The 57671-nt window shown below is 34.3% G+C and carries 56 protein-coding genes, 1 tRNA gene and 1 pseudogene (2 of these 58 only partly in view); 47 read left to right on the top strand and 11 right to left on the bottom strand.

The window, feature by feature from the left end; translation table 11 throughout:
• From MKY80_RS16700 to MKY80_RS16680, 5 genes are all read left to right on the top strand, one after another.
• Positions 1–145 carry the end of an XTP/dITP diphosphatase gene (locus MKY80_RS16700; protein WP_089985737.1) on the top strand. The gene continues 449 nt to the left of window position 1, outside the view, so only the last 145 of its 594 coding nucleotides appear in the window; its start codon lies beyond the left edge, outside the window; it ends in the stop codon at positions 143–145.
• Between the two features lie 12 nt (positions 146–157).
• Complete coding sequence (locus MKY80_RS16695; RefSeq protein WP_090002289.1) at positions 158–661, top strand: metallophosphoesterase; 504 nt, start codon at positions 158–160, stop codon at positions 659–661.
• Between the two features lie 124 nt (positions 662–785).
• Positions 786–2246: a YdiU family protein gene (locus tag MKY80_RS16690; RefSeq protein ID WP_342530329.1), complete on the top strand. Its 1461-nt coding sequence runs from the start codon at positions 786–788 to the stop codon at positions 2244–2246.
• 100 nt (positions 2247–2346) lie between these two features.
• Positions 2347–2520: a DUF2639 domain-containing protein gene (locus MKY80_RS16685; RefSeq protein ID WP_008179143.1), complete on the top strand. Its 174-nt coding sequence runs from the start codon at positions 2347–2349 to the stop codon at positions 2518–2520.
• Positions 2521–2578: 58 nt separating this feature from the next.
• Positions 2579–3268, top strand: a complete 690-nt coding sequence (locus tag MKY80_RS16680; RefSeq protein WP_008179141.1) for a DUF2071 domain-containing protein — start codon at positions 2579–2581, stop codon at positions 3266–3268.
• 41 nt (positions 3269–3309) lie between these two features.
• Here the strand turns inward: MKY80_RS16680 and MKY80_RS16675 are convergent, their stop codons facing one another.
• Positions 3310–3978, bottom strand: coding sequence for a hypothetical protein (locus MKY80_RS16675; protein ID WP_258954693.1), 669 nt, complete (start codon positions 3976–3978; stop codon positions 3310–3312).
• Positions 3979–4054: 76 nt separating this feature from the next.
• On the bottom strand, positions 4055–4801 hold the full coding sequence (locus MKY80_RS16670; RefSeq protein ID WP_089985742.1) for an SDR family oxidoreductase: 747 nt from the start codon (positions 4799–4801) through the stop codon (positions 4055–4057).
• A 223-nt stretch (positions 4802–5024) separates the two neighbouring features.
• Between MKY80_RS16670 and MKY80_RS16665 the strand changes: the two genes are divergently transcribed.
• The 6 genes from MKY80_RS16665 to MKY80_RS16640 all read left to right on the top strand — a co-directional run bounded on the left by MKY80_RS16665 (position 5025) and on the right by MKY80_RS16640 (position 9403).
• Positions 5025–5098, top strand: a tRNA-Arg gene (locus MKY80_RS16665).
• Between the two features lie 167 nt (positions 5099–5265).
• Positions 5266–5805: a site-specific integrase gene (locus MKY80_RS16660; protein ID WP_342530322.1), complete on the top strand. Its 540-nt coding sequence runs from the start codon at positions 5266–5268 to the stop codon at positions 5803–5805.
• A 12-nt stretch (positions 5806–5817) separates the two neighbouring features.
• Entirely contained in the window at positions 5818–6246 is a 429-nt protein-coding gene (locus MKY80_RS16655) for a tyrosine-type recombinase/integrase (protein WP_342533072.1), read from the top strand.
• 76 nt (positions 6247–6322) lie between these two features.
• The gene (locus tag MKY80_RS16650) at positions 6323–6850 is read left to right on the top strand and encodes a hypothetical protein (RefSeq protein ID WP_342530321.1); all 528 of its coding nucleotides are present in this window, start codon (positions 6323–6325) and stop codon (positions 6848–6850) included.
• A gap of 212 nt (positions 6851–7062) precedes the next feature.
• Positions 7063–8010: a hypothetical protein gene (locus MKY80_RS16645; RefSeq protein WP_342530318.1), complete on the top strand. Its 948-nt coding sequence runs from the start codon at positions 7063–7065 to the stop codon at positions 8008–8010.
• 232 nt (positions 8011–8242) lie between these two features.
• Positions 8243–9403: a hypothetical protein gene (locus tag MKY80_RS16640; protein ID WP_342530317.1), complete on the top strand. Its 1161-nt coding sequence runs from the start codon at positions 8243–8245 to the stop codon at positions 9401–9403.
• A 902-nt stretch (positions 9404–10305) separates the two neighbouring features.
• Here MKY80_RS16640 and MKY80_RS16635 read toward each other — a convergent pair.
• Positions 10306–11328 (bottom strand): hypothetical protein, encoded by a 1023-nt coding sequence (locus MKY80_RS16635; RefSeq protein ID WP_342533071.1) that lies wholly within the window; start codon positions 11326–11328, stop codon positions 10306–10308.
• Positions 11329–11693: 365 nt separating this feature from the next.
• Here MKY80_RS16635 and MKY80_RS16630 point away from each other — a divergent pair, with 365 nt between their 5' ends.
• From MKY80_RS16630 to MKY80_RS16610, 5 genes are all read left to right on the top strand, one after another.
• Complete coding sequence (locus MKY80_RS16630; protein WP_342530315.1) at positions 11694–12293, top strand: recombinase family protein; 600 nt, start codon at positions 11694–11696, stop codon at positions 12291–12293.
• A gap of 798 nt (positions 12294–13091) precedes the next feature.
• Positions 13092–14492, top strand: coding sequence for a reverse transcriptase domain-containing protein (locus MKY80_RS16625; protein ID WP_342530312.1), 1401 nt, complete (start codon positions 13092–13094; stop codon positions 14490–14492).
• A 535-nt stretch (positions 14493–15027) separates the two neighbouring features.
• Entirely contained in the window at positions 15028–15831 is an 804-nt protein-coding gene (locus MKY80_RS16620; RefSeq protein ID WP_342530311.1) for a sce7726 family protein, read from the top strand.
• A complete protein-coding gene (locus MKY80_RS16615; protein WP_342530309.1) occupies positions 15832–16803 on the top strand; it encodes a sce7725 family protein in 972 nt (323 codons plus the stop codon).
• Complete coding sequence (locus MKY80_RS16610) at positions 16800–17915, top strand: RES domain-containing protein (protein ID WP_342530307.1); 1116 nt, start codon at positions 16800–16802, stop codon at positions 17913–17915. The genes MKY80_RS16615 and MKY80_RS16610 overlap by 4 nt, the downstream gene beginning before the upstream one ends.
• 246 nt (positions 17916–18161) lie before the next feature.
• Here the strand turns inward: MKY80_RS16610 and MKY80_RS16605 are convergent.
• Positions 18162–19519: pseudogene (locus tag MKY80_RS16605) on the bottom strand (IS3 family transposase).
• Positions 19520–19862: 343 nt separating this feature from the next.
• Here MKY80_RS16605 and MKY80_RS16600 point away from each other — a divergent pair.
• From MKY80_RS16600 to MKY80_RS16590, 3 genes are all read left to right on the top strand, one after another.
• The gene (locus tag MKY80_RS16600; protein WP_342530305.1) at positions 19863–20543 is read left to right on the top strand and encodes a hypothetical protein; all 681 of its coding nucleotides are present in this window, start codon (positions 19863–19865) and stop codon (positions 20541–20543) included.
• A 97-nt stretch (positions 20544–20640) separates the two neighbouring features.
• Complete coding sequence (locus MKY80_RS16595; protein WP_342530304.1) at positions 20641–21207, top strand: DUF4352 domain-containing protein; 567 nt, start codon at positions 20641–20643, stop codon at positions 21205–21207.
• A 957-nt stretch (positions 21208–22164) separates the two neighbouring features.
• Positions 22165–22386, top strand: coding sequence for a hypothetical protein (locus MKY80_RS16590; RefSeq protein WP_089987122.1), 222 nt, complete (start codon positions 22165–22167; stop codon positions 22384–22386).
• Positions 22387–22548: 162 nt separating this feature from the next.
• Here MKY80_RS16590 and MKY80_RS16585 read toward each other — a convergent pair whose 3' ends face one another.
• Positions 22549–23187, bottom strand: coding sequence for a hypothetical protein (locus tag MKY80_RS16585; RefSeq protein ID WP_342530300.1), 639 nt, complete (start codon positions 23185–23187; stop codon positions 22549–22551).
• 473 nt (positions 23188–23660) lie between these two features.
• On the opposite strand from MKY80_RS16585, the gene MKY80_RS16580 reads away from it, so the two are divergent.
• From MKY80_RS16580 to MKY80_RS16490, 19 genes are all read left to right on the top strand, one after another.
• Positions 23661–23834, top strand: coding sequence for a thiazolylpeptide-type bacteriocin (locus MKY80_RS16580; RefSeq protein ID WP_008179393.1), 174 nt, complete (start codon positions 23661–23663; stop codon positions 23832–23834).
• A 71-nt stretch (positions 23835–23905) separates the two neighbouring features.
• Positions 23906–24079, top strand: coding sequence for a thiazolylpeptide-type bacteriocin (locus tag MKY80_RS16575; protein WP_008179395.1), 174 nt, complete (start codon positions 23906–23908; stop codon positions 24077–24079).
• 78 nt (positions 24080–24157) lie between these two features.
• Complete coding sequence (locus MKY80_RS16570; protein WP_008179397.1) at positions 24158–24331, top strand: thiazolylpeptide-type bacteriocin; 174 nt, start codon at positions 24158–24160, stop codon at positions 24329–24331.
• Positions 24332–24483: 152 nt separating this feature from the next.
• Entirely contained in the window at positions 24484–25521 is a 1038-nt protein-coding gene (locus MKY80_RS16565) for a hypothetical protein (RefSeq protein WP_342530297.1), read from the top strand.
• On the top strand, positions 25490–27967 hold the full coding sequence (locus tag MKY80_RS16560) for a lanthionine biosynthesis protein (protein ID WP_342530295.1): 2478 nt from the start codon (positions 25490–25492) through the stop codon (positions 27965–27967). Before MKY80_RS16565 ends, MKY80_RS16560 begins: the two co-directional genes overlap by 32 nt.
• 11 nt (positions 27968–27978) lie before the next feature.
• Positions 27979–28704, top strand: a complete 726-nt coding sequence (locus MKY80_RS16555) for an ABC transporter ATP-binding protein (RefSeq protein ID WP_008179401.1) — start codon at positions 27979–27981, stop codon at positions 28702–28704.
• Between the two features lie 12 nt (positions 28705–28716).
• Positions 28717–29457: an ABC transporter permease gene (locus MKY80_RS16550; RefSeq protein ID WP_342530293.1), complete on the top strand. Its 741-nt coding sequence runs from the start codon at positions 28717–28719 to the stop codon at positions 29455–29457.
• A gap of 5 nt (positions 29458–29462) precedes the next feature.
• Positions 29463–30887: a hypothetical protein gene (locus MKY80_RS16545; RefSeq protein ID WP_089987127.1), complete on the top strand. Its 1425-nt coding sequence runs from the start codon at positions 29463–29465 to the stop codon at positions 30885–30887.
• Positions 30887–32560 carry a YcaO-like family protein gene (locus tag MKY80_RS16540; RefSeq protein ID WP_089987128.1) on the top strand — a complete coding sequence of 558 codons (1674 nt, stop codon included), beginning with the start codon at positions 30887–30889 and terminating at the stop codon, positions 32558–32560. The genes MKY80_RS16545 and MKY80_RS16540 overlap by 1 nt, the downstream gene beginning before the upstream one ends.
• A 20-nt stretch (positions 32561–32580) precedes the next feature.
• Positions 32581–33747, top strand: coding sequence for a hypothetical protein (locus MKY80_RS16535; protein ID WP_089987129.1), 1167 nt, complete (start codon positions 32581–32583; stop codon positions 33745–33747).
• A gap of 11 nt (positions 33748–33758) precedes the next feature.
• A complete protein-coding gene (locus tag MKY80_RS16530; RefSeq protein ID WP_008179409.1) occupies positions 33759–34592 on the top strand; it encodes a thiopeptide-type bacteriocin biosynthesis protein in 834 nt (277 codons plus the stop codon).
• Positions 34593–34610: 18 nt separating this feature from the next.
• Complete coding sequence (locus MKY80_RS16525; RefSeq protein WP_342530288.1) at positions 34611–35348, top strand: SagB/ThcOx family dehydrogenase; 738 nt, start codon at positions 34611–34613, stop codon at positions 35346–35348.
• A 34-nt stretch (positions 35349–35382) separates the two neighbouring features.
• Positions 35383–36210: an ABC transporter permease gene (locus MKY80_RS16520; RefSeq protein ID WP_342530287.1), complete on the top strand. Its 828-nt coding sequence runs from the start codon at positions 35383–35385 to the stop codon at positions 36208–36210.
• 158 nt (positions 36211–36368) lie between these two features.
• On the top strand, positions 36369–36959 hold the full coding sequence (locus tag MKY80_RS16515; protein WP_043990601.1) for an accessory gene regulator AgrB: 591 nt from the start codon (positions 36369–36371) through the stop codon (positions 36957–36959).
• A gap of 15 nt (positions 36960–36974) precedes the next feature.
• Complete coding sequence (locus tag MKY80_RS16510) at positions 36975–37106, top strand: cyclic lactone autoinducer peptide (protein WP_008179416.1); 132 nt, start codon at positions 36975–36977, stop codon at positions 37104–37106.
• A 109-nt stretch (positions 37107–37215) separates the two neighbouring features.
• Complete coding sequence (locus MKY80_RS16505) at positions 37216–38517, top strand: GHKL domain-containing protein (RefSeq protein WP_008179417.1); 1302 nt, start codon at positions 37216–37218, stop codon at positions 38515–38517.
• Positions 38518–38526: 9 nt separating this feature from the next.
• A complete protein-coding gene (locus tag MKY80_RS16500; RefSeq protein WP_089987132.1) occupies positions 38527–39270 on the top strand; it encodes a LytTR family DNA-binding domain-containing protein in 744 nt (247 codons plus the stop codon).
• Positions 39271–39591: 321 nt separating this feature from the next.
• A complete protein-coding gene (locus MKY80_RS16495) occupies positions 39592–41544 on the top strand; it encodes an LTA synthase family protein (protein WP_342530282.1) in 1953 nt (650 codons plus the stop codon).
• Between the two features lie 322 nt (positions 41545–41866).
• Positions 41867–42382, top strand: coding sequence for a DinB family protein (locus MKY80_RS16490; protein WP_342530280.1), 516 nt, complete (start codon positions 41867–41869; stop codon positions 42380–42382).
• A 143-nt stretch (positions 42383–42525) separates the two neighbouring features.
• On the opposite strand, the gene MKY80_RS16485 is transcribed toward MKY80_RS16490, so the two are convergent.
• Entirely contained in the window at positions 42526–42990 is a 465-nt protein-coding gene (locus MKY80_RS16485; RefSeq protein ID WP_107922028.1) for a DinB family protein, read from the bottom strand.
• A 157-nt stretch (positions 42991–43147) separates the two neighbouring features.
• Between MKY80_RS16485 and MKY80_RS16480 the strand changes: the two genes are divergently transcribed.
• Positions 43148–43609 (top strand): NUDIX domain-containing protein, encoded by a 462-nt coding sequence (locus tag MKY80_RS16480; RefSeq protein ID WP_342530277.1) that lies wholly within the window; start codon positions 43148–43150, stop codon positions 43607–43609.
• 56 nt (positions 43610–43665) lie between these two features.
• A complete protein-coding gene (locus tag MKY80_RS16475; RefSeq protein WP_008180809.1) occupies positions 43666–43983 on the top strand; it encodes a hypothetical protein in 318 nt (105 codons plus the stop codon).
• A gap of 410 nt (positions 43984–44393) precedes the next feature.
• On the opposite strand, the gene MKY80_RS16470 is transcribed toward MKY80_RS16475, so the two are convergent.
• The 4 genes from MKY80_RS16470 to MKY80_RS16455 form a co-directional block, all read right to left on the bottom strand.
• Positions 44394–44873, bottom strand: a complete 480-nt coding sequence (locus MKY80_RS16470) for a GyrI-like domain-containing protein (protein ID WP_107922029.1) — start codon at positions 44871–44873, stop codon at positions 44394–44396.
• A 75-nt stretch (positions 44874–44948) separates the two neighbouring features.
• Complete coding sequence (locus tag MKY80_RS16465; RefSeq protein ID WP_342530274.1) at positions 44949–46445, bottom strand: serine hydrolase domain-containing protein; 1497 nt, start codon at positions 46443–46445, stop codon at positions 44949–44951.
• A gap of 168 nt (positions 46446–46613) precedes the next feature.
• Positions 46614–47735 (bottom strand): hypothetical protein, encoded by a 1122-nt coding sequence (locus tag MKY80_RS16460; RefSeq protein WP_342530272.1) that lies wholly within the window; start codon positions 47733–47735, stop codon positions 46614–46616.
• 250 nt (positions 47736–47985) lie between these two features.
• On the bottom strand, positions 47986–48993 hold the full coding sequence (locus MKY80_RS16455; protein ID WP_089987141.1) for a hypothetical protein: 1008 nt from the start codon (positions 48991–48993) through the stop codon (positions 47986–47988).
• A gap of 305 nt (positions 48994–49298) precedes the next feature.
• Here MKY80_RS16455 and MKY80_RS16450 point away from each other — a divergent pair, with 305 nt between their 5' ends.
• The 4 genes from MKY80_RS16450 (at position 49299) to tsaA (ending at position 53756) form a co-directional block, all read left to right on the top strand.
• Entirely contained in the window at positions 49299–50969 is a 1671-nt protein-coding gene (locus tag MKY80_RS16450) for a spore germination protein (RefSeq protein ID WP_089987143.1), read from the top strand.
• Entirely contained in the window at positions 50947–52044 is a 1098-nt protein-coding gene (locus MKY80_RS16445) for a spore germination protein (protein WP_008180822.1), read from the top strand. The genes MKY80_RS16450 and MKY80_RS16445 overlap by 23 nt, the downstream gene beginning before the upstream one ends.
• Positions 52041–53231: a Ger(x)C family spore germination protein gene (locus MKY80_RS16440; RefSeq protein ID WP_171365522.1), complete on the top strand. Its 1191-nt coding sequence runs from the start codon at positions 52041–52043 to the stop codon at positions 53229–53231. The genes MKY80_RS16445 and MKY80_RS16440 overlap by 4 nt, the downstream gene beginning before the upstream one ends.
• Before the next feature lie 63 nt (positions 53232–53294).
• Complete coding sequence (gene tsaA / locus MKY80_RS16435; protein ID WP_171365521.1) at positions 53295–53756, top strand: tRNA (N6-threonylcarbamoyladenosine(37)-N6)-methyltransferase TrmO; 462 nt, start codon at positions 53295–53297, stop codon at positions 53754–53756.
• 82 nt (positions 53757–53838) lie between these two features.
• On the opposite strand, the gene MKY80_RS16430 is transcribed toward tsaA, so the two are convergent.
• A complete protein-coding gene (locus tag MKY80_RS16430; RefSeq protein WP_008180826.1) occupies positions 53839–54528 on the bottom strand; it encodes a helix-turn-helix transcriptional regulator in 690 nt (229 codons plus the stop codon).
• A gap of 141 nt (positions 54529–54669) precedes the next feature.
• Here MKY80_RS16430 and MKY80_RS16425 point away from each other — a divergent pair, with 141 nt between their 5' ends.
• The 3 genes in view from MKY80_RS16425 to MKY80_RS16415 are tightly spaced (at most 29 nt apart) and all read left to right on the top strand, a layout consistent with a single transcriptional unit that may run on beyond the window.
• Entirely contained in the window at positions 54670–56295 is a 1626-nt protein-coding gene (locus MKY80_RS16425) for an NAD(P)/FAD-dependent oxidoreductase (RefSeq protein WP_342530263.1), read from the top strand.
• Positions 56296–56320: 25 nt separating this feature from the next.
• Positions 56321–57046, top strand: coding sequence for an SDR family oxidoreductase (locus MKY80_RS16420; RefSeq protein ID WP_107922034.1), 726 nt, complete (start codon positions 56321–56323; stop codon positions 57044–57046).
• A 29-nt stretch (positions 57047–57075) separates the two neighbouring features.
• On the top strand, positions 57076–57671 hold the 5' portion of the coding sequence (locus MKY80_RS16415; RefSeq protein WP_090002887.1) for an alpha/beta hydrolase. It continues 358 nt past the right edge of the window; the window shows 596 of its 954 coding nt (coding positions 1–596); the start codon lies at positions 57076–57078; its stop codon lies off the right edge, out of view.

Raw genomic sequence — 57671 nt, 5'->3', positions numbered from 1 at the left:
TGGCTTTGGCTATGATCCAATCTTCTTTGTTCCAAGTCTAAATCGTATGATGGCTGAGCTTTCGCCAGAAGAAAAAGGTGCTATTTCTCACCGAGGTAATGCTATTCGTAAGTTGAAGGAGCAATTGCCGAATCTTATTAAATAAGAGGTGGTATTCATGAAAATACTTATCATGAGCGATACACATGGCGACAGTCAGGTGATCGACAAGGTTAGAAATTTTTATCCTGATATAGATGTTTGCATACATTGTGGTGATAGTGAGCTTCCTTATGTACATGATGCATTAAAAGGAATGAAAAAAGTACGAGGGAACTGTGATCGGGAGGAAGCTTTTCCTGAGGAAGAAATTTTTACAGTCGATGGCGTAAGAATCTTGGTGACTCATGGTCATTTATTTAATGTGAAAAGTTCCATGCTGTCCTTAACCTATCGGGCAAAAGAATTGAATGCCCAAATTGTTTGTTTTGGTCACTCTCATATTCTCGGGGCTGAAATGATGGATCATGTTTTATTTATCAATCCAGGAAGCTTATTAAAGCCACGGGGTCGCAAAGAAAAAAGCTTTGCCGTGCTAGAAATAGAAGATTCGACTTTTACAGTGGAATTTTGGACGGATGATCAACAATGTATGTCAAGTCATACTTTCCAACGAAATTAATACGACTTAAAAATCCGCATTACTCTTCAAGTAAGCGGATTTTTATATGGGGTGGTAAAATTGACTAGGAATGAATGATGTTGAAATAGAAAAAATAAATAGAAAAGGTAACAAAGGAGAAAATATGGAAAAGACAATTGGCTGGAAAATGGACAATAGCTATGTTCAACTACCAAGTATTTTTTATTCCGGTATGACGTTAAACCCTGTTCGTTCACCCGAATTAGTCCTGTTAAATGAAGCGGTAGTTGCGTCACTAGGATTAAATAGTCAAGCTTTAAAAAGTGAAGAGGGCATAGCCGAATTAGCTGGTAATAAAGCCCCTGATGGTAGTATTCCTATTGCGCAGGCTTATGCAGGACACCAGTTTGGACATTTTAATATGTTAGGTGATGGACGGGCTCTTTTATATGGCGAGCAAATAACACCCTTAAATGAACGCATGGATATCGCACTAAAAGGGTCTGGCAGAACACCTTATTCTCGTGGTGGAGACGGAAGAGCCGCATTGGGGCCTATGCTTAGGGAGTACATCATTAGTGAAGCGATGTTTGCGTTGGGGATTCCCACTTCCCGAAGTTTAGCGGTAGTGAGTACAGGTGAAACGATTATCCGTGAAACTGATCTACCTGGCGCTATCCTTACGAGAGTTGCCAGCAGTCATTTACGGGTAGGGACCTTTCAATATGCAGCACAATGGGGTACAGATGAAGAACTCCAAATCTTAGCAGATTATGCCATAGAACGGCATTACCCAAATCAACACGGTGACACGAATCGCTATCTTTATTTATTGCAGGAAGTCATTAAAAAACAAGCATCACTTATAGCAAAGTGGCAGTTAGTGGGCTTCATTCATGGGGTCATGAATACTGATAATATGACCATCAGTGGGGAAACCATTGATTATGGACCGTGTGCCTTTATGGATGCCTATGACCCAGCGACAGTGTTCAGTTCAATTGATCGACAAGGGCGTTATGCGTATGGTAACCAGCCAAACATTGGTGGTTGGAACTTAACACGCTTGGCAGAGGCGTTACTTCCCTTAATTCATGAAAATCAAGAGCAAGCCATTGAACTTGCTCAAGCTACCTTAGAACAATATCCAAAGCTGTACGTTCAAAACTGGCTGAAAGGAATGCGAGCAAAATTAGGGTTATTCGATGAAGAGCAAGAGGATATGAAGCTTATAGAAGAACTTTTACAGCTCATGCAACAGGACAGAGCGGATTATACTAATACGTTCATCGCCCTAAGCTTTGACCAAATCGATAAAACCTCGTTATGGAAGTCGTCAGCATTTAAAGACTGGCATCAAAAATGGCTTGCACGATTAGCAAGACAGTCACAAACAAAAGACACGTCACAACAATTGATGCGTCAGCATAATCCCGCCATTATTCCACGTAATCACAGGGTGGAGGAGGCATTGGAAGCGGCTGTAGAGCGGGGAGACTATAGTGTGATGAATAAATTAGTGACAGCTCTGGCACAGCCCTTTGCCCACACGCATGAACAACAGGAATATGCTTCATTACCAGAACCGTCTAATCAACCATATCGAACTTTTTGTGGCACATAAGTAGACAACGAGAGGAATGGCTCCTCTCGTTTTTTTATTGTGCAATGGCACCCTACACAAACCAAACGCATACCCTATGTATGAATAAAGGTAAAGGAGAATGGATTCGGTGCATAAATATTCAAAAGGTTGGTTTGTAAAAGAGCTACGAACACATGGCATTTTAGTACATCCACAACTTAAAAGTCATCTAGGGTTATTTAAAGAATCTGAATTACGAAATTTATATTATCGCTATGTAGAAATAGAAGCGGCTGAGCAGATTCAAAAATAGCTATATTGTTTGAATAACTCCTTTCTAGGAAAAAATGGGCATAGAAAGGAGTTTTACTATGTGGATGATAGCACAGACATGGCAGGATGTCCTATTTTTACATTGGCCAGTATCACCCCCAGAATTAGAAAAACATATACCTCCAGAACTGACGCTAGATCTATTCGCAGAAGATGCCTGGGTAAGTGCGGTACTTTTTAAAGTCCATAGGCATCGCATGCGATTTCTACCACCCATTCCTGGCTTGAATACTTCCTTACAATTGAATGTACGAACATATGTAGAATTTGAGGGCAAGAAAGGAATCTATTTTTTTCATTTAGATGTGACTAATTATGTCTTCTCAAAAATAACGGCATTAGTCAGCTTACCCTATCGATACTCAAAAATTGAAGGAAAGCAAAGGGATAATGACAACACCTATACGAGCTATTATAAAACATTGGATGAAAGATTGAGGGTGTCCTATACAATAGGGAACAACACTCAAACTAATTTTGACCAATGGCTTGTAGAACGTTACCATTCATGGGCAAAATGGAACGATACATTATTTCGTATTGATATTCAACATACACCGTGGGACTTACAACAAGCTGAAGTAAAGATTCAAAGCAATACGTTAGCTTCTTTTATGAAGGGAACCTTTCAAGGGACACGACCCATTGCACATTATGCAAAGACAAAAGAGGCAAAAGTTTTTCCTCCAGTGATTGAACAACGGAAAACAAGATCTATACAAAAATAGACCTTGTTTTTTGTAAGTGAGAGAAAAAAACTGTTTTTATTTTAAAAGAGATAACAAAATTGCATGACAATAGCGCCGGCAATCATATCTGACATGGCAAGTGCCTCAGCCTCAATTTCATCAAATATGTCCACGTCAGCTTGATAATCTTTTTGAATCATGGTCACAGCTTCATTCTTTGTTAAAGCCAAATGCATATAAAACATCTTTTGTACGGCCTCCATACTTAAATAAGGATTGATCGTATGCAAAAATTGTGCAATATCGTCAGCATTACGATACCAATCTCTCTCTTTTGCCTCAGCCGTCGCTGTATCTCCTTTAGTAGCAGCAGTCACTAACTGAGCTGCAATCACAAGATGCTCTTTAATTAAAGCTGCATATCGATCTGCTATAGAGTCACCATAAAAGGGACGGAGGCAATTCCCTAAATCGGTTGCATTTCGTAACAAACGCTGCTGTACAAAGGGTAAATCGGGCAAATTGAAAACGATGCTAATAATCGTCATCCGTGTCCAATTTACATGCTCCATCCACAGTAGCCGATTCATTGCCATATAATCCGCCTCTGCTTTACTAATACAGCGTCGATTATCAGCTGAACGTAAAAAATGACGAATCGGTGCTGTGTATTGCGTAGAGGGGGATTGATACAATTGGCTTAATGAAAACCCATTTGAATAAGGGTACAAAACCTCACTCCTTTTCATTCTTTTTCCTACACTAGCATACTCCCAGGTAGCTCTATGTATGAAAGCAAAGAAGGCCAAGGGAGGAGATCTAGCATCAATCCTCGTACATCATTTTCTTCGTCATCCCACCGTCGACCGTTAAGTTAATGCCCGTAACAAAATCATTCAACGGATTTGTTAAATAAAGACATGCTTGAGCAATATCCTCTGGCACACCCACTCTCCCTGATAAATGCTGCGCATGGTCAATCGGACGAAGTTCCTCATAATTGCCAGTCTCAATCCACCCAGGCGAAATACAATTCACAGTAATCTGATCAGGACCAAACGATCGTGCTAAAGCATGAGTCAATGCCACAATCCCACCTTTTGTAGCGGTATAGGCTTCAGTAAAAGGTTCAGACATTTCAGCCCGTGTAGAGGCTAGACATACAATCGAGCCTCCTTTGGCATTGTGCCTCATCACTTTCGCAGCCTCCCTTGCACAGAAAAAGGCACTTGTTAAATTCGTTTGCAAGAGATCGTTCCACTCCTCCCACGTAATATCATAAGGGGATGTATGTTGAAACTTTCCAGCATTATTAATGAATATATGAATCGACCCATATTGTGCGACCGCTCGTCGCATCAATGAAACAATATCCTGTTCCTTCGCCACATCCGTAGGAACAAAGATGACAGAGAAGCCCTGATCGACCAAATCCGTCTCTAATTGCTGACCTAATCCCTTATTGATATCAGCAATAACCACCTTCGCACCCTGTCGTGCATACGCTAGCACAATGCCCTTGCCTATTCCTTGTGCACCACCAGTAACAACTACAACAGCATCCTTAAACATCTACATACCTCCCATTGATTTCTAGCCAATATTTTAACAAAAATTTTCATGTTCGACCTATCGATAAGGTAAAAAAATGGTATAATCTATATGGTGAAAACATATGATAAAACATAGATGAGGGAAACCTTGCCTACATAGTAAAATTAATGTTGACATTACGCCATATAATACATATAATAAGTATTGTCCTTCCTATGGAATACATAAGAAACGACATCATGTCTCAGTAGCTCAGCAGGATAGAGCAACGGCCTTCTAAGCCGTCGGTCGGGGGTTCGAATCCCTCCTGGGACGTATCAAAATTAGTCACAAACCATTGATACAATTGGATTTGTGAGAAACTAGGGATTCGGTCGGGGCTTCGGTCACTGATGCAGAATCCCTTTTTTATTCCCCTAAGAAATTACGTAAATATAGTACCGAAATTATCTTCCAATTCAATTGAATGGAGGATTTTTTTTATGACTAAAAAGTCGGGATTATTTGATGTAGACTTCTCACTGATAACTAAAGAGCTTACCACTACTATTAAGGGGGAGGAGGTAACTACTGCTCGTTACAAGCACTTTTCAGAAGCGTTAGGAACTATAGTTAATCAAATGGAGGTGAGTTGTTATCGTCCTCGAACTATCAAAGATTACAATACAGTTCTGATGAATTTCTCAAAAAGTACCGGGGTTACCTTTTTGGAAGACATCACAGTAGAAACGATTTACTCATGGCTTGATAGTATGCAGGTAGTGAATCAAACAAAGCTTACACGTCTAAAAGTTTTGAAATCTTTCTTAGGCAAGTGTTTCAACAATGGTTGGCTGAGCTTGAACTTTTGGCAATTAATTAATGTGAAGGTAGATAAGAAGGTTAAAAAGGGAGCAAAGCCAAATGATATTGCAATTCTTGTTTCGTTGATTGATAAAAGTACATTCATTGGTCTGAGAGATGTAACAGCTATTTTAACGATGTACAAGACAGGGATTTGCATTAATACACTAGGACAATAAAACGAGCGACATATTGATTGGGGAAACAACACCCTTGTGCTAGATGGAGCGATTTTGAAAAACCATCAAGTATTGAAGTTGCCGATAGATGACCAACTAGTGAATCTATATAAAATGCTGATTCAATGTAATGACAAGCTTAGAGAACACTATGGGGAGAGGAATACCAACCTTTTTATAACAACCAAGGCGACAATATTGAATACCAAGTCAACAAACAATGCTATTTCAAAGCAACTCACAAAGTATGCGAAACGGTTCAGTTTAGAAAATATCAATGCACATGCTATTAGAAGAGCCTATGCGAAGAATTTACATGATAGGGGAGCAAGCATTGCTTTAATCAGTAAGGCTCTTGGTCATTCAGATTTAGCTGTCACAACTCAATATCTTGATTTAGATGTTGAGGAAGTAGCAAAGGATTTGAGGGAGTATCTGTAAATTGACTTTTCGAAAACTTTGTATTAATATATAATACATCTAGTATTACTTTTTTTAATACGAGGGGGGTTTGGATATGGAAAGTATACCGAAAACAATTAGTTTTAGGACAGATGAAATAACGACACAAAAAATGGAGAAAATAAAAGAGCGTGTATTCGAAGGTAGAGAAGTAAGCAATGCTTTAATACTTAGAACTGCAATAGATTTTCTTCATGACAATTATGGGAAAGGTCTTTCTGATACTGAAGATGTTTTTGAAGTAGTAAAAGCTTATGTTAAAGTGACTTATCTAAATAAACCTAGAGTTGATTTTGGAGCTTTAGATGATTTTATATATGATTTGAGGCAAGTTTATGATGAACAGGATATAGGAGAAACTTTAGAAATTGCAAAACTCTATGATGATGAAAATCCAATTACTCTTGCTCAATTAATTAGGTTTAATGACAGAAAGCTTCCTGAGACTTTTTTAAGGATTATGGAAGTAGATGAAGAAGAATATATTGAACTCTCAGATGACATGTTAGCAGATTTTCTACTTACAAAGTTTTCTGATGAGGAATTTAAAATAAAGGCAAAAAGACTATTTAAGATAGTTTGATTGCTTAAGTAACAAATAAGAGGAGCATTACAAATGAACCAAGTACAGTATCAAGCATAGGCATAAGAAGTATTACAGGATTTACGAGAACAGAATGTTTTTGTTGAGCGTACGGAACTCGTTGAAGCTTATTATGATTTGTTTAACTAATCTTGTGGTGGAGTGAGCTTGTTCACTCCACTTTTCTCTAACTTATAGAAAGGAAGATGAGGATGTACAAACACTTTAATCCTATTATTAAAGTAAGTAGTTTTTATGCTTTAAATGAGAATTATGGAATATATTTGTCGTTTAAAGAGGCTCAATTATCTGAGGTACAAGACCTATTAACATTTGCGTATGAAACTTCAGAAGGTCAATTGCACACGGACTTTATTAAATCCTATGCTTTAAATATGCAAGAACATATAGAGAGTTTAAAACGATACAAGTTGTTATTAGAATCAGCTTCGGAGGAGTTATTAAAGCTACTTAACAGTTTTGGAGAGCTAGGGCAGGCTCTAGTAAGTGAGGGCTTTGATTATTCTCTAAACATTGATGTTGATACTTTATATTTCTTTAAATCAATTGGGTATGATTCTTATTTGAGGTCTGAAGGTTATATGATTATTGAGCTTTTGAAGGGTAAAAAAGGTTATAAGACTAATCAACTTTCAGTAGGCTTCACTAACAAAAGTCTTGATGAATTAAAAAATGAACCATCATTTATTCAACGACAAATCAGTAAGTTTAAAGACTTGAATACCGCTGAAGATATTAACGAGCACATGGAATATTGTAACAGGCTTTTATTCGAATATTTTGATGTTAAAGAGATTTACGAACTAATCAATCTTAAAGATTCGATTGCTAAACAGTTATTGGGAGAACCATTAGAAGTATATAAAGAAATCTATAATACAGCTAGGTTTCATAGCATAAAATGCTCGCTCCCTTCAGATTTAAAGGAACTATTTAATGATGATATTTACAGTTTAATTGTAGTCGAAAATAATATTTCTAACAAAGAAGCCCATAAAGAAATACTCGATAATGAAAAATACATTGAGCTTTGTGAGCGCTTGGAAAATCGTAAAAAAATGTTAATGGAAACTTTATCTATTGACCAAAATCTTCTTGATGAATATATGAGCTATGTTCCAAAAGAAGAAAAAGATTGAACATATAATGCTCGTCGAGGGGTTTGGGGACGGACGAAAAGTGAGTTTCATGTTTCGCATATCGTAAGTATCGGGAGCGAAGCGAGAGATACTACTATATGCGAAACATGAAATCACAGCGTCCCCAAGAATATTAATTTCAAAATACCCCCGAATCAAAATATATTTATATAGGATTATGTTTTTAATATATATTTTGATTCGGGGGTAAATTTTTAAGGGAGAGAAAGTAATGCAAAAGAATAAGTTGTTATTTACAGAAAAGGAACTCATTGAGTTGACAATGGAGTATGGATATAGTGGTTCAGAATTAAATAATCCACACTTTTTAGAAAAGGGTTACTTGAAACAAAATGGCACATACGATTCTTTTATGAAGAAAGTTAAATCAATCTGTGAATCATGTATTCGTTTAAAAAAGAAAAAAGGTCAACCTGTAATGTATGAAATTACAAACCTATATGAAAAAGCTAATCGAATCCCAGATTCTCGTATTAATAATGGGAATAAATTGACTGAAGCTGATTTGTTAATGAAAGACTACATACATTTCGCTTTGTGTGTTAATGAAATAAATGATGGAAAAGCACATTCTTTAAATCATTGGGCTGAGTTATTCGGACTTACTACGAGAGAAGAATTAAATGAGTTAGCTGATACAAATGTCTTTACTGATTTGTATTGGGGAAAAGAAGTTGCAAAAGTAATTAGTACTTTTAAATCAACCATTACTAGAAGAAACAGAGATGTTGTTTCTAATTCTTTTAAGTATTTGGAAAAGCAGAATAAGATTAAAAAGAGTGAAGTTCCTATGTTCATTTATTTAGATAATACTGTAAAGTCAGCTTCCCACCAGGAATATGATGAGATTGATATGGCAATAGATGAGATTTTAACTGCTAATAATGTAACTAGAAATGATTACTATTATAATCACTCTAAGCAAAATGTTATTAGAGCAAGAGCAGAAGTACAGATTATGCTTAAAGAAAAAGGTTTAAAGAATTTATTTATAGCCAATCAAATTGAGGTTATTGAAATTCTTCCTGAAGAACAAAGGGTGGATATGCAACAATTCCTCAAGGCTTTTTCTGATAGATTAATCCAATTGACCTTAACGAGAGAGAGTAAGCCTGCTTATCAGGTCAATTATGTAGAAAAAAGATTTTATATTTTCAACACTTTATTTTTACTGAGAGAATTAGGCTATCAAGTCGAAGAGGCATTAATTTCGAAATATGAACCTACTGAATCAGATGTTGAAGCTATTCATGATTCTAAAAAGGAATATGCAATGGAAAAACGAGAGCAGTTTAAGTTGCAATATGCTTTTTCTAATAGAATTAAAGATGAAACACTTCAAAATTGGGAATTTAGAACAGTTTACCTTTAGTGGGTTGGCAATTAATTGTGAATGAATTGAATAGAACCTTAGCGCATCATTAAATTGGTGTGCTTTTTTTGTTGTTTTTTTCATAGAACAGCTCTCATGCGATTCGAGAATCAGTCAGATGGGTACTTGGTAACGTGGATTGCTATCGGGGTGGTTTACGAACTAGTCACCTAAACTCTTCGGGAAGCTAAGTTTAATCATGACAACTATTTCCCTTAACAACCTCTTAGATGTGTTTAATAAGACTGTGACCCATGTTACAGTTTCACAATATTAGTATAACAGCTTCAATAGAGCATCATACGAGCCAAGCAGAAACAAATTTCGGTGTATGTACACTCATGACTGTGTGGCTGTTACTCACACGATACGAGCAGGTCTAAATAGCTTATAAATCTATCTAACCATAAAGTGCAGCTAAATAAAGGAAAACTCATCACTATTACTCAAATTGAATGACAAATTTTTTTATAGTGATTCATAAGGGGAAATTTATTGTCACTTATATTGTGTGATTAAGTCATACATATTCATATATGAACTATGGTCTTAACGATAACGGATACGACAGGGGGAAGTTGTCATTACATTAAATAATTGTTTGAGAAGCACCAAATTGTTGATGGTTGTTCTATATATAGCTCTAAACGCAATTGAGATGACCAACTATCCAAATGTTCATTTCTCAATGAGTGTGAGGGCGCTATACAGAAGTAAATGCAATCTGTTAGCTGATATAAAGCCTGTAGCAAAGCTTAACAGATTCAACTTTGAGTTAGGTATATCAGAATAATAGAAAAACACTCACAGAACCGTTTAATGAGCTTGTGAGTGTTGCTATTTAGGCATATGTGCGACATTTAGTATAACTGCTTTTATTGGTCATGTATAGAAAAATAAGATTATAAGTCTGTTAAATCGTATATACGGTCTAACGGAGTTAAATCATTATTTATCACTTCATTAACATTCAAACCATTTTTATGAAGTATACCCAATGTACGTATCACTAAGTTTTTATTGACAAATACCTTCCGTAAATCATCAATATTTTCAGTAACATAAGTAGTGAAATCGTAGTTATCATGCAACTCATGAGTTAAATGTCTGATTGGAGCGAGTAGGAAGTGAGAAAGATTAAAGGAACAATTTGTATTAAGCGTTTCGATAATCAGTGTTTTATGAGTGTCTAATTTTTTTATTTCTTGTGAATGGTTTGAAGCGGAATCTTGGACAGCTTCTAGGGCAAAAGTGTATGCCAATAATTTATCTTTAGAACTAGGTGAAATCTTTAAAACGTTTTTTTGGTTTATTTCTACTGAATATCGATTTAAAAAACCATAGTCAGGGTGCGTGATACCTATTCCTTTATCACCATCAGTTATGTATGTAGATTTAATTGTTAATGAATTTAGGAAGATAAAAGTTTGTTCTCCTAAAATGTGAAGTTCGGAATTTATTAAATCTTGAATAGTGATTTTATTTTGTTTCTGTCTAACATAAGTACTTGATAAGAAAAGCCAATAATTCTTAATTCTGATTGCAAAATAAAGTTCTGCGTTCATTAATTCTGCGAAATTTTCTTTGTCATTCAGTACAGTATTAGTTATTTTCCATGTTTGCTTTTCGGTAGATTTAATTTCAATAGCCAATCTTCTATCATCTTTAGTGATAAAAAGAACATCTGTAGTAACCGTATTAGTAAGCCTAGAAAATCCTTCTTCGAAAGCTACAATATCTTTAAGATTACCAAGTAAGTGACACATCAATAAGAACTCAAATTCTGCCTCTTTTCCTTCAATTCGTTTAGTACGGTCAATTGCATTTAAGCTAAGCATATTTGCTACTTGCTCTAAATCTTGCTCTGATATAAATGGTTTCATACTGTGGTATGCTTTAATTTTTTCCATGGGTGTTGAAGTCATCAATCAATTGCTCCTTTTACTTTTTATTGTTAATTACTATTTTAATCTAAGTAATAAGAGAAAGCAGTATTACATTTTTGATAGTAGTAGAATTATTAAAATTAGACTTACAGCAAAGTGACTTAGTTACGTCTATTGGAATCTAACGACAATTGTTACGATAACGAGATGTACGAATAATGAACTTACAATTATTATATTTAACGACCGTTTGATGTAACAAATTGTTCGAAATGAAGAAGCTTGATTTGATAGGATTCCGAAGTTACAAAAAACTATTACATTTAAAGTTACATAAAAGGTTTATATTAACTAAAGCAGATGGTAGAGTAAATGTAACACTAAATGTATTCGGAGGAATAATAATGAATAACACACAGGTTATTGCCTATGCTCGAGTATCAACAGAGCAACAGGAACTAGCAAGACAATTAGATGCATTAGAAAAGCATGGTTACGATAAGTTGATTCAAGAGAAGTACACGGGCACTAAGAAAGACCGAGAAGGCTTGAACAAGCTACTTGATGTAGTACGAACAGGCGATACGGTAGTAGTGGAATCAATCAGTCGTTTAGGAAGGAACACTATTGATATTCTGACAATTATCGAAGGCTTAGACAAAAAGGGAATCAACTTTGTTTCACTAAAAGAAAACATAGATTCTAATACACCTACAGGAAAAGCCATGCTAGGAATGATTGCAGTAATTAGTCAGTTAGAGCGTGATTTAATTGCTCAACGTACTAAAGAAGGATTACAAGCTGTGAAGGCTAGAGGTGTAAAGCTAGGTAGACCGTCAGTTGATTCAGATAAGATTAAAACAGCTTTGAAAATGTACGATAGTGGAGAGTACAGTGTGAAAGAAATCATTGCTACTGTGGGTATTTCACAAGGCAAGCTATACAAAGAGATTAACAAGCGTAAAGAAAAGCAGTTAAAGGAAGCTACACAGGGTAATAAGTAATTATCTGTAGTGAAAAAGGTTGATTAATAGGGCTTTTCTGCGTGTTCATTTACAACAGATAGCCCCTTAAAATATAGATTTTAATGAGCTGTCGTGAAGATGTTAGAAGGCTTGTTCGGTGTAATAGGATAGCCGTTACAAGCCGTGATAGGTCGAGTTGAAACATTGGTCAATGAAGGTCAGAAACGTCACACAGAGCCATTTGACAAGTATTGAGAATTTTGCTTATCAAAGTTAGGTGTACCCCCGTACTTTCCGATATTTTAGTTATTCCTAAGTGAGAACAAGCACGACCTACTACACGCACACCAAAAGGGGATTTACAGATATCATAATTTCAACAGCATATGAAGGGTTTGAAAAGTTATGGGAACTTAAGTGGTTAGATATAATCATAAAGTAGAACTTTTCAAATAGTCAGTTATATTTGACAAATTAGGTATTTTTATGTAATGTTTGGTTGTGCATTCAATTGGGAATGTTAGTTGGAAGTTTCAACGCAAGCGATTCAGCGAGCATTTGAAGAAGAATACTGACTACTATTGTCATAGATTTATCAATCATTTGTTCTGATACGCTAATCAATTCGTAAACAACTCCTATAGTCACTGACGGATATACATCCACAGTATGATTATAACACTTATTCAGTTTGATGAGATGCCCAGGCTAAGGAGTCAGCTATTTAGACGTTATTACTTAGTCTGCAATTTTTGTATGCTAGAGAGCAGTCTTTTTAATTGGCAAGTTAAGCTCTCTAGCTCTTCAAACTAAAATTTAACTAAGGACTAATATATAATGACAATAGATTTTGAAAAATATAAACCTAAAGCATATTTACATTTAGATAAAAGAGTTAATTTTAAGCGTGTTTATCCACAAATTAGTAATCCAAACTTTGTGGAAAAATATGCTTTTTATCCTTTTATTCATTTTAAAATGGATTTAAAAAAATATACTATTAAATCTGATTACTCTAATAGCGAAGCTAGAATAGCTCAAAATCAAAAAGATTATAAGTATAGAAAGCCAAAAGAAAGATTAATATTCTATGCTTCACATATGGATAGTTATATATATAAATATTATGGAGAGAAGTTAAATAAGTGTTATACAAAGTATGTTAAGAATGTAATAGATATCGATAATGAAGTGTTAGCTTATCGTGATAATAAAAAAGGAAAAAATAATATCCATTTTGCTAAGGAAGTATTTAAAAAAATAATAGAGCAAGAAAAAGCATTAATTATTATGATGGATTTTACATCATTCTTTGATAATCTTAATCATAAAGTGTTGAAGCAAAATCTAAAAAGGGTCTTGGACGTAGATGAGTTGCCTACATATTGGTATAAGTTATATAAGTCTTTAACGAAGTATTGTTATGTAGATAAGAAAAAACTAGACTCTTTTTTAGAAGAGCAGTATGGAGAAGGTTATAAAGATAAAATTAAGAATAGAGAAATCACTAGGTATATGTCACCTGAAGAATTTAGAGAACAAAAGAAAAATCCTGGTTTTATTGAATTTAATCCAGGTAAGGATAAAGGAGTTCCACAAGGTTCTGGCATGAGTTCCGTATTATCAAATATCTTTATGATTGAAGCAGATGAGAGAATAAAGAAACTAGTCACTACTTATAGTGGGATGTATAGAAGATATTGTGATGATATTGTAATAGTCATACCTTTAGAAGATAATATAGATAAAATTGCTTTACGAAATACTGTAGAAGAAAATATACTTTCTATTATTGGTGAATATGAAGGGCTAGTGGTCCAAAAAGAAAAGACAGAAATCTACGAATATAACAATAATCAAATTTATCTTTTTAATGAAGTGCAACAAGAAGATGTGCCAAGAGTAAGTAAATTTGATTATTTAGGGTTTTCCTTTGATGGGAAGAAGATTCAATTACGTGAAAAAAGTGTATTTAAATATTATAGTCGAGTCTATAAAAAAATTAGAATAGTAAATAAGTATTCTGCGAAGTATAATAAAAAAGTTTATAGAAAATCTTTGTATCAAATATATACTCATATGGGTAGGGATTACAAGGGCTATGGTAACTTTATTAGCTATGCTGAAAAAGCACATAGTGAAATGTCAGAATTACCTATAGAGTCATTGATATATAATCAAATCAAACGACACTGGTATAAAGTGCAAAAAAGACTAATAAAATATGATTTTAAGTAATAAGAAAGAAAAGGAAAGAGAATTTCTAAGCTTTTTATTAAATCAGTCTTTAAATAAACATTTATAGTACTATAATATTAGAAAAATGCCTTCGACCAAAGTTCGTTGTTGAGAAAATCGTTCAAATAACCGCATATTGCTACATGTAAAGAGGGCTTTTAGACTCTCTTTTTTGTTGCGTAAAATCATTATTTTCAAGAAGTAAGTCACATGTGTGATTTAGATATTAATAAGGGATATACTTCTGTGTTTTCGATATACAAAAAGAACTTTTATGTATGTGAAGCCATGTACATTTCTACAGTGTGTGGTTGTGGTTTATATATGATTATAAAATAAAACTAATAACATTAAGAAAACTAGATGGGTATACAGTCTTTTTCCTAAAGAACTATAAATGTGTTAAAAAGTGGATACCTATTTTAAAAGGTGTATAATAGAGAAGGAAATATTTTTCTTTATCAAGTTGGAGAAATAAATTATAATTTTTTTCTATTAATCTAAAAGATTCAAATTAGAAAGTGTGAATTAAGAGATGGAAATAAATTATTTAAATAGGTTTTTTACTAAAAGAAATCTATTTGCTACATTACAAGAAAAGGACTTTCAAAACTGTTCTTTTATTGAGGAAGTATCAGAGAACTATAAAGCATTAAGTTTAAAGTATCGAAATGAATTTTTTTATAAGAACACTATTTTTAATAAAATTGTTCTTGGTAAATATAGTCTATCTACTACAGTGGCATACAGTGAAGTAAATATTGTAAAGTCTAAAGCTGATTATATAATAATAAATAATTTAAAGGCAACAGTTTATGAAATTAAGACTGAATTAGATAATTTAGAAAGATTAGTATATCAATTAACAGATTACTCCAAAGTATTTAATGAGATATTTGTTGTTACATCAGAAAATCTTTATTATCCCGTTTATAAAGTTTTAAAAGAAGCTAATTTAGACGTAGGGATAATAGTATTAACTAAAAGGGATAGATTAAGTGTTAGGAAAAATTCTGTAAATAATGTATGTAATTTGAATCATGAGGCTTTATTTAAACTTCTTAGAAAGTATGAATATGAAGAAATTTTAAAATTAAAGTTTGGGGAAGTACCTAATGTTAAACCGGTTGAATATTTCAAAGCGTCTCTAAATTGGTTTAAAGCATTGGATATTCTTGAAGCTCAGCGTCTAGTTTTTAAAAGTATTTCTGACAGAAAAAAAATAAAAAATAGTGTTTTATTAAAGCAAGTACCATTTGAACTTAGATGGTTAGTTTACAATGAATGCAATAATGATAGTGAAGTTGAAAATGTATTATGTAAATTAAGGGGCGATTAGATGTATTATCCGTTGATTAGAGGTAGGCAATATGATTTATTGGCATTAAGGGAACTAATAACGAGAGATTTATTAAGCAAGAGAATTATACCTATAATTGAACCTATAAAAATTAGTCCGACTTTGGTTTCTACTATTAAATGTTTTGAGGAAAGAGAGAAAAAAATAATAGTAGTTACAAATCCAAAAGTAGGGGCTATGAAAGAAGAATTATCTGTTGAAAAGATTTATATCCAATATAGAGAAATGATTAATAGCAATGCAGTAATTATCGGGCATCACATGAATAAACAGTCTGAAACTCAAATTGGAGCGAATTTAGATGAATTTAAAATAACTTTAGGGGACATAGCGATAATTCACAGTGATAGAAATTTAATTGATTTGTATAAACAGATTTATAAAGATAATGGCTTACTTCATTCTCCATGTATTAATGTAGTACCACAAGACAGTTCGTATCGCAGGAGATTAAATGGAGAAAAATTAGTTATATTAGAAGATAAATTTAATAAATTAAGTAGAAATGCTGATTATGCAGATTGTGAGCATGAGTTTTTCTCTGAAGAACATCTCTATTTTAGTGTAGATGGCTATATTGGATATTCTGATTATTCAATTGTAGGTGCAGATTATAATGAGGCTGGATTTGCTCCTTATGCTGTAGCTATTCATATTGTATTTCCAAATGATGAAAACGCTTTGGAAATTATGCATTTTGTATCTGATTCAAATGAAGATACAAGTGACCCAGCAGGTAAATTCTCTGAAGCATTAGGAAAAATGATTACCTGGTTAGATGAACGGAACTTTAATGAGATTATGTCTACTTATGCGATAAGTGTATTTAGGCAACATTATGAAGATGGAACTTATCCAGGTTTACCGACTTTGAAAAAATTATCAATTATGCATCATCTTGAGTTAGTAGGTAAAATTTTAGACAGAGTAGAGGAGAACACAAAAGGATGAAATGCTGTGAAAAATGCTTTATGCATGGGGTTATTAAAGATACAATCCGTAGCTTAAGCAATAAAGCATGCTGTGATTTTTGTGGTTCTCAAAATGTTTTTGTGTATGATATCAGCAATGATTCAGGGTTGGATGTAAAATTTAGTGGAATATTTAATGTATTTAGAAAAAGAGATGAACTACCTGAAGATTATCCTTCGGGTAAATTATTTTTAATTAAGGATGTCTTTGCTAATCAATATAATGTATTCTCTGATGTATTTCCAAAGGAAAGAGTAGTCGATTTTTTGGAAGAACTTTTAAAGAGTAATTTCCCTGATAAAGTAGAATTGTTAAGAGAAACTGTGGGTGTATCAGAATATACTTCAAGTAGCTTTTTAAATAGTAGTTCATTATTAAAAGAATTTACTTGGGAAGAATTTATAACGTACATACGTTGTAATAATAGATTTCATTCAAGACATATTAATTTTGATGTTTTTAAGGAATATATTGAAGGGCTAACTAGAACTATTAAAGAAAACTCAATATTTTATAGAGCTAGGATAAGTAATAATGAAGAATTAATTAAAAAAAAGATGTACGCTCCTCCAGCGTATTTAGCAAGTGCTGGTAGAGCTAATTCAGAGGGAATAAGTCACCTTTATTTAGCTAAGGATATAGAGACTGTAATAAAAGAAATTCGTCCAAAAACAAAAGATAAAATATATATTGGTAATTTTAGATTAAAACATGATATTAAGGTGGTAGATTTTCGAAAGCTAAAAACAATTAGTATTTTTGATTTTGAAGATAATCCTGCTAAATATATAGTCAATTATGATAATTTTCGAAAACTGAGCGAAGAAATTTCAAAACCAATTAAAACAGGGGATAGCATATTAGATTATCTACCAACGCAGTTTTTTGTAGATTTGATTAAATCAATTAATGATTTTGACATGAGAGAGGAGGATATTCGTTTCTCAGGGATTGAATTTAAAAGTACATTAAGTACCACGGGACACAATCTAATGGTTTTTTCCCAGAATTGCTTTGAATGTATTGAAATTAGTAAGACAGAGATTAACGCAGTTTCATATAATCATGAAGTTCAACCATTGGAAGATTGATATAACTGGATTCTCTTCAGGTATAGAGTTTATAATGAGTGAGGAAGATACTTTCGGTCTTAGAACGTAATTTGACCGAATCCCTATTACGAAATGAATACGTCTCAAACACTTGGTGTGCCTAGTATAAGTAGTGAAAACTATAGTGTAAACTAAGCCGTCGGTCGGGGGTTCGAATCCCTCCTGGGACGTCATACAAAGCCTTACAGCCACATGATCTGACCCAAAAAAGTTAGACATATTTAGTTAAGCAACTGCTAAGACCTGAGTTCGGTACTCCACCGGGCTTAGGTCTTTTAATTTTTCTTTCATTCGTTTGTGATTGTAATAGTGAATATAGTCTTTGAGTTCCTGTTTAAAATGTGCCATGGATTCAAATTCTTGTAGATACAGGAGTTCAGATTTTAATAAGCCAAAGAAATTTTCGTTGACTGCGTTGTCCAAACAATTACCCTGACGGGACATACTCTGCGTAATACCATGTTGCTTTAATGTTTGTTGATACTTTTTCATTTGATAATGCCAACCTTGATCTTAATGAAGAATAACTTGATCACTTGATTCGAGGCGCTCCAATGCTTGTTCTAACATATTATGGACTAGTTTATACACTGGACGCTTCATTACCGTGTATGCAATGATTTCGCCATTACATAGATCAAGGACGGGTGATAAATAGCGTTTCTCACCAAATAGATGGAACTCTGTCACGTCTGTTACCCATTTCTCGTTCATTTTTTCCGCTGTAAAATCGCGTTGTAATATGTTTGGGGCAATTTTTCCGACGTTACCTTTATACGAACGATATTTCTTCATGCGGACTTCGCACTTTATGCCAATGGCATTCATCAAGCAGTTAATCGTTTTCGGATCATGATGAATACCAAATTTTTTTAGTTCTTTGGTGATCCGACGATAACCATAACGTCCCTTATGTTCATGATAAATGGACTGAATTGCGACTTTCACATCAGCGTATTTATCATGACGATTCAAACGCTTTTCCCAGTAATAATACGTACTACGTGGAATATCAGCGACTTTGATTAATTCCACTACTTCATAGATTTCCTTTAGTTCATAAATTACTTGCGCTTTGATTTGATTGGTAATTTTTCTTGCATTTGAACTAAAGTATTCAACTTTTTTAAGTACGCATTCTCCATTTCTAATTGTTTGATTCGTGCTTCTAACGCCTCAACAGATCCTTCAGCTGGTGTTGATTTCGTTGTTCATTTTGTCTCTTTTTTCATAGATAGATGCCCCTTTTTCTTAGAAACAAGAGCATCATAACCACCAACTTCAAACTTCAACTTCCAATTCCGAATCATGCCAGGAGATGAAATATTGAATAGTGCAGCTGTGTCTCTCGAAGATGTACCTGTCTCGTTCATATAATTAAGTACATTCATTTTATAGTCAGCTGAATAGTTTGTATAGGACTTTAAGAAAGTCTCTACGCCATTTTTTTGATAACGGCGAACCCATTCACTGACAATCTGAGCTGTCACACCGATATCATTCGCAATTTCGATCAAAGTTTCATTTCCATTTAAATATCGTTGAACTGCTTGAATACGTTGTTCAACACTTACTTTTGTCATAAAAAAACCCCCGTAAAAGTTAGATTAATGTCTAACTTTTACGGGGCAGTTCACACAACGGTTGTAAGGCTTTTTGTTTTAATTCAAATTGTTTAATTTATAAATGGTGCCCAAAGTGTGAACAAGGTCCGTGATATGTTTCATATAAATGCCATAGATATTCATTGTTTTCCTAATTTTAACATCCCAAGTGAGTTTGAACTTTCAGGTGCTCACCTTCATAAGTAGCAGAATTCTAGGTAAATCGGTTTTTTTTTTCTTCTAACGCTCCCATCATTGATTTATTGAAGTTGGTCGATCATTGAAGGTATTTGTTATTGTGGATTTAAACAAATGTATAAATATGAAAATAGTATTAGAAATTCCTTCATTATCCATGTATATTTGTGAAGAAGGGAGATTGAAAAAAATGAAAAAAATTCTTATTATACCACTTACATTGCTACTAAGTATTTTGTTAATAGCTTGTAACCAGAGTGATGAAAGTGGTAAGAAAACAGATGGTGCTGATAAAGCATCCGAAGACCCATTAAAAGTTGATAAAGGTCTTTTAAATGTTGAAGTCACAATACCAGCTACATTATACATGGGGCAAGACGTAGATACTATTATTTCTGAGGCAAAAAATAGTGGAATTAAGGACGTCATTAAGAATGATGATGGTTCTTTAACTTATAAAATGTCAAAATCCAAGCACAAAGAAATGATGAAGGATTTAAAAGAAAGAATTGTAAAAAGTGTAGAAGAACTTAAAACAAGCGAAGATTTTGCTTCTATAAATGATGTAGCTTATAACAAATTATTTTCTGAGTTTACACTCACAGTAAATAAAGAAAAGTATGAGGGGAGTTTCGATGCATTAGCGTCTTTTGGGCTAGCTTTAGCAGGTATGTACTATCAATTATTTAACGGTGCGGACGTAGAAGATTATAATGTCACAATAAATTTTAAAGATGAATCAAATGGAAAAGTATTTGATACTATGGTTTATCCAGAGGCTTTAAATGAAAATGCCAACAAGTAAGTTGAAGAGCACCTAATGGGTGTTTATTCTATTTTAAACTTAAGAGTATAGTGAAATCTCACTATATTATGTATATTTATGTATTGGAGCGATTTTAATGAAAAGAACATTTATTTATCTATTTATGTTCTGTCTGTTTTTAGCTGGGTGTGGAAGTAATCCTACAAGTAACTCATTAGCAAATGAAACAAGTAAAGATAAAATAGACGAAAAGATTGAAGAAGAATCAAAGGAAGAACAAAAAAATGAAGAATTCGAACTTAAACAAATTGGTGAAACTTTTAAATTAGAAGATTGGGAAGTTACTTTGGAGTCGTTTGAATTTAACAAGACTATTATAAGAGAATCGGTTTCAACTGAAGCTAATGAAGGAAACAAGTTTTTAATACTGAATTTTAACGTTATTAACAATGGAACAGAAGCTGATCAGTTAATGAAACCAAGGAATGGAGCGTCTATAAAAGCTGTTTTTAACGACAAATATGATTATGAAATTTCTTTAACTTTAATGGATGGTGATTTACATCACGAAAATGTGCGCCCTTTATCAACTGCTAAAGGGTTTGTTGCTATCGAAATGCCGGATAATGTAGTGGAGGCTTCAGAAAGTATAAGTATCTTCATGGAGAAAGAAGAAGATAAAGTCCAAATAAATATACGATAATTTATTAAAGCATCCTTTAATTAAAAATAGGATGCTTTTTATTATCTCGAAAAGATGTGGGATAATGGCAACAATTAGAATAGCAATTCAATGCGGATACATCAGCTGTGGATAGGGCCAGGGTCACCTTACTTATAAACCCGAATTTAGTAAAATTTGTTATAAAAGTGTAAGGCGGTTACTTTACAATAAAGATATATTATTTCTATTTATGGAATATTATAAGTAGTCAAGTATGGGAGAATTGATTTAGATGAATAACGATAATGTTTTTACTTGGGGAAGTGCTGAGAATCCTACGATAGTTTTTTTACATGGTTTAGGGAGTGCAGCATTAGCCTTTAAAGAAATGAGTAAGTAGTTTGATGGGTGTTGTAAATCTATTCGTGAATATAAAGTAGTTATTTTTAACAACTACAATTTTGATTCTCTGATAAGCTGTAGTAACGATCATTCTTTCTTTTGTATTGCTTTAAACATTAATATAATTCCTAAAATACATAAACTCCCTGATAATAGAGTAAGGACTATTTTCCATCCTTCACTGACAATTTGGAAATATTTTAGATATAAAGCGACTCCATATATGCACAATAATATACCCCAAATCGTTCTTAACATTTTCATAGAATTCTCATTCCTTCTTCTACAAGGTTTTAAATATTTCTGTATAGCGATTGTAACACAATATATGTTAATCTGGTGTGGAAATGGAAATTTAGTGACATTGAGACCCCATAAGATAGAAGAAAAAGCTTGAAATAGAAGTCCTATATTACTGGTTTTCTAGAATTCATTATTATTTGATAAATAAGATATTGTGTCAGAAGTAAGTTTCAATAGTAGGCGAATCCTTTAAAGAGGCTACCTCCATGAAGTTTGTGTAAAATATCAAAAAATTGTAAAATAATACATAATTAAATATGCAAAATATTCAATTATTAGGAGGTGGAGTGTGTGGATGAAAAGAAGTACGGGAAATGGCAAGTTTTAGCTATCATATTGATGATAGCATTATTAGTTGCAGCGTTTGTTTTATTTTTCTCAGGTCATTACATGGTCGGATTTGTACTATTTGGAGTTTTCATGCTGCTTTTGAATTTTGTGAGTAGTTGGAAAGCCCTTAATAATTCAGAATATGTTTATTTAAAAAATCATAAAAATAATGTGAAATGGTAATTTAAATGGGTCCCTCATAAGATATTGTTCAGCCAAAATTTTCCGGCTGAACTTTTTTATGTAAATTTAATCTATCAGTAACTAAGGTAAAACCTTGAGCCAATGTAAGACAGAAATCCCCTATACCAAAAGGACTGGCGTGTATGAACTTCATCATACACGTTAGTCGAATAAGGAATCTATGTTAAAATACTGCGTTAATGGCAATTTCCTACCTTCCTTATCCCATTTATGGTATTCATCAAAAACTACCATCACATTATGATTTGCACGTACCTCTATTAAATACTTGACAGCCATAAAACTACGCCAATAATCAAACATTATACTCGTTAAACCTCCCTGATAACTAAATTTTCCAAACTCATCCAAGGAATGATTGCCGTATTTGGTTTTAAATATTTCTATCATTTTTGATTCTATTTCAGTAATTTTATTAAATTCAACGCTATTCAATAAATATTTCTTTGCTAAATAATCACACATTCCTTCTTCAAACCATATACTGTCCTCTCTCTCATCATCGAACTCATCAATGAATAAATTTGAATGATGGGCTAATTCATGTCCTAATATCGTTAATAAATGATTTTCTGACATATTTTCATAAAACTCTTTAATACTTGGATGATCATTCTCATGACCTTCTAACTGGCTAACTAATAATTTCCTCCAACCTGATAAGTCAGGAGAAATATAAATCGTATCCTTGTTTGTAAAGGCAGGTATAGGAATTTGGGAAAATATAGTTGTAGCTAATTCTTCGGATGTCCAACCTATACCTTTTGGTAAATCCCTCAAAGCATAATTTTGTTATAATGCGTATTGGAATTTTAATAAATTTTGCGTAAGTCTCTCGATGATCCCCTGAAATTTTGAGAAATCCTCTTCGTTTTCAAAAGCATATAAATGTTTCATTAAATCTCCCCTCTTTTCTAATTCTTTTATTGAGCTAACTGCTTAGGTCTAGTAACCATTAAATGGTTCTATATTTACAAGTATTGGATTTAAGTGAGGATTCATATAGCGAGATGGAAAAAAACGCTTGAGAAAAATGCTTAAGCGGTTCTTTTTCATTCAAATCAATCATGTTTATATTGCCATCAATCATGAAAATAACAAATTTTATTGACAGTTAAGATAGAAAATTGCACACCTAATTTAGCTAACAAGGACACCTAAGTATAGAGGAGCAGTTTGTATGAAAGGAATGAATAACCGTAGAATTCTCGAGTTATAGTGTGTATGTAAATAAATGAAAGGAGAAAAGAAAAATGGAAAAAGACTTAAGAAAAAAAGAACTGAGTGCAAATGAATTCGATTTAGAAGTAGAATTATTAGATTTGGATGAAGTGTCAGCGATTCCAGAAACAACAGCAAGCAGTGGCTCAACAAGTTGTTCAGCTTCATCAACATGTGGTTCAACATCATGCTGTGGTTCTTGTTAATAATTCACTTGGACAAATTTAAGTTTTTATTGTAGAAACCAAATAATCATTATTTATAGGAGGAACTAAAGATGAAAAAAGAGATGACTACTCAAACAGTAAATGCAAAAGAATTTGATTTAGAAGTGGAATTATTAGATTTGGATGAAGTGTCAGCGATCCCAGAAACGACAGCAAGCAGTGGCTCAACAAGTTGTTCGGCATCATCAACATGTGGTTCAACATCATGCTGTGGTTCTTGTTAATAAATGTTTGGAAGAGGTAGAGTCGGTTTCGAAAAATAGTATAAACAATTAATTACTATTTATGGGGAGGAACAAGGGATGAAAAAAGAGATGCATACGCAGGAAGTAACTACAAAAGAATTTGATTTAGAAGTGGAATTACTAGATTTAGACGAGGTGTCTGCGATTCCAGAAACAACAGCAAGCAGTGGCTCTACAAGTTGTTCAGCATCATCTACATGCGGCTCAACATCATGCTGTGGTTCTTGTTAATGACTTAAAAAATGGAGCGGTTGAAACAACATATTGTGACAACCGCCCAATTCTCTTTATTTGAAGATGCTCAACCATGAAGAATTGAACAAATGAATTTTTAGAATCAAACATTGTCTTGTTAAAGAAAAAATACATAAGGGTGTGTTGCCATGTATCAAACCTGTATTTATAACTATGACAGTTCATTAGAACAATCATTGCTATTACTTATTGATGAGTTGTGGGATAAACATCAATATTTTGTGTCAAAAGGCTGGGAGGGGGGACCTCATATTCAGTTGATTACAAAAAATAAAATTTCACAATCTGAATATGACACTTTGAAAAAAAGAGTGCGCCAGCTAATCGAAGAACAGCCATTGGATAAATCATATATTGATCAAGTGAAGAAAAAATATGAGCAAAGCTCCCGATTGCTATCAAATTTAGAAAATAAGAAAAATGAACGAGCTATTCGAGAACACGGGGAAATGGACATATATCCTTATAATTTGCCTGTTCATAATGAACGATTAACGAATTTATATATGAACGAACGATTCAGACATTACCCATTGCTATTGGATACTCGAAACTATATAGAAGCACAGAACATTAGCGTTGAGGAGCTGTTTCCCCTTATTTTTTCGAGAATTTCAGATGTCTATCATGAAAAGAATAATAATAAAGGTTATTTTTCGTTTGTCTCGCATGTTCAGGGCTTCTTTGAGCTTTCTGCCAAGCAAGAGAAACCATATACCGAAAAGCTATTTGAGACATTTTATTTAGAAAGACAATCAGGTTTAGAAGCTGCAGAGAAAGCACATTCTCCAATAATCAATAGATGGTTTAACTATTTTACAGAGTTCTATGGAAGTTGTTTAAGTCAGGTGGATGAATTGTTAGACGATCACTATAAAGCGGAATTGACTCGTACTATTGAGGAATTAGAGAAGAATTTTAAAAATGAATTTCATAGGAATTTTGTTGCCTATTCAAAGGAAAATAACTTTATGGAAAATCCTGAGGCAACGGCTTATAGATTTACCGTAAATCTGCTGTATTTACTATTACCTTACTTTAATATAAGTGCTTTGAAGAAGCAAAAGTATATTTATATGGCTTACAGAATTGTGGAAAGTAAAAAAGGGATGACTTGGAGGGAGGAGTTAGGACTTGACTATAATCGTTACTCAAAATCCATTTAGTATTTATCGAGGAACCAATACTTCTGATCAGTGGTACTTTGAAATGAGAGAAAAAGCGAAGGAAATTCAGTCTGCTAAAGAAGCGATTGACAATGTTCATGCAAAAGTTGAAAGAGAGAAAGAAATGGTAGTCAGTCAAATTGAAGAAGAGTTCTCTCTACAAAAGGATCCGAAGCTATTGAATCTGAAACGGGATGTTCATAATTTGCGTAGCATTCGTTTAAGGAAATACTCAGGGCCAATTTTATTGAATCGACTAGTAGAGCTTTTAGATCAATTAGAGTTGTATCAAGAAGCACTGCAACAAAGGTACGAGGAAGCTGTATTGAAGTCAAGAGAGATTCTGCAACGAGAAATAGCAGATGAGCAGCTGCAAAAGACCGTTTTATTTTTTAATCAAACTATTTATAAGAACATTGAAAAATATTTATCCAAACCTGTCCAAACACATAATAAAAAAGAAAAAAAGTTGGACAATTTTATTATCAACTTGTTAATGCGCAGCTCTATGAAGACTAGTCCGTTTTCTTATCTTACGCAAACAGGCTCTTCTGGTAATCGATTTTTAATCAAAAAGAAGGCGAATATCGAATTAAACCATGCGCTACTTTTTAGAATATTTTTGGAAGTTATTCGTACGAACAATGATACATTAGAAAAAATTCCAGTCCATATTTCTAAATTTGGGCAAAGGAATTCTAAAATCTTTTTTGTCACGCAAGAGAATGTACCGCAATCTAAGAAAATATATGAAACAAGAGATAAGCTGGTTGAGATGGGGATTGCGGAAGAAGTAATTCAATTTCTAAAGAAAAAACAAGGGCAAACGATGTATTATAAAGAATTTGCTCAATTTCTAAGTGAACATGATCTTTATTCGGGGCATGAGTTGGATGTATTTAAAAAGCTTGTTACCACGAAAATTGTAGTACAAAAAATTTCAGTAAATGCTAAAAGAAATCTTGTAGAAGAAATGATTTCCTATTTAAAAGACCATGATATTTGCGAAGAGCTATCACGCCAGCTGCAATTCATTAATGAATTGCAAAAGGAATTCGAGCAGGCAGATACAAATGGGCGGTTAGTTCTTTGGAAAAAGATTGAGGATATTATTAAAAATTTGAGTGAAACTATTCCGAATTTTGGTACGGAGATTCTATATGAAGATATCTTGTTTGATGCTCAAAGTAATAAGAGCAGCCTTAAAGATATTGACAATAAATTTTCTAATCATTTTTTTGAAGAAATTACGGCATTTTTACTGTTGTTTGATGTGAATATTCGTGTGCAATACGAAGTTGCTGCGCTTTATAAAAAAATATATGGGCACTCGGAGATAAGTTTATCTGACAGCAATTTATTAAACAATGTATTCTTCGAAAAATTGAGATACTTCTTCCCTTATTTCCAAGACATGGATTACCGCTATGATGACGCGATTGCACCTGAAGTAAAGATTTTGGATGATCTTAGAGACGAATTTAAAGCATTCTTTTCCCAATACTTAGATGAAAATCAAGATGTAGAAATAGATTTTCAGGAACTAATCAAGCCCTTCTCTAAAAAAATTCCTACGTATATTAAATACGGCAATGAATTTAGTATGACATTCTTTTATCAGCTTTTTCAGGAGAAAGTAATTTTAAACGATATTTATGACGGTCAGGAGAAATTTTTATCCAGGTTTAAAGACTTCTTTGAGGATTTGAATAATGATTCACAGTATCAAGAATATATAGGGAAAAATTATTATGATAAAAATTATTATGAAGTGACAGAGCTGTTTGGATTTAATGGCGGTATTCATGATAGAAATTATAAACAAAAATTAAATTTAGAGTTTGGAAATCAGAGATTCCATGATGTTGGTTATCCTCATATATCAGATTTTTCGGTTAAATACGATGAGAAAACGAAAAAATTGAAAGTGCTCGACCATCAGAAAAATGAAGCAAGGGTCGCCTATAAATCGTCATTAGTGCCAGTGTTTCTACCAGGTGTTTTATCTGTATTGCTACTTCTGTTTCAAAGCGGAAGAATTAACTTTGATATAAATTACTTTTTGAAAAAAAGAAGTGATATGCCAAGAATTAGTTTTGAAAATATTGTGATGTACAGAAAGAAGTGGAATATCAAACACGAGGATATTGAGCGTATAAGCAAGGATGCGGCAAATGAAGTAGAGCTGTATTCATTAATAAATAACTATTTTCAAGACAGGGATTTACCTGAAACTTTCTTTTTAAAGAAATACCGTATGGGTGAAGAAATTTCTGCCATGAAGCCATTGTTTATTGATATTACAGTTCCCATATTATTCAAACATTTTATGAATGAAATTACTAATGAAGAAAGTGAAGATCCTACGTTCTTTATTGAAGAGGTGTTACCTGAATTTAAAAATGAGCTTAGGGAATATGTTGTGGAATATACGATTGACAATTAGGAGGGTGAACGATGCAGAATTTTAATGTAAAGGTAGAAAAACTAACAAAGAATTACGGAAAAAAGGCTGTTCTAAAAGGAATAGATTTTATTGCTGAAAAAGGTGAAATTATTGGTGTTATCGGTAAAAATGGAGCTGGGAAATCAACATTCTTAGAAATTTTAATGACCATTAAAGATTTTAATGACGGGAAGGTTGTTGTCTTTGGTAATAATTTAAAAGAAATTGATCAAGCACAGCTTGGAAAAATTAAAAGCAATATATCCGCAGTATTGCAACCTACACAGTTTTATAAAAAATTAAAAGTAAAAGAATTACTAGATCTTTTTAGATCCTATTATGGTAGCAAAGTAGATCTGAATGAAATTATTGAGGAGTTTGAATTGCAGGAGCATTTAAATACATTCTTCGATAATTTATCTGGGGGTTGGAAGCAAAAGGTGAGTCTAGCAATCGCTTTTTCTTCTAAACCACGTTTGATTATTTTGGATGAACCGACTACCGGACTGGACCCTCATATGCGAAACATATTATGGGAAAGTATTACAGGATATATTAAGAAAAATGACAGTACAGTCATTTTATCGACTCATTATATGGATGAAATCGAACTCTATTGTGATAAAGTTCTTTTCATTAATGAGGGTGTAACCGAAGTATTCGATACGCCAGAAAATATTCTGAAATCCGGTCATAAATCTATTAATAGCTTTTATCTCGATAAGATTGCCAAATAAGGGGGAGCAAATATGTTATTAACACAAATTAAATATGACTTAAAAATGTTCTTTAGAGAGTTATTTTATTTAGTCTTTACGGTTGTTGTACCGCCTGTCACATATATTTTAATGGGACAAATGTTCAGTAATGCAACCTATAACGGAGGAATGAACTATGTTCAAATGTATACACCTTCGTTTATTGTCCTCATTAGTTTTTCAGTCGTATTTTTTGCCTTTGGTTTTGATCAGGTAATGAATCGTGCAGCTGGTATTGAAAAAAGACTTTTCATTACGCCGATCACTGATAAAATTCTTCTCATGTCCAGTATTGCTAAGTCATTTATTATAGCTACAGCAGGCTTTTTCTTAATCACTTTGATTGGCTTACTAGTTTATGATTTGCAGCTTTCAATTGTTAATTTTTTGATGTCATATGTAAGCTTATTACTAATTAATGCGGTGATGTTGGTTTATTCTCACGCAATTTATTCAAACTTTAAGGAAGTAAAAACAGCACTTATTTTGTCTATTGTATTGTTCCAAATTGTTATGTTTACTGGGGGCTTCTCTGTTCCGGTGGAAAGTCTTCCGAATTTTGTGAAGTATGTATCTTATGTAAACCCATTCTATCATTTAAATAATATTTATATCTCAATTTGGAATCAGACATTTGAACTCAATCAAGATATGCTGATTTCCATCGGGTACACATCGGCCCTTCTGATTATTTCATTAGTTGTCATTAAGTTCAACAATAAGAAGGAGTGAGTAATATGCTAATAAAGGCTCGAAGAAATATTCGATATCACTATAATGAACCCGACCTATTTATATATGGATCAAACGAATTAATAAAATTAAAACTAAGTATTTCAGAATATGATGAAATCACTTCCCTGATTAGTAAGGCCTATCAGGGAAGTGAAGAAACAGCACTTTTTGAAGAGTTTAACCGCTACACAAAACTCATTCAATTTCTTATAGAAAAACATGTTTTTTATTTAATTGATCCAAAAGTTTATGATCTTCACAAAAACAGTCTCTATTTGCCGTGGGTTGAAGAGCAATGTCTATCAGTAGAAAAAGGTCTGAGAGACATTGAGGGAATTTGTGTGAACATTCCCACATCTTATTTTGGTGCAATTTATCTCAGTGAATTATTGGCAGAAAATCATATTCAACATGAAATTGTAGAAGTAGAAAATATTGAAGTTTTGGCAGACGGGAAAATCGCTTCACATTATTATATTGGGAAAAAAGAAGATAAAATATGGGTTTCCACAAGAAATCATCCGAATTTTGAGGCTGTGTCAGCTGAGGATATTTCAGAGAAGCTTCTAGCAGGTTTCCTTTATTATGGAGCCATTATATCTATCATTGGGAAAGAGGCCCCTGTATTCAGTATTAATTCCCTCATGGAAGTTGAAAGGAAATTGGCATTTGATGGAATTAAAAAAGTGGATTATCAAATTTCAGTAAGAACGCCTCAAGATGCTATCAAGAATTATAATTCACTCGAAACTTTTGTAAAAAAATATGATTCAAAGATAGTATCTTTTAATAAAAATAGAGCGTATTTTACTTACAACCAATCACCGTTACAGATTATTACTGTACAAACAGAAGACGATGAAAATTACTTCTTTGCAGATATTTCTTATGAAAGGCTCGCACAGTTTCTCTCAGAGGCAGCATTTATCGAAATATTAAAAAATAGTTATTCAAAGGATCTTCTATTGAAGCAGCAGGGAAAAGTCATCTATAGTACCCAACATCATAAAACAGGGAAACTGTACAGATTAGATCTGAATGAGCTGGAGGAATCAGAACTTATTAGTAGTTTAATGAATCAAGAAAAGTTATCTACCAATTTCTACCTCCAGGCATGTAGTAGAGGGGGGTATTACTTGTATGCTGTAAATGATAAATCGGAGGCATTCATTTTTCAGCTCCCTGTAAAAACAGCAGCTCAGTTGATAACAGTTTTACTGACTTGGATTAGTATGCATATGAATGATGTATCTATTAAGGAATCATTCTTCCAATCCGTAGATTTAAATGAGCTCCATCTAAAAGAAGTCAGTTCTGTAAATTGGGACAACTCTAATCAAGAAAATTTAGTAAATGGTCAGCAGACTACTGTAGGGAAAATACTCAATGATCATGGTTTTGAATATGAACTTTTGGAGGTGGAGTGATGACCATACAAACAAACATTGCTACGATTCTGACAAACCAAAAGTATATTTTTATTCATTCATCAAAGAATGATTCATTCTTTTGCCTAGATTGCTTTAAGGAGCGAACAAAAGAACTGAAAAGCTATCAACAATATTTTGGTTGGCAAGAAGACCAGCCAAATCGATTAGAATCAGAAATAATTGATACACTTGTGCAAAAGCTCCAAACAAATAGCGAACCGTTCCTCTATGAAATAAACCGAGATACATTGGAAATCCAAGCGAAAGCAACCTTCAAGCGAGGAGATTGTCAGTGTAATGTAGATACGGGTTCAAATCGACCTCAGGAATTGGATACTCTATTCAATGCAAAAGATAATCGACAATTGAGCTTTGAACAAGTAAGAGAAAAGATTGAAAGAAATAAAAAATTAATCTATGCGCATCCATCGTCGATTGTAAATGCATTGGCTCGCTCCGGCGATTCTTATGGAACACCAATGGTTCAGACAGAAGTATTGTATAAGGGAATATCAATGCTTTCCTATGGTCGGACAGGGACGTATGAAAAGTCAAAATATATTTCTATTTTGGAATCATTGGAGCGCTATGCCACAGCGTTTCCTTATAAAAAGCAACAAAGGGCAATGCGGGAAAAAGATTCTGAAGTGATTGATCTCACACTGAGTGAAGTGATGGCACAATGCAATTATGGCAATCCAGAAAATTATTCGGAAGATCAGCCACTGAATTATGAAAAAGTTTGGGCATTGCATAGTGAAAGAGATGTTCTAATTCCCGAGCAGCTAATTTATTACAACTCTCATGTTGTTTCTAATGAAAAAAGATATATTTACGAAAGCTCTAATGGCAGTGCTCTCGGTTCAACAGAAGCAGAGGCCAGCCTACACGCGATGCTAGAGCTGATTGAACGCGATGCTTTTTTAGCTACTTGGTATGGACAGATTCCACCTGTCAGAATTGATGAATCTAGCATTCATTCTAAAAAAATTCAGGCTTATTTGGACTCTTTAAAGCAAAAAAACATCCGTGTACATTTGTTTGATATATCGATGGAAGTGAAAATTCCGACAATCTGGGTTTTATTAGAAAAAGAGGAGCCTAAGGAAAATGAAATGGCCTTCTACACGGCTGCGGCGGCTTCCTTTGACTTGGAAGAGTCAATCGAGCGAGCGTTGATTGAAGCTACAACTGCGATTACTGTTTTTACAAATGTCTTCAATAATAAGGAATATCAGACAAGGAAACGACAATTGTTGGACAATCCTCAATCGGTGCACAAGTTGGAAGACCACTTGCTACTTTACTCAAACAAGGAGATGAAATATGCATTTTCGTTTGCATTGAATACGGAAATGGTGTCTTCCTACGAGCAATTGGAGGCAGGATATACAATATATCAAGGGAAATTTTCCGAGGTTGTTCGAACGCTTGAAGGCCAATTGGTCGATATATCTGGTAAAGCGTATCGGGCTATGACAGAAAATCCGAATTTATTTTCTGCAGGATTTGTAAATGTGAAATATATAGTGCCTGGCATGCTGACGATGACTTTTGGGCATCAAAATAGACGAGTTGTCAGTCAACGAATTGAAAAGGCTATTCAGTTTAAGAAGACAGGGAAGCTAGATAAAGACTGGATAGAGAAAACACCCCATCCATTTCCATAATTGAACGGGAGGGAATAAGGATGATTGATCAACAATATTTAGATCGATTCGGAGAGGATCGCTATAAGCAATCATTGTCTGTTGCACATGTTGATGAAGAACCACTGTTTAATAATCATTTAGATGTGATTGACATGAAATTTTTGAAGGAGCTTGGTAAAAGTGATGGCTGGAGTTCCATTATTTACGATCTCTATTATTATTTAGAGATGATTCAGCGGATAGATTTTTTCAGCAAATACTATTTCCATTCTTTTTCTCCCAAAGCTAGAAATATAGATAGTCTTAAATTGGTATTTGTTCATAAAACGCATATGTTTGTATACAAAGCATTAACAGACAAAGTTTATGTATATCACCAAGAATATTTTAAAGGATTGAATGCTGAAAGAGACTATCTCGTCATCGTAAATGACAATCGTCAGCTCCAAAAATATTATGGTGAGTTTTCTTTAATGCTAAGTTTATTGAATACAGGTCATTATCTTTATAATCTTGACTATGTTTTAAATGGTCATCAAATTCGTCACCGTAAACTAACAACAGCATCGCTTGAAAAGCCTGTTGAATTTGTCACAATTCCGCTTGTATTGGAAATAGCTTTAGACCAAGAATATCATTTGAGTACAACAGATATAAAAGCGCAACCGGAGACAGAATTTTTCAGGAGAAGAGTATCGGAGCAAAATATTAAAGGCGATGCAGTAGTTAAAAAGTTGATGTCAGCTAATACACACCATCGAATACTGCAGGAGTTCCAAGCAGCTGTGCAGGACTATCCTGGAATAGGCTTGTGGACGTTTATAGATAATATTACTGATGTCAAAAGTGGCTTTTATCGGATTGGAGAAACGTGTGAATTTATTCAACCGAAAGGTAAACTTATGTATACGAAGATGTTGCAAGAATATCAAGATTTCACTAATTTGGAAGGCATGTATTATTGGCTATTTTTTACCTTTGAGAAATCAGGTCAGGATTATGATGATATTTTTTTAAGGATGGGTCATTTTGCACAGCATTTATCTATTATTGCTGCGAAGTATGGATTGGCTGCTCGAGGGATTAAAAATTATAATGACAAAATAATAAAAGAAAAATTCAAACTAGAGAACAATGAACAACTTGGCTACTCGTTAAATCTTTTTAAGAGCTGGAACACAAGTCACAGTATATTTCTAAAATAAAGGAGGACCTTATGTGGGTATCTAAACATTTATTCATTCATGATTATGTCTTAATTGAAGAATTTTTAAAAGAGTGTTTGTTGCCATATTTAGATAGAGAAAAAGTTCGATATTTTTTCATTCGTTATTGGGATGGTGGTCCCCATATCCGATTGAGATACCAAACAGCACAAGACGCAGCAGAAAAAATTGAAAAAGAATTGGAGCACTTATTGGAGAGCTTTCATCTAAAGCATAGTAGTCACTCATTTCAAGCTATTTCCTATGATGAGGCGATCATTCAGACAGAAGGCATTGTACCAACTGCTCCGTATCCGAACTTTTCAATTCAGGCGATCGAGTATGTACCAGAGCTAAACCGTTATGGGGGGGAGGCAGCAATGGCGTTGTCTGAAGAACTATTTGTCCACTCTTCAAAATTTGCTGGACAAATTATTCAAAAGCTTAATCGAACTCAGCGTTATGTGTTAGCCATTGACCTCATGTATAACTGTACAAAAATTGCTCAAGAATTAGGATATATTGAGAAGCATGAGACAATGTTTCATGCGTATCGTGAAATATGGACTCAATTTTCTCAAAATAAGACCCCAGAGCAAATATATAAAGTGATTAACAACAGAATCGATCAATTGAAAAATGGAGAACTTGCCATTGAATTCTATCAGCCCTATCTTAAGGTTTTTAAATCTATGCTTGCTCAAATAAAGTTATGTCAAACGACAATGGAGCCAAAGTACGCCTTTTATATTGTCATTTCTCATCTTCATATGTTGAATAATCGATTAGGGGTATCTCCGGAATATGAATTCATTTTTTCAGATGCTTTTCTTAAAGCTGGGTGATTTCTTAAAAAGGAGGAAATGAATGTGTGGAACTTTAAAGGAGAGAGGAATATAGAGAAAAAATTCATTGATTATCATATGATGTCAATCAATGAACCTGAATTTACCAATACTCAAGTATATGCGCATAGACCGAGAGAGTTGCAGAAAAATGGCAATTATCCGTTAATTGATTTAGATTATACGATTGACGATAATAATATATTTGAAAAAACTTTAGGGACGAGATATTCGGCAAGGGAACCATTCAAGACGAATGTGAAAGTCGATAAAAAGGTAATGGCACAATTTACTCAATTGGCCATGATTGGTGGTGAAAAAGAAAACCGTACATACCCTTCTGGGGGGGCACAGTACTATGTTAATATTTATTTTTTATTCAACGAGCAATTGGTAGACGTTGATTTGATAGAGCAGGGGAATATTATGCTGCTGAATAGTGATACTCAAAAATTATTAGTTAAACAATACGTGCCGTGGGATGAAATGAGTAAAGCGTTTATCCAAAAGTATTTGGCAAATACCGCTCAGTTCGCAGTTGCTTTGAGCTGTGATATGTCAGGAATCTCAGGAAAGTATACAGATATCTCCTATAAATTGGTTCAACAGGAGGCCGGACATATTGGACAAAATATTCAGTTGGTAGCGAATTACTTAGGGTTGGAAAGTGTACCATTGGGCGGTTTTTATGATATTGAGTTATCAAAACTTTTGAGTGATAACCAAACATCCTTGTATGCATTTCTTATAGGATAGAAAGGAGTGGAGGTTGAATATGTATTGCTTAAAATTGAAATATCAAGTAAAAAAAATGAACGATTTCTTTATGATCCAGGATTGTATAACATTAGAAACAGTCATGGCCTTTAAAGTTAAAGATATCGAGTTTAATAGATTAAAAGAGATTATTTATCATGGAATCGATGAAACAGTGGACTGCTCAGAAAATAAGCTTGGAAATCAGCTTTTGGAAAAGGACCCTACATTGTTTATCTCCTATGAAAAACAAAAATCCAGAGATCTATTGAATCTAGTGAGAAGCTATACAGAATTTTTTACCCCTTATTTCATTTCTACAGAAGCTATTGTAGAGTACTTGATTTTTGCAGAAAAAATTATTGATACAGGGAAAATCTTTAACATTCAAGTCATGTTAGAAGATAAATTCCCAAATGTTCAAGAGTTTCTGGAAAAATCACCGTTTGTACAAACGATCTATGATGAAAACCCACAGGACAATATTGATTTGCTAATTGGAACACAAAAGAAAATCGCAGAAATCAATCAAGTTGAATCTTTTGCAAAGTATATACTGGCATTGAGCTGTCAGGAAAATAGTTTAGAGATTGGTCCATTAATCAATACAACGAAGTTTGAAATTCCTAAGTTTTCAACAGAAGGTGAGCTGAATGCAGCCATCATGCATCATGAAGAGTTGTTGATGTGTTTCTTCTTGGAAAGAATTCTATTTATTCAGTTATTTAATTTATATAATAAAATGCGACAAAATGAGTTTTTCCCCACTAGAAACAAAGTCTGTATTAATCGAATGGATCTTCAAGGATATAGTGAAGCGGTTACGCTGTATCCCAAATATTTGGTTGAGTTTGTCGTATGAAAAATTTCATAATTGTAAGGAAAATACTCGTAACTGTGTATTTTCCTCTTTTTTTTTTGCATATATGTAATCAGAGTAGTAAGTTACTAAATATTAAAAAAAATGATAGAAGAGCAAGATATACTATTATTGTAAAGAAAAACAAGGAGGGGATAAAAATGGAAATACTGCTAAAGGGATTTAGGGAAGACGTGTTGGCAGAATATATGGTTAGGAAATTAAAAGAAAGACAAGAACTGACCAGAATTCAAGAATTGAAGTGTAAATTGGGTATTGAAGTCTGCCTCATTAATCTTGGGAAGGCCGTTCCTGTATACTTGACAGCATTTTTACTGCATTCAGTTTGGCTAACATTTATTTTTCACAGTGCTTATTTATTAGTACGGGTCTATGCTAGAGGTATTCATGCTCAAAAAAGCAGTACCTGCACGTTGATAAGCATTTTCCTTTTCGGAATACTACCGATCATCATACGAGATATTTCAATATCAGAATCGATGTTTTGGATAGGTATTCTAGCTGTATATATCTGTCTTTATAAATATGCCCCTCAAGATACAGAAAAGAACCGTGTTAATGATAAAGCGTTGAGAGTAAAACTGAGAAACAGAGCCATTATTGGCTATTCGATTTGTGTAGCAGTAATGGTTAGTACAAGCTCACAACTAGTCATCAATCAAGTATTTTTTGGAAGTCTACTAGCTGTATGCTGTATTCTTCCATTAACATATAAATTATTGAAAAAATAAGGGAGGAAGAAGAAAATGAAGAAAATTCAAAATATGTTTGCAGAAGGTCTAACAAAACTGTTTGTTGCAGTAGGCGGGTTAAGTGTTCATAATTTCTGTGTATTGTATTCATTTGAACCAACAATTCCAGAAGAACTCAAAAAGTAAATTATATGTGAAATACTAGGTTTTCGCTAAAAATTCTAAATTTTGCTAATTTGGTTTTCTATAGTATAATATTCATACTAGATTCCTATAGAGAGATGAGGATTAGCGTGTGATTCTATTAGCTATAGTTCAAGTCGCCATTCAGTGTATTTTAGTAGCTTTTGTCATAGGGAAACGTTTTATTCGAAAGGAAAATATTATTGCAGTTATACTGTTTAGTCTAATAATGGGCGGGCTATATCCGTATCTAGATATTTTTGGTTCGCTCTTAATATTTGCGTTTGTTCTTGGTATGTTTAAGTATACATATCTAAAGTGGATACCTGCACTGTACTACGCATCAACAATAATGATTGGTATGATCCTCATTGATCATATAACAACTTTCATTTTGGGAAAAGTTTTAGATATTGATACAATCTCCTCAGCAACAAACGAACTCATTTTTTCAGCCGTATTACTACATCAATTTATCACACTCATCATTGGTATTATATTTATAAATCTTTGGAAAAAAATTACTTTCAGAGTTTTTGAGAAGGATGCAGAAGATAGGATTACAAAACGAATTTTAGCTTTCTTGGGTCTTTTTACATATACAATTTATTTTACAATGATTGTTTATGTACGATTAACAGGAAATCAAAATACGCTAGTATTGATGAATACGCTGTACTTATTTATTTATTTCGTCATTTTTGCTGTCAGTTTGTCGTTCCTAGTATATACCTTCAGAAAGCAGTTAGAGATGAGGGAGAAGGAAATAGAGCTAAACAGTATACAAATGTACACGGAACAGCTGGAAAAAAACTATTATGAAATGCGAACTTTTCGCCATGATTACATCAATATCCTATCTTCTATGTCCGAATATATTAACAATCGTGATATGAATGCTTTAGAGAGCTATTTTAATGATAATATTATGCGTGTCAGTCAAGAGATTCGTGATAATGATTTTAAAATGAGAGGATTGTCTGAAATTAAAATTCCAGAAGTAAAAGGTTTGGTTTCCTCCAAACTGATTACAGCACAAGAAAAGGGGATAGATGTGGTTTTTGAATGCCCTAACGAAATTCATTATTTGAATATGGACAGTGTACTATTGTGCCGCTGTATTGGAATTATTTTAGACAATGCCATTGAAGCAGCTGAAGAGGTGGAGAAGGGTATCATACGAGTGGGGTTTGTTGAGCTCGAACAATCCGTGTCCTTTGTAGTTTGGAATACGTTTAGTGATACCGGACATAAACTTTTTCAATATTTCGAAAAAGGATTCTCGACAAAAGGTGAAAATCGAGGGCTGGGGCTGAACAGCCTGAAGAAGATGGTTGATCAAGAAAATATGACACAGTTGGATACAGTTATCGAGGATGGTTTTTTTAAGCAGGAAATTGTAATTTTAAAGTGAGGGATTGAGATGATTGATGTTTTTATCTGCGAAGATCAAAAGGAACAAAGAGAGAAGATAGCCAAATATGTTTCAAATTATATAATGATTGAAAATCTGGATATGCAACTGGTCCTAACAACCGCGGATCCAGAAGAATTATTACACTATATAAATGAGAGTAAACGATCTGGTTTATATTTTCTTGATATTGACCTGAATCATGAGATGAATGGTATCACACTTGGCGCGGAAATCAGAAAAGTGGATCCAATAGGCGATATTGTTTTTGTCACAACGCACTCAGAACTTACTTATTTAAATTTCATTTATAAAGTAGCAGCGATGGATTTTATTATTAAAGATGATGTTGATTCAATACAAAGTAAGGTTATTAGCTGTTTAAAGGTGACAAATGAAAGAAAGCAAGTGACGAATAAGACATCCAATAAAAAATTCGTTCAAAGAATTGCAGATAAAATTATTAGTGTTAATTTTGATGAAATTATGTTTTTTGAATCCTCTCCATTACATAAAGTTGTTTTACATTTGGATAATCGTCAAGTGGAGTTTTACGGGAAACTGAAAGACGTAGAAAAAGAGTATGAAAGTTTCATTCGTTGCCATAATTCCTTTGTAGTAAATATCGACAATATTCAGGAAGTGGATTTTAAAAAGAAAGAAATATTAATGAAAAACGGAGAAATTTGTTATGGGTCGGCACGAATGATTAAGGCTGTACAGAAAAAATTAGAAATGAATGTTATCGAATAAAAGTATGTTTATTAAAAATGGATGAATTTAACGGAAATAGAAAAGGTAGAATCATTACTTAAAATATCCGGTAAATGCTAGTTAATAAACTAACATTTACCGGATATTTTTATGCCAACATTTGTGTTAATTAGTAATGATTATACGAATTGTCTATTATGATGCCTAACAACTTGACAGAAGTCTAAATGGGGAGTACTATACATTGGTCGCGAAAAAAGCTATCGTGGCGTAACATTATTTTAAATGCAATGCAATACTTATAATATAAGTTAATAGACATCAAGATTAAATTCAATAAGTACAAGGTAGGTGCAAGAAATGAGAAATTTATTAAGTAAAAAAGACGACCTATTGAATAACTTTTTTGGAATATATGTAGTAGCTGTTTTAATGTTATGGATTAAAACATACATCTCTCAACAAACACAATTTGACCTAGGTGTAGAAGGAGTAATTCAACAATTCCTTTTACTATTAAATCCACTTGGCTCAGCCATGCTATTTTTAGGATTTTCATTTATCTTTAGAGGAAAACGAAAATATACATCACTTGTTGTAGTGTACACGCTGATGTCCATTCTTTTGTATGCTAATATTGTTTATTACCGATTTTTTAGTGATTTCATTACATTGCCAACACTTTCTCAAACGCAGAACTTTGGTGATTTAGGTGGTAGTGTTCTTTCTTTATTAAAACCATATGATATCTTGTTCTTCGTTGATGTATTCGTAATGTTCTACCTACGATTCTCAAAAAGAATTCAAAAAGATACAAAACGTTTTGGCTATAAAAAGGCAATGGCGATCATTACATGTGCATTAGCTATTTCAATTCTTAATTTAGGGTTAGCTGAGGCTAATCGTCCACAGCTATTAACAAGAGGTTTTGATAGAAACTATATTGTGAAATATTTAGGAATGTATAACTATACGATCTATGATACAGTAGAAACGATGAAAGCATCTTCACAAAGAGCTTTAGCGGATAGTAGTGATATTACAGAAGTGATTAACTATACTAAAGCCAACTACGCAAAGCCTAATGCTGATTATTTTGGTAAAGCAAAAGGAATGAACGTGATCTATTTACATTTAGAATCATTCCAAAACTTTCTTATCGACTATCAATTAAACGGTGAAGAAGTTACACCATTTCTAAACTCATTAGCAAAAGATAAAAATACATTGTATTTTGATAATTTCTTCCATCAAACTGGACAAGGTAAAACGTCCGATGCAGAATTTATGCTAGAAAATTCTTTATTTGGGTTACCGCAAGGTTCTGCTTATATTACAAAAGCACAAAATACGTACCAGGCAGCTCCTAGTATTTTAAAAGATTATGGTTATACATCGGCTGTATTCCATGGCAATAACGGAAGCTTCTGGAACAGAAACGTGATTTATAAATCCTTTGGTTTTGATAAATTCTATGATGCTAGTTATTATAATACGGGGACTTCAGGTGACATGGCTGAGTATGGATTATTAGATAAACCATTCTTTGAACAATCGCAAAATCTTTTAAGTTCTTTACCACAACCGTTTTATACAAAATTAATTACGGTTGGGAATCACTACCCATATAAAATGAATCAAGACTTAGTAACAATCGATAAAGCAAATACAGGCGATGCAAGTGTTGATAATTATTTCCAAACTGCTCGTTATGCAGATGAAGCAATCGAACAAGTTTTCCAACAATTAAAAGAATCAGGTTTATATGATCATTCGATGATTGTTCTATATGGCGACCATTATGGTATTTCAGATAATCATAACGCAGCCATGAGTCAAGTAATTGGAAAAGATATTACACCATATGAAAGTGCTAATTTACAACGCGTTCCATTATTCATCCATGTTCCGGGTATGGAGGGTGGTACTAACCATACGTATGGTGGGCAAACAGACCTTCTTCCAACGTTATTACATTTACTAGGAATTGATACGCAACAATTTGTTCAATTTGGATCTGACCTATTGTCAGAAGAGCACCATGAAATTGTGCCATTTAGAAATGGCGATTTTGTCAGCCCAAAAATCTATTCAGTGAATGAAAAATTTTATGATAATGAAACAGGTTTACCACTAGATGATAGTCAATTAGAGTCTGCGAAAACAATTAAGAATGAAGTAGATCTTAAATTGCAACTATCTGATAAAGTCGTGAATGGTGACTTATTGAGATTCTATAAGCCAACAGGGTATACGCCAGTTGATCCATCTCAATATAATTACTCCAAAGAAGACGATGTAGAATCGAATTAATGGTAATCCTTTGCTAGGCAGGTTAAGAAAATGAGTAAGGTATCAAGGAGAGTATGTTTGAGTGCTCAGGATACCTTACCATTAGCTTGACCTGTTTTTTTATACCTGATGATTCAGCACGAAGTAAAATAATTAAGGTAAACCTTACAGCCACTACGGTTGTAAGGCTTTTTATTTTTTTGTAGGAAAGATGCTGTGAGTTTAATGCAACTAGCGAGTATTAGCAATAATAACGCGAAAATTGTGAGAAAATGGAGGAAAACTATTCATATATGAAGAAGTAATAAAGGGCTATTATTTTATTTTCAAGAGGGGGATTTTTTTGCAATTATTGTTTAAATATAATTGGGTGGTAAGAGAAGATTGGTTCCGTTGGTGTGAAGAGTTGAGTGAAGAAGAACTTTTAGAAAATAGAACAGGTGGTATGGGTAATATACTACATACACTCTTCCACATAGTGGATGTAGAGTGGAGTTGGATACGTGTGCTACAAGGTAAAGATGATTTTCAGGAGAATTTTGATGACTATAAAAGCCTTGAAAAAGTTCGGAAATTAACAGATGAGTTTCATTTAGAAGTAGCAAGCTTTGTAAACAAATGGGATGCTAGTATGGAAGAGCGTTTACTTCATCTTCCATTAGAGGATGGAACAATCGAGACGCATACATGGGGTGAAATCGTTCGCCATATTATTGCACATGAAATTCACCATATAGGACAATTATCAATTTGGGCTAGGGAGATTGGGAAAAAGCCAGTTTCTGCAAACCTAATTAGACGAGGTCTTCCCTCAGCATTCGTGGATTCGGTAGATGCACTTCAAGCAGACCCAAAATAAAAAGCCACTCAGATGAGAGGCAATTGTCTTTGAATGGCTGAATAGATCAGTGATAAACCTCTCTCTTTAGGGTGAGGTTTATTTTTATGCAATTCGTTCCGTATTCTTTACAGAATGGGTGCCAAAATATAATCTAATAAATACTATCTTTTCATCTTACGAATATATGCTAATTGTCCAATATGGTAGGCATTATGAGTGGTGGCATTGGAGATGATAGCCCACCATTCGGCCTTCACTGGAAAACCATTTACATCAGATAGTAGTTGCTCCTCTTCAAGAAGTTCCTGCCACTGAAGTAGCGTTTTTAACAATTTATCCTTTAGCTCCAAGAAAGTGACCTCATCTCTAAGAAGAAAGGTATCATCATTGCTTTTAACTTGTGGAATGGCTTGGACATGATTTTCCTTATATCTGATTTGCCAAGTTTCATTCCAATAAATGAGATGTTGGACAATTTCAGCGATACTATGACTGGATTCATCGGGTTTCCAAAATGCAACTTCCTCAGAAAGTCCTTCAACTACTTCATGAAATGACATATACCAGCTACGATCATTTGCATTTGCTAGAAGTTGATCTAACAAAATAGTCTTAGCATCCATCATTCACGTTCCATCTCCTTCCTAGTATACTTCTTACTAGTTTATCATGTTAATGACTGGCCTGAAAACAATACATCAATACGAGCTATATCTGTACAAAACATTCGCATAAAAGACTTTAGATTACGATAGGCGAATTGTTATAATAAAAAATGCACCTATGACACAGATAAAAAAGGATTTGGAGGAAAAAATGGATAAAGAGCAAATTATAGTGAAAGCTATTTGTGTATTTAGAAAAGCAGATGCAATACTTGTCTGTGAAGGCTTTGATGAAGTAAAGGGGACATTTTATTATCGACCAATAGGCGGAAAAATTGAATTTGGTGAAACGAGTTCGAAAGCGGTAAGGCGAGAAATATTGGAAGAAATCGAAGCGAATATTACTAACTTAAAGCATGTAGGTACAATCGAGAATATATTTACATATAATGGTGATAATGGGCATGAAATAGTGTTTGTCCATGAAGCAGAATTTATTGACATGTCCTTTTATGAAAAAGCTTCTTTTTGGGGGCTAGAAGATAATGGCATACGCTTTAAATTGCTGTGGAAGCCCATTAGTGACTTTTCAAATAATAAATGTAATTTAGTTCCGGATGGATTATTTGAATTGCTCTAGGTTTTACGTAATGACTATAAGTATCGTATGAAAACTAAGTTTAATGGGGTGAGGACATGAGTAAAACTAGGCTATTTGTGATATTTTTATTATTTGCATTTGTAGGCTTATTTGTAGCCGGTTTTTATTCTATTAATCATGTACAAGTTGAAAGCACCTATCTACTTGAAGAACAAAATATTGTCGAAAAGAACGGCCAATATTATTTGTTAATTGATGACCGAGAGCTGATTTTATCAAAGAACTTTTACGAAAAAATACAATTAGAAAAGTATAATGAATATAAAATTAATTATGTATATAATCGTTTAATCAATAACGATGGTGAAGTGGTGAAGCTTAAAAGATATGGTGAACAGCCATGGGGAAAATAACAAAGCGCTATGAATGTTCAGCGTTAATTTTCATTGATAGTGGTTCACGACATTAAGATAGATCTGCAATTAATCTACCGACACCTCTAAACAACCAAAAAATTAATCTGAATGGCAATAAAATCAGCTCTGGTATCCAACAAAGCACATCTAGAAGTAATTCTAATAGGGAGTACTTATTATGTTCTTTGCTTTTTCTCGTTTTTCTTTTCTTACTTTGCCACCATTCAATCATAAAACAAACCCCGTTTCCCAAAATTCAGTCGAATCATATAACTTTTATTAAATAAATTTACGTTCAAGATTGGATTTAGTTTCATTTTTTGTAGCGTTTCATTATTTTAAAATAGCCAGTTACTCATGACTTTTCGAGTAACTGGCTATTTATTTAATCCATGGGATTAAGGAGATTATAATGGTATATAAAGTTTAATAATATGATTATGATTGTTCATAGCTGCTAGATCATCCCATTGTTCGATATCAAATGGTCGCGGGGTTACATAGTTATGGTCTTCCAACCAATCATTCATAGCCATATAGGTATTATCGATATTTTCCTCAGGTCCTTGGTGCTTAAATACTAAAAATCCACCGTTAGGAATGGTATGTGTAATCATAGCGTTTGGTACAAATGAAAAATCACTTACTTCCACTGCTACGATATGTGTATAAGGGGTGTCAGGTGTCCATTCTTCTTCATCATATACTTGGATAAGAAAAATGCTATTATCTATCCTATTTTTGATGAAAGGAAGTTGAATTAAAACTTGTTCTCGTAAATTTTTTACAATGTTTAATTGAATGTCCTCGTTTAGACTGGCCTTAGTAGAAAATCCTATGAAATTCATCCTTTGTTTATGGACCTTTTCAACATCTTTTAATAACATTTACTCACTAACCTTTCTGCTTTAGAATATCCTAGCAAAAGCTTGTTGGTATATGGTCAAATATTCCATAGACAATTAATCTAGCACTTTCCTTTTTGTCATAATGAGTATAATCCCCCATGTTAAATATAGAATACAAGCCATTATAATGCTAACCAATAATACCGATATAGAGGTCGGTGCCCACACCTTAATAAAGGTCCAATTTAAACCGCCAAGTAATACTTCTGGTGCCATAAAAATCGCTGTTATCAGGATGGCAACGAGTAATGAATGGACCATTAATAAAATTATTTTCTTGTTAGTTAGCTTAGTCAATTGGCGTCTTTTTTTATAAATATTGGTGGCCGTTTTGATTAAAAGATAGCAAAGGATTAGACAGATTCCTATTATAATGATACTTATTATCGTGACGATTTTATCTAGCTTTTGATAGCTATTAGCATGTTGGGGAGCTGTTGTTTTACCTTCCCACAAATCCATGATTCCTTGGCCGATAGCAGTTGTCGAGCTTGTATTCATATTGGCTAAAATTGCAACCCCTATTTGCTCATCAGGCTGCATCATGAAATACGATGTAAACGTCGGATTTTCTCCAGCATGGTAAATGTAGGGCTTGTTTTCATTGTCAACCACTGCCCAACCAGTAGCATAAAAAGTATTTGTATCAAAAGGTTCTACAGAGTGGTCAGGGGTATGGGATTCTTTAATGGTGTTAGCGTCAATCGAATAAATGTCACTATTGCCTAACTGTAATTTCAACCATTTTGCAATATCATTTGCGTTACTGATGATATAGCCAGCAGGGATATTTCCTCGGTAGATAGGGGCTGTAAAAGGTCGCTCTTTCATAAGCCCTATTTTATAACCCGAAGCCATATGAGGGGATTCTACTTGATGAATTCCTACAAACGATTCATACATACCGATAGGTTCTAAAATTTTATGTTTGACGTATTGATCATAGGGCATTTTGGATACTTGTTCAATGAGTAGTCCTAACACATCGTAATTAATCGTTGCATATTCAAAAGAGCTTCCTGGTTTTCGATTTAATGTTTGATGTAGTAATGTTTTGACCGTTTGTTCAAGGGCGTTTTTGTCAGTGCTTTCTGGAATTTGAACTATGGAATTAGAAGGAATCCCACTTGTATGCGACAGTAATTGCTGAATCGTTATAACTTCTTTTTTTCCATTATAGGTTAACGTTAGCCATGGGATATATGTTTGAATATCATCTGAACGTTTCAGTACTCCCTTTTTTTCCAATTGGAGAATGGCAAGGCCAGTAAAGGCTTTAGATGTCGAGCCTAGCTCAAAAAGAGTATCTGAAGTGACGGGTGTCTTTGACTTCGTATCTGCATACCCAAATCCTTTTTGATAAACGGTTACCCCCTTATCAACAATAATTACTGAAAGGCCAGGGATTTTACTAAGAGCTTGTTGTTCCTCAATAAAGTGTTCAATTTTACGGATTTTTTCTTTGGATGTTGCATGTGCGAATTGTGGTAACATCGTACAAAATACTAGCATTACAGCAATCATCACAGATTTTTTAATAAATAATGTCATGCTCATTTCTCCTTAACATATAAATTGCTTGTTACAACAAGGATTACTATATCAAGCAATTTATGGTCAAACTATCGATTAACATGACTATTCCATAGAATACATGACAATTTTGTCATATAAGAGAAAAGGGCTACTCCTATAGTAAATAGGAGAGCCCTAATAATATTATTTTGTTTGTTCTGGAAGTAAGTCATTCCCGTGAATGATTAATTTCGATGCCGAAATCAGAATGTCTCTATTTGCCAAATAATAGGGATCTAAAATTTTATAAAAGGCTTCCCATTGGGCAGCAGCCTTTTCATCTTCACCTTTTTGATCTAAGGCATTTGCTTCCTCATAGAGCTGTTTTAATTTTGTGTAATCCGATTCGCTAATGTCAAATTCGATATCTGACATATATTCTTCAAAGGAAACTGGCTTATAATATGAATTAATGACTTCGTAGAATTGATCCCATAGCTTGATGGAAAGCTCTTCGTTTTTATCTTTATCAGCTTTTTGAGCCTCCTCATAAATCGCCTTTAGCTTTACGAGATCCTCTTTTGTTATGTCTAAATCCATATCAGTCATATACTGCTCAAACGTTAGTGGAGGATATAGCTCTTGGAAGTATGCCTCTAAAATAGTAAAGATTTTATCTATTTTTTCTTGTGCCTCATCTGATTTATCTTCTTTAGTGAATTTTACCCAATCATCATAAAGTGCTTTAAGCTGTTCTTTATCTTGTTTTTTGATGACGATGTTTTGCTCAGCAAAAGCAGCTTCATTAATGAATTCTTCAAAAGGCTCAGGCTGCCAATTTGCCAATTCATAAGGTCTTGTAATTTTATTCATGGCCTCATAAACTCGGTCCATTTCTTCATAATTCTCTTCTTTTTCTGCTTTTTTCATGTCAGTGAAGAGCTTTTCTAATTGAACTAATTCTTCTTTTGTGACTTCTTTAGGTAAGCTTTTTTTATACACATCAAAAGTATAGAAATCTGAGTAATCTTCTACAATACTTCCTTCAACAGCGATTTCCTGTCCTTCTACTAGCTTCAATTGTTCGATTTGCTTGTCAGAGAATTTGTGTAAGCCAATAAAATAATTTTTGCCGTCAGCTCCTTTAATAGAAAGGCCATCGCCATCAAAGTACTTAATGGTACCTTTTATCTTTTGTTCTACTTGTATAGTGACTTGTTTAGTTGTATCCACTGATGTTGCACCAGCTTGAAGCGGGGTCATTACGGCCATTCCTAGTGTTAATGCGGAAGCTAAAATCCAAGTTTTCTTAAAAGGTTTTTTCATTTTTATCCATTCTCCTTTAGGTTAACTTCTGTTACCAATTATTAGACGTTTTACCAAAGGAAAAAGTTTTATCTTCTTTAAGAAAAATTTAAAAAGAATATGGTGGTGGTTTCTAAGGCAAAAAAGGCATCCCTTTTTAAGGGAATGCCTTTTTTATAATGAAATAAGGGTAAGCCATTGATTCTCATTACTCGGTCAAGCGATAGCACTACAACCATCGTGTGTGAACTTCTCGAAAGGCATCCCTTATTTATATTTCATCCTGGAAATAAATTTTATAAAATTTTCGATTTGTTGCCTCATCATAGCCAACTTCAATCAGCTCGTCTATTTGATCGATATGCTGAATATTGACTTGAATTTCAATATTGGAATCAAGCTTTATTTTGCGTTTATATTTCTTTTCAGCTTTTTCTAGTGCGCTGTCAGAAATAACGGTTTCATAAGGTTTGACTGAATTGACGAGGATATCCTTTTGGGTAGCATCCGCTTGCTTAAATACAGTGTCAATATAATGGTCAACTTGAAATTCCTCTTCATTTCTAAAATAATCTAACGTTTTATTTAAAAAGCCTAGCTTCTCTGTGTTCGAGTAATTCTCTTCTTTTAAAATATACTTCTTGCATTCATTAAGCGCTAAATCAGTTTTATGGTAATGCTCATCTGCTGCTTTAATTTTTAAAAATCGTTCCTGCCAATAGACAATATCCTCTTTTCGCTTCGTCTTTATAAATACAGCAGGGGGTTGCTCTTGTCCCATATCTACGATGATCGCCATATTATTAATTTTTTTCACATTAATGCCATCCACACCATGAATGATCATTTTATTATTGTCATTTTTGACATCTAAAAACATTTCTTTTTCATCAATTTTAACAATGGCAATGACCTTTTTAACCTCATTTAATAGAAAACAATTTTCAAACAAGCCAATAAATAGCTCTCCGCTTTTAATATTTGGGTGCTGGGATACACTATGTAAGTGCTTCGCCATATTTTGAGATTGTTCAAGAAAGCTACTGTCCTGCTCAAATATTTTTTGGGAATAGGCAAAAACTTCATTCAGCTCTATATCTGTTTCATGGAAAAATTCATATTGCTGCTCCAGCTCTATTTTACTAAATGCAAGCTGTGTAAAGGCAGCCTCTAGCATGAGCTCCGGCTGTGTAAATTCCTCTTCTCCTAAAAGAAGTGTCGACTCGCTCAAAAAATGGATACTATAGTGTGCTAATTTACTTTCATTAACTTCTAGCATATATGTCACCTTCTAATTTTTCATAGTAGCTAGTATACCATATCTTATTTTATAGATTTCAATGATTCGGATAAATAAAAGGGGATATAAAGGGCTGAGGAAAGCCCATGAATTTAATCATTAAGCTAAAAACACGCCTCAATGCGAGCACTTTGTCATGGAAAGATGTTGACGTTTAGAAGTTTAAAATAGGACTGCTTAGATAATGATAAAAACATGTAGTAATTCTATGTTCGATTGTATTAAAGAGGGTGATCATTATGTGGGAAAGGATAATATCCTACATACCACATTGGCAAGTTTTTATGCAGGGTTTTTTAGCATTCATTATTCCATTTTTGATTTTCAAATTATTTAATGGTTTAATACTTGAAAAAAAGAAGAATGGCAAGATCGATATGAAGGAATACACGAACCAAAAGGAAGCAGATCAGCCATTTAGTCAAGAAACAGTCGACCCGCTAACAGGTGATTTTAACAAAGATTTTGAACGAATAAAAAAAGAAATTGGGCATAATTGGGATGCCCACTTTAGAGAGTTTCACATAGGAAATACTGATATTCGTGCGGCCATCGTTTTTCTGGAAGGACTGGCAGATAAAATGCAAATCGAAGAGCATATTTTGACTTCGATTATGGAGCGTTTTTCGGACATATCCGCCTCTGATTTAACAGAAAAAGGAAATATACAGAACCTCATGAAAAATAATATACCTATCGGTGATGTCCTAGAAGAATCAACGATGCAAGGAACAATAAGTAAAGTACTAACAGGATATACAGCTTTATTTGTAGATGGTATGCCTAATGCTTTATTACTTTGTACGATAAATGGCAAGACGCGAAATATTGAAGAGCCTATTTCAGAAGCGGTAGTTAGAGGGCCAAGAGTAGGCTTTACAGAAAGATTAAGTGACAATACAGCTCTTCTAAGACAGCAAGGTGAAAATCAGCAATTATCTATCATTCAGATGGCGGTAGGGGAGAGGGTAAAAAAGGAGCTAGTCATTGCCTATATGGATGAGATAGTAGATCCAGAGTTGGTGGAGGAGGTAAAAAAACGGATACAAACAATCGATCTTGATAACCTATTAGAATCGGGCTATATAGAGCAATTAATTGAAGATAATTTTCTGAGCCCCTTTACACAAGTGCAGAACACGGAGCGTCCTGATCGCGTGTATGGGGCATTAATGGAGGGGCGAGTTGCCATTATATTAGATGGCACACCATTTGCTTTAATTGTACCAGTTACCATTAATATGCTACTACAATCGCCGGAAGATTATTATGAACGATGGTTTGCTAGTTCGCTTATCCGTCTTCTACGATACTTAGCAGCTGGGATTACTCTTTTTGGTCCATCCATGTATATTGCTTTTGTGTCGTTCCATCAGGGATTAATCCCAACTAAGCTAGCACTGTCCATGATGTCCACAAGGGAAGGAGTTCCATTTCCTGCGTTAATCGAGGCGCTTATTATGGAGGTAGCAATCGAAATTTTACGAGAAGCTGGACTTCGCTTGCCCAAACCGATAGGTCCTACAATGGGGATCGTCGGAGGTCTTGTTATTGGAGAAGCCGCCGTCCAAGCTGGAATTGTAAGTCCGATTATGGTGATCGTCGTTGCTTTAACCGCTATTTCATCCTTTGCCATCCCTCAATATAACGCTGGGATTACATTACGAATGCTCCGATTTGTGGCCATGTTTTTCGCTGCAATATTTGGTCTTTACGGGGTCATTTTATTTTTCCTGTTCCTGTGCAGTCATTTAGTGAAGCTGAAGAGTTTTGGTGTTCCTTATGTTAGTCCAACTGTCCCATATAGAGCAGGGGATTGGAAAGATTTTATGGTACGTATGCCATTAATGATGATGAAACGCCGACCAAAATTATTACAGCCAAAAGATTCTGTTCGTAAAGGGGAAATACGAGGAAAGGAAAATAGTAGCCATGATCACCAGTCCAAAAGATAAAATTACGACGTCCCAAACAATAGTCATTATTATTAATTATATTCTTGCAACTGGCATTCTCACCTTGCCTCGTGCCTCGGTAGAGAAGGTGAAAACACCAGATGTATGGATTAGTGTTTTTTTAGGCGGTCTTGTCGCCATGATTGCAGGTGTGATTATCGTCAAGCTAAGTCAACAATATCCAGATAAGACATTTTATCAATACAATCAAGATATTGTTGGGAAATGGCTAGGCTGGTTGATTAGCGCGCTTGTCATTACTTATTTCTTTACGATTTCTGCATTTGAGGTTCGAATCATGGCTGAAGTAACCTCCCTCTTTTTATTGGAGGGAACACCCACATGGGCTATTATTTTGCCTTTTTTATGGGTGGGGCTCTATTTGGTGAGTGGTGGGATTAATTCAATCGGTCGTTTATTCGAAATTATATTTCCCATTACCTTTGTGATTTTTTTACTTGTCGCTTTTTTAAGCTTAGGAATCTTTGAAATCGATCATCTTCGACCTGTTTTAGGGATGGGAGTCGTTCCGATATTGAAAGGAATCAAAACGGCGACTTTAGCGTTTCTAGGCCCTGAGATTATGCTACTCTTAGTGGCATTTATGTACCCATCTGATAAAAAGAAAGCAGTCAAAGTCGTCTTAGTGGGCATAGCGATTCCATTACTTTTTTATGTTATTACAGTTGTAATGGTGATAGGCGCTCTTTCCATCGAAGGGGTCATGACAAGAACATGGCCAACAATCGAACTCATGCGGAGTTTTGAAATTCCAGGATTAATTTTTGAGCGCTTCGAATCATTTTTACTTGTTATATGGATTATGCAAATCTTTGCTACCTTCACCATTACCTATTATGCTGCCGCTCTAGGATTATCTCAGCTTTTTAAGAAAAGCATGCACCCTTTTCTATATGGGTTATTACCGATTATTTATATTATCGCGATGACACCTAAAAATATTAATGACTTGTTTAAGTTTGGCGATAAAATCGGTCATGCTGCGTTATTTTTATTTGGTGTACTACCCATAACCTTACTCCTTATATCAAAACTGAAAGGCGATAAAACATGATGAGACTCTATCAATATTTGCGTATTTCTCTTATGGTAATGGTATCTCTCCTACTTACTGGCTGCTGGAGTAGTAAAGAGATTGAGGATTTAGGATTGATTGTTGGTACCTCATTAGATTTAGCAACAGGAGAGGCTACCACTGAGGAACAAACAGAGGCTAAATATGCTAATAGAACATTGCTTACCGTTACGAATCAATTGGTCACTTCTGAGACAACTGTTACTGGAATGAAAGATGGAACATTACGAGAAAAGGCATATAAAAATGTTTCTGAAACAGGGGATGTTGTTTTACCTACTTTACGAAATATGCTATTAAAGTCAGACAAACATTCATTTGCGGAGCATTCCAAGGTCACCATTATTGGCGATGAACTTGCTAGCACCATTAACCTGCAACAATTGTTGGACTTTTTTCTAAGAGAGCTCGAAATACGACCAAGCGGACTTCTTCTTATTGCTCAGGGGCGGGCAAGTGATACACTTGAAACGAATGAGCCAACGAAAATCCCTGCCTTTCAATTAGTTGAGATGATGGAGGGGCATGAAAGAACAACTAAAATTTTGCCACCTATGACCATTGCGAAATTAGAAGGAAAATTATATTCGGATTCAAGCTTTTTATTACAAAACGTTATTTCAGAAGATGGAGAAGTAAAATTTGTAGGCGCTGCTGTCATTGATGGGAAAACTAAAAAGCTTCGAGGTTTTCTGAATGAAAGTGACTTAGAGGGTATTTCATGGATCACAGGGAAAGGTGAAGGAGGTTTAGTAAAGAGTTTTGATGAAGACTCGAGCTCACCTATCGTTTATGAAATCATGTCTATGAAAAGTAAGATTGTACCAAAAGTAGAGGGTGACCATATTTCTTTTACAGTAAAAATTCAATCTGAAGGAAGAATTGCTGAACATTGGGTACTGTCAGATAAAGCATTTAATAATAAATTTTTAAAAAAAGCAGAGAAAACAATCGAGCAAGAAATTGAACGATTAGTCATGAAAACGTCGGAAAAGCTTCAACAGGAATATCAAACAGATGTTTCAGGATTCGGCAATAAAATAAGAATTAAGTATCCGAAAGAATGGGAAAAGATAAAAAAAGATTGGGATGAGATATTTAGTGAGGTACCTATAAAATGTGAAGTGAACGTAACCATCAAGGATTATGGAACGTCGGGTGATTAATACGTTAATCACCTTTTTTTTATTTATTCCTATATACTGGAATTAGGGAATGGGGATGATGGAATGCAATATATGATTCAACCAGTTGCTACAGTTAGCAATAGCCGGAAAACAATAAAAGATGATCATTGGGGAGAAATTATTTCAACCATTGAACTCTCAGAAAATTTGCATGAAGAGTCGTTGAAAGGATTAGAAGATTTTTCTCATATAGAGATCATTTTTTATTTTGATCAGGTTTCAGACGAACAAATTCAGTATGAAGCAAGGCATCCAAGAAATAATCAAAACTATCCAAAGGTCGGCATTTTCGCACAAAGAGGGAAAAATAGACCTAATAAAATAGGCATTACGATGGTTGAATTGGTAGAGGTCAAACAGAGGACTTTGATTGTAAAAGGACTTGATGCCATTGATGGGACGCCTATTATAGACATGAAGCCAGTGATGAAAGAATTCCTACCGAAAGGAGTTATTAAACAGCCAGCATGGTCAACGGATATAATGAAAGCATATTGGGAATGAATGTAACTAATGTGATATTAGCTTATTTTCGATTCAGATGCCTAATTCGATAGGCTAAAGGGGGAGTGGTCTGTTCCCCCTATTAAATAACTCCCTCTTGATATAAAATACTGATGGCATGAGTGCGATTTTTGGCCTGTAACTTTTTGATGGCGGATTTTACGTATTGATTGATCGTTAATTCACTTAAATTCATAAAATCGGCCATTTCCTTCGTACTATCTCCTAAAGCAATTTGTCTCATGACCTCTAATTCTCTCTTACTAAGTATACTTCCCTTTTTATGGTCTCTAGCTTGAATGATGAGCTGACCAATCACATTGCCAAAGGCTGTAAAGTCATCTAGTAGCTTTTCAGTTATTTTATCCATATCTATTTGTGTACTGCAAATATAACCAAACACATAATGTCCAATAAAGATAGGAACAATTAAAAAAGCGTTGTTTTGAGAGGAGATGGAATATTTAATACTAATGTTTTTTAAATAGTCCATGCCCGTACAAAATTTAGCTTTTTTCTCAACGATAGCTGAATAAATAATAGGGAAGCTTCGTATTTCCTCACGAATTTCTCCGATATGACTGCCACCTTCTTCATTTAAAAAAATAATACCTTCAGCGACAAAGCCTATCGGTGAATACCTTAATAAATAAGCATCCTTAATCGGAAAAGAATCTAGATATACCTGCAAAATGTGAATCAACAACTCTTCGTGATTGGAATAGTTTTGCACAGTGTCGAAACGTTTTTGAATGGTATAGAGATTGGACATGACCTATCCCCTTTTTTAAGTATATACTACGCTTAAAATAAGGAATTTTCAATATTTTCTGTAAGTTGTAGCATTTATGTTAAGAAAAGCTATTTTTTTCTTAATGTTCACTTGAGAATTTATTAGATGAGGGGGAATGATGTGAAAAATCAACCAATTAAAGAGGTAGATGCAGTTATTCTAGGCGCAGGATTTGCAGGCTTATATATGTTACATCAATTAAAGAGTAAAGGATTTTCAACGATCGTCTATGAAACTGGTGATGGTGTAGGAGGCGTTTGGTATTGGAATCGATATCCTGGTGCTAGATGTGACATTGAAAGTATTTATTATAATTATACTTTCTCTAAAGAATTATATGAAGAATGGACGTGGACATCTAGATTTCCTGAGCAAGAAGAAATATTACGGTATTTAAACTATGTGGCAGATCGTTTAAAATTACGATCCAATATTCAATTCAACACACGCGTCAAGGCTGCACATTTTGATGAGGAACAGCATAAATGGCTGGTTCATCTAAATGATGGGCATCAAGTTTTAGCGAAGTATTTTATTACAGGGATAGGCTGCCTTTCTGCAGCGAATGTTCCTAAGTTTCAAGGGTTAGATCAGTTTAGTGGAAAATGGTACCATACCGGGCATTGGCCACATGAAAAGGTAGATTTCACAGGCAAAAGAGTAGGGATTATTGGAACGGGCTCCAGTGGTATTCAAGCCATTCCGGTAATTGCTAAAGAAGCCAAGCATTTAACCGTCTTTCAACGAACACCACAGTATACAATTCCTGCTCGTAATCATCTGTATGATGAAGACTTTATACGAGAGACTAAGGGGAATTTCAAAAATCTAAAGCATGCAATGAGGAATTCTGTTTCAGGCACCCCTTTTGCCTATAACCACCCATCTGCCATTGAGGATAGTGATCATCATAGACAGGAAGTTTTTGAGGAAGCATGGGCACAGGGTGGTTTTGCCTTTGCATCGACTTACAAGGATTTATTAACAAATGAACAGTCGAATGAAAAGGCGGCAGCATTTATTCGTTCTAAAATACGCGAAACTGTTCAAGATCCGACCGTTGCAGAGAAGTTATGTCCCAAGTATATGTATGGTACAAAAAGACAAGTTTTAGATAGCGATTATTTTGAAACCTATAACAGAGATAATGTTTTATTGGTGGATGTAAAGGAATCGCCCATCTTAGAGATTACTGAAACAGGGGTCCAAACAGCTAGCTATCATTTCGAGTTAGATATTATCATATTTGCAACGGGCTATGACGGCATGACGGGTCCCTTATTTAAAATAGATATTCGTGGAAGGAATGGCGTGACATTAAAAGACAAATGGGAAAATGGTGCATCTGTTCAAACCTATCTTGGACTAGCTACAGCCAGCTTTCCAAATCTATTTATGATTACAGGTCCAGAAAGTCCTTCTGTCCTTGTAAATATGCCAATCGCTATAGAGCAACATGTAGAATGGATAGCACAATGCATCGATTATTTACGTGAACATGATATCGATGTCATGGAGACAAATGCGGAGGCAGAGCAGGCATGGAGTAAACATTGTCGAGAGATTGCGAATGAAACATTATATGTAAAAGGCGATTCGTGGTATACAGGCTCAAATATTGCAGGGAAACCACGTAGCTTCTTAATCTATCTAGGTGGCTTCGATTATTACACAAAACGCTGTCAGGAAGTTGCCCAAAATAATTATGAAGGCTTTCAGCTATTAAAATTAAAATCTATATCATAGTGTCTGAGGAAGGAGCATAAATAATATGGAGCAGCAAGTAGTGATTATTACTGGTGCGGGAAGCGGAATAGGTAGAGAAACAGCTAAACTACTAGCGACAAAAAACAAGGCATTAATATTAGTAGATTTTGATGAAAGGAGTGGTCAGGACACTTTAAAAGCTGTGAAAGAGCATCAGCAGCAGGCCATTTTTGTCCAAGCAGATGTTTCCAACAGTCAAGATGTAAGGAAGTATGTGGATGCTGCCAAGCAGGCTTTTGGTCGAATTGATGCTTTCATTAACAATGCGGGCATTTTAAGTCCACCCACATTGTTAGGTGATTTAGATGAGGAGATGTTTGATCGTGTAATCTCGGTCAATCTGAAAGGGGCATTTTTAGGTTTAAAGTATGTGCTAAAAGAGATGGAACAACAACAATCAGGTGTCATCGTGAATACCGCCTCAGCTGCTGGAATACAAGGGCAGCCCTATATGGGAGGCTATTCGGCAAGCAAGCATGGTGTCATCGGGCTAACTAAAACGGCTGCTATAGAATATGGACCTAGCGGCGTCCGCGTAAATGCTATATGCCCCGGTGGTGTTAGGACCAACATGACAAAGGGACTTGAAACAGGCCCTGAGGAGAATGGGCCTCTAAGAAGATTAGCAAACCCTACTGAAATCGCAAATGTAATCGCTTTCTTAATTTCGCAGGAGTCTTCCTATATGAATGGTGCAGTTGTGACAATTGATGGCGGACTTACATCATAAAGAATTGATAAAAGAGAGGATGAAGCTTAATGGAACATCGTATTGATCCGGAACTAAAAGAATTATTAGCTGTTTTTCCACCTTTAGACTTAGACAATGTACAAGCTACAAGAGATGGGATGGCGGCTGTAGCTGTACCAGCAACAATAGACGAGCAGATTATAGTTACTAATAAAATGATTCAAGGACCTGAAGAGGGTGTTGCACTGCGCATTAGAATCTACCAGCCAAAAGACCAAAGTGAAATTTACCCAGCATTGGTGTGGATTCATGGAGGTGGCTATGTTTTAGGAGCTCCAGAGGGCGATGATTTGCTTTGTCAGCGCTTCGTTACAGATGCAAAGTGCGTCGTTGTATCAGTAGACTACAGACTTGCACCTGAGTATCCTTACCCAGTACCACTCGAAGATTGTTATACTGCGTTAAAATGGGTGGCAGATCATGCAGATGCACTAAGGATTGATAATCAACGTATAGGGATAGCCGGGGCAAGTGCTGGGGGTGGGCTAACCGCTGCTCTTGCATTGCTAGCACGTGATCGCAATTATCCAAAGCTTAGCTTCCAAATGCCTTTATATCCAATGATAGATGATCGGAATAATACACCATCCGCCTTAGAAATTAC

It is taken from the genome of Lysinibacillus sp. FSL R5-0849, from assembly GCF_038595075.1.
GTDB lineage: Bacteria > Bacillota > Bacilli > Bacillales_A > Planococcaceae > Lysinibacillus > Lysinibacillus fusiformis.
The sequence above is the reverse complement of the archived record's forward strand: the minus strand, read 5'-3'. Positions and strand labels throughout refer to the sequence as shown.

What these genes read in the sequence shown, in the direction of transcription:
- MKY80_RS16695 (WP_090002289.1), top strand. Translation starts at nt 158, where the DNA reads ATGAAAATACTTATCATGAGCGATACACATGGCGACAGTCAGGTGATC.
- MKY80_RS16690 (WP_342530329.1), top strand. Translation starts at nt 786, where the DNA reads ATGGAAAAGACAATTGGCTGGAAAATGGACAATAGCTATGTTCAACTA.
- MKY80_RS16685 (WP_008179143.1), top strand. Translation starts at nt 2,347, where the DNA reads ATGGATTCGGTGCATAAATATTCAAAAGGTTGGTTTGTAAAAGAGCTA.
- MKY80_RS16680 (WP_008179141.1), top strand. Translation starts at nt 2,579, where the DNA reads ATGTGGATGATAGCACAGACATGGCAGGATGTCCTATTTTTACATTGG.
- MKY80_RS16675 (WP_258954693.1), bottom strand. Translation starts at nt 3,978, where the DNA reads ATGAAAAGGAGTGAGGTTTTGTACCCTTATTCAAATGGGTTTTCATTA.
- MKY80_RS16670 (WP_089985742.1), bottom strand. Translation starts at nt 4,801, where the DNA reads ATGTTTAAGGATGCTGTTGTAGTTGTTACTGGTGGTGCACAAGGAATA.
- MKY80_RS16660 (WP_342530322.1), top strand. Translation starts at nt 5,266, where the DNA reads ATGACTAAAAAGTCGGGATTATTTGATGTAGACTTCTCACTGATAACT.
- MKY80_RS16650 (WP_342530321.1), top strand. Translation starts at nt 6,323, where the DNA reads ATGGAAAGTATACCGAAAACAATTAGTTTTAGGACAGATGAAATAACG.
- MKY80_RS16645 (WP_342530318.1), top strand. Translation starts at nt 7,063, where the DNA reads ATGTACAAACACTTTAATCCTATTATTAAAGTAAGTAGTTTTTATGCT.
- MKY80_RS16640 (WP_342530317.1), top strand. Translation starts at nt 8,243, where the DNA reads ATGCAAAAGAATAAGTTGTTATTTACAGAAAAGGAACTCATTGAGTTG.
- MKY80_RS16635 (WP_342533071.1), bottom strand. Translation starts at nt 11,328, where the DNA reads ATGACTTCAACACCCATGGAAAAAATTAAAGCATACCACAGTATGAAA.
- MKY80_RS16630 (WP_342530315.1), top strand. Translation starts at nt 11,694, where the DNA reads ATGAATAACACACAGGTTATTGCCTATGCTCGAGTATCAACAGAGCAA.
- MKY80_RS16625 (WP_342530312.1), top strand. Translation starts at nt 13,092, where the DNA reads ATGACAATAGATTTTGAAAAATATAAACCTAAAGCATATTTACATTTA.
- MKY80_RS16620 (WP_342530311.1), top strand. Translation starts at nt 15,028, where the DNA reads ATGGAAATAAATTATTTAAATAGGTTTTTTACTAAAAGAAATCTATTT.
- MKY80_RS16615 (WP_342530309.1), top strand. Translation starts at nt 15,832, where the DNA reads ATGTATTATCCGTTGATTAGAGGTAGGCAATATGATTTATTGGCATTA.
- MKY80_RS16610 (WP_342530307.1), top strand. Translation starts at nt 16,800, where the DNA reads ATGAAATGCTGTGAAAAATGCTTTATGCATGGGGTTATTAAAGATACA.
- MKY80_RS16600 (WP_342530305.1), top strand. Translation starts at nt 19,863, where the DNA reads ATGAAAATAGTATTAGAAATTCCTTCATTATCCATGTATATTTGTGAA.
- MKY80_RS16595 (WP_342530304.1), top strand. Translation starts at nt 20,641, where the DNA reads ATGAAAAGAACATTTATTTATCTATTTATGTTCTGTCTGTTTTTAGCT.
- MKY80_RS16580 (WP_008179393.1), top strand. Translation starts at nt 23,661, where the DNA reads ATGGAAAAAGACTTAAGAAAAAAAGAACTGAGTGCAAATGAATTCGAT.
- MKY80_RS16575 (WP_008179395.1), top strand. Translation starts at nt 23,906, where the DNA reads ATGAAAAAAGAGATGACTACTCAAACAGTAAATGCAAAAGAATTTGAT.
- MKY80_RS16570 (WP_008179397.1), top strand. Translation starts at nt 24,158, where the DNA reads ATGAAAAAAGAGATGCATACGCAGGAAGTAACTACAAAAGAATTTGAT.
- MKY80_RS16565 (WP_342530297.1), top strand. Translation starts at nt 24,484, where the DNA reads ATGTATCAAACCTGTATTTATAACTATGACAGTTCATTAGAACAATCA.
- MKY80_RS16555 (WP_008179401.1), top strand. Translation starts at nt 27,979, where the DNA reads ATGCAGAATTTTAATGTAAAGGTAGAAAAACTAACAAAGAATTACGGA.
- MKY80_RS16550 (WP_342530293.1), top strand. Translation starts at nt 28,717, where the DNA reads ATGTTATTAACACAAATTAAATATGACTTAAAAATGTTCTTTAGAGAG.
- MKY80_RS16545 (WP_089987127.1), top strand. Translation starts at nt 29,463, where the DNA reads ATGCTAATAAAGGCTCGAAGAAATATTCGATATCACTATAATGAACCC.
- MKY80_RS16540 (WP_089987128.1), top strand. Translation starts at nt 30,887, where the DNA reads ATGACCATACAAACAAACATTGCTACGATTCTGACAAACCAAAAGTAT.
- MKY80_RS16535 (WP_089987129.1), top strand. Translation starts at nt 32,581, where the DNA reads ATGATTGATCAACAATATTTAGATCGATTCGGAGAGGATCGCTATAAG.
- MKY80_RS16530 (WP_008179409.1), top strand. Translation starts at nt 33,759, where the DNA reads ATGTGGGTATCTAAACATTTATTCATTCATGATTATGTCTTAATTGAA.
- MKY80_RS16525 (WP_342530288.1), top strand. Translation starts at nt 34,611, where the DNA reads ATGAATGTGTGGAACTTTAAAGGAGAGAGGAATATAGAGAAAAAATTC.
- MKY80_RS16515 (WP_043990601.1), top strand. Translation starts at nt 36,369, where the DNA reads ATGGAAATACTGCTAAAGGGATTTAGGGAAGACGTGTTGGCAGAATAT.
- MKY80_RS16510 (WP_008179416.1), top strand. Translation starts at nt 36,975, where the DNA reads ATGAAGAAAATTCAAAATATGTTTGCAGAAGGTCTAACAAAACTGTTT.
- MKY80_RS16500 (WP_089987132.1), top strand. Translation starts at nt 38,527, where the DNA reads ATGATTGATGTTTTTATCTGCGAAGATCAAAAGGAACAAAGAGAGAAG.
- MKY80_RS16495 (WP_342530282.1), top strand. Translation starts at nt 39,592, where the DNA reads ATGAGAAATTTATTAAGTAAAAAAGACGACCTATTGAATAACTTTTTT.
- MKY80_RS16485 (WP_107922028.1), bottom strand. Translation starts at nt 42,990, where the DNA reads ATGATGGATGCTAAGACTATTTTGTTAGATCAACTTCTAGCAAATGCA.
- MKY80_RS16480 (WP_342530277.1), top strand. Translation starts at nt 43,148, where the DNA reads ATGACACAGATAAAAAAGGATTTGGAGGAAAAAATGGATAAAGAGCAA.
- MKY80_RS16475 (WP_008180809.1), top strand. Translation starts at nt 43,666, where the DNA reads ATGAGTAAAACTAGGCTATTTGTGATATTTTTATTATTTGCATTTGTA.
- MKY80_RS16470 (WP_107922029.1), bottom strand. Translation starts at nt 44,873, where the DNA reads ATGTTATTAAAAGATGTTGAAAAGGTCCATAAACAAAGGATGAATTTC.
- MKY80_RS16465 (WP_342530274.1), bottom strand. Translation starts at nt 46,445, where the DNA reads ATGACATTATTTATTAAAAAATCTGTGATGATTGCTGTAATGCTAGTA.
- MKY80_RS16460 (WP_342530272.1), bottom strand. Translation starts at nt 47,735, where the DNA reads ATGAAAAAACCTTTTAAGAAAACTTGGATTTTAGCTTCCGCATTAACA.
- MKY80_RS16455 (WP_089987141.1), bottom strand. Translation starts at nt 48,993, where the DNA reads ATGCTAGAAGTTAATGAAAGTAAATTAGCACACTATAGTATCCATTTT.
- MKY80_RS16450 (WP_089987143.1), top strand. Translation starts at nt 49,299, where the DNA reads ATGCAGGGTTTTTTAGCATTCATTATTCCATTTTTGATTTTCAAATTA.
- MKY80_RS16445 (WP_008180822.1), top strand. Translation starts at nt 50,947, where the DNA reads ATGATCACCAGTCCAAAAGATAAAATTACGACGTCCCAAACAATAGTC.
- MKY80_RS16440 (WP_171365522.1), top strand. Translation starts at nt 52,041, where the DNA reads ATGATGAGACTCTATCAATATTTGCGTATTTCTCTTATGGTAATGGTA.
- tsaA (WP_171365521.1), top strand. Translation starts at nt 53,295, where the DNA reads ATGCAATATATGATTCAACCAGTTGCTACAGTTAGCAATAGCCGGAAA.
- MKY80_RS16430 (WP_008180826.1), bottom strand. Translation starts at nt 54,528, where the DNA reads ATGTCCAATCTCTATACCATTCAAAAACGTTTCGACACTGTGCAAAAC.
- MKY80_RS16420 (WP_107922034.1), top strand. Translation starts at nt 56,321, where the DNA reads ATGGAGCAGCAAGTAGTGATTATTACTGGTGCGGGAAGCGGAATAGGT.